We start from the raw sequence: 48,488 nt of genomic DNA on the forward strand, positions 1-48,488 counted from the left end.
TAATCGCCTTCGGGCGATTGAAAATTGTGACATTTGTCAGGTATGCCCCCCCTCGGTAAAATGCGACAGGCATTGACCGCAGTCAGGGAGGGTGACAAATGGTACAGACAACCACGAGTGATCGGCTGGTGGAGAAGACTCCGGAGGCCAGCTTTCTTCATGTGCTCCAAGCAGAGTTCAATTTATCGTTGCGCGAGGCGCGTGAGGTAGTGAGTGCAGCGCAGGAACACCTGGGGCTGGATCGTGCGACAGACCAGGTGCGGCCAGGCCAGGTGCGACTGGTGGTAGCGAGTCTGCGAGCGCCTTTTGGGCCGCCATTGTGCGAAACGGACCGCACGACGGTGACGTTGACGGTGGATGCGGGTGCAGAAGACGCCAAAGTGCTGGCTAAGGAGGGGCGAGTAGGGTTGCGCCAGGGCCGCATCCTGCGCCTGGTGGACGAAGCGCTGGATCAAGGCGGGGTGCTGACCGAAGAAGACCTGGCGCGAGTGTTGCAGGTGACGCTACGGACGATCATTCGTGACATTCAAACGTTGAAAACGGCGGGGCACGTGGTGCAGACACGCGGGCAGGTGAAAGGAACGGGGCGAGGACAGACGCACAAGGTGCGCATCATCGAATTGTGGCTGGATCGGCAGGGTTACGACCGCATTGCGCTGTGGGCGCATCATTCGGTGCAGTCAATCAAGCGTTACATCGCAGCGTTCCAACGGGTGGTGACGTTACACCGAGAAGGTGCGGCAGCGACGCAAATTGCCTTTCTGGTGAGTCTATCGGAGCGGTTGGTGGGGGATTACCTGGCGCTGTACGAGCGGATACAGGGGGAAAAGGAGCGGCTGGCGAAATTAGAAGAGGAGCTGGTGCGGGTCAACGGGCCGGTAGACCTGGCAAAAAGGGGGGCTCTGAGAGCATGAGCCGGGTAAATCCGTATGCGAGTATCGAGAAACGAACCTTCCAAGCAGCGCTGATCCATCTGTTGGAGAGTGAATACCGCATCGTGGGCAGCCATCGCATTCTGAGAGTGCTGGCTGAGGATGTCGAGGCATTGGTGGAGCAGTTCTACCCGAAGGCTGAGCGGTTACACAGCGGGGATTTGATCTGGACATGCACCGGAGACGAGGGACACAAGGCGCAGCCAGGGAAGGCGACCGAGGAGTACAAGACGGTGACAGTGGTGTTACCGCTGCTGGCGCCGGAAGAGTGGCAGGAGCGCGTGGAGCGGTGTGGTCGGGAACAGGCCGGAGCGCGTTTACAGGCACGTCATCGGCGACAGGTTGCGCGACTGGTACGGACGGCGGCCGAGCAGGGAGGGCTATTGACCGTGGCTGAGTTGAGCGTGATTCTGGGGATCGGGATGGATCGGGTGCGCAAGGCAGTAGCAACGGAGCAAGCGGAGACGGGGAAGCCGTTGCCGCTGAAGGGCTACAAGATGGATCAGGGCAGTCGGCCGACGCACAAGGGAGAGATCATTCGGCTGCACGAGCAGGGTTTGGAGGCGCCGGACGTTGCGCGGGAGAGCGGGCACTCACTCAAGAGCGTTGAGCGCTATTTGAAAGACTATGAGCGGGTCTGTTTGCTGCTCAAACAGGGTTTGGCGGTGGCTACGATCAGTGTTATGATTGGTCGTGGGCAGAGTGTGGTGCGAGAGTACGTGGCGCAGGCGCAAACGTATCATCCAGAATTGTTTACTACGACGACCGAGGGTAGTTAGGGTATACTGACATATGTCACAAACGTAACTCTTCATCCTGACTTATCCATGCCTGAGCCATGGTCGCAAGACAACTAATCGCCTTCGGGCGATTGAAACCAGGCACCACCAGCCGTTGTCCCTTTGCCGGCGGGTCGCAAGACCACTAATCGCCTTCGGGCGATTGAAACACCAGCGAGCCTCACCGTGGGCAGTGAAGCCCAGGTCGCAAGACCACTAATCGCCTTCGGGCGATTGAAACCCGGGGCCGGGGACGCAGGCCCCGCGGCACAGCCCGCCGGTCGCAAGACCACTAATCGCCTTCGGGCGATTGAAAAAGACAGGCGGCGCGACTGTCGGCAATTGGCCCGTCGCAAGACCACTAATCGCCTTCGGGCGATTGAAAACTCGTGTCATCAGAGACGACCGCAGGTCAACAAGGTCGCAAGACAACTAATCGCCTTCGGGCGATTGAAACCGTCACTTTCGTCAGCCGCCGGATCGAGGTGTTCGGGTCGCAAGACAACTAATCGCCTTCGGGCGATTGAAACCAAAACCTTGCGTCGGCCTCCGGGAGTCGCCATGGTCGCAAGACCACTAATCGCCTTCGGGCGATTGAAACCAAAGGCCTCCAGCCAAGCCCTTGGGACCAGGTCGCAAGACCACTAATCGCCTTCGGGCGATTGCTTCGTGAAGCGGCTGATTTTGCGTTATGGTAAGTAGTGGCTTGCTGGTTGGGTCGAGAGAGGTGTTTCGGGGTCAATTTAGGCTTCAGAACGGGGCCAATCGCTCAATTTTTCCCGTCATCCGAGCATCTTTCTCGCCTTCGGCCGGTCGAAGGGCGCAGTACGCCCTGGGTCAGGCTGTCGGCACGGCGGGGGGAGCTTGGGCCTGGCGTTGCAAGCGACGAAGCCACTGGCGGAGGTTGAAGGCGGTGGCACACATTTTGGCCTGGAAATCGCACAAGAGACGACCCCGGCGATGGGCACGGCGTGCGCCGTGGTAGCGGACGAGGTTGGCGATGATGCGCTCAACGGTCGAACGGAGCTTGAGGTCCAGACGGAACTGGGGGGTTTGGGCATAGGTGCGGGCTTTGGCAAGGATGGAGCGATGGTCGCTGATGAAAACCTGGCGTATGTGGGATGCGGGGACCTGGTCGCCCCGACATTGAGCGAACAAGGGACAGTCGGCGCATTGAGCGGGCGTGAAGCGAAAGCTGCGTCCGTCGCCACTTTGGGAACGGTAAGCAGTGGTGCTGACCCGACCGCGGGGGCAAGTGAGGGAGTGATCATCGGGCGATAAGGTAAAGTCGTCAGGGGCAAAGCGTTCGCTGCGCTGGTCATAGGGCATGAGAGGCGCAACGAGTTGAGTTTGACCGTCGCTGGCCTTGTCAACGTCAGCGTGGTGTTTGCCGGTGCCGGCCGCTTTGTCATAGATTAACTTGACGGGCATGAAGTCGTGATACTCTTGCTGAGCGGTGAGCAAATCAGGGATGGCCACGGGGTCTGGTTGGCTGCCGGTATCAGCCCTGATCTCACGAATGAAGGTATCGGTGGCGGCGAGGTTGACGTTGTATCCGAAGTCCGTTTTTTCGCCATGCACGCGGAAGGTGGCATCGTAATCGGTGGTGCTGGCGATACGATAGGACCCCTTCTTGTTCTTGGGTAACTCCTGCACGCTGGTAATCTCACCGGCCTCGTTACGGGTAAGGGTGGCATGGTCGGGTCCGCTCTCGAATGCGGCATAACCCACGAACCACTTGACCAGCAGATTCCAGTGTTTTTGTCAAACGAAAAGTAGGCCAAATGATGATCGAAAACAGGGCCAGTGGCGCTGCTTGGGGTGTGGCAGAAGACCAATTCGTGCAAATTAGTGAAATTCGTGGCAGAGAAAGCTGAGCGGATTTTTGCCACGAATTTCACGAATTGACACGAAGGTAGAAACTCGATTCGTGCAAATTAGTGAAATTCGTGGCAGAGAAGGCTGAGCGGATTTTTGCCACGAATTTCACGAATCGAAACGAAAAGATCCTGGAATTCGTGCAGATTAGTGAAATTCGTGGCTACTTGCGTCCTGCAACGGCAACATGACCGGGCGCCGGGGTCAATTCTCGCTCCTGCGACCCGCACACCCCGCTCTCCGGCAAATTGTCATCTCGTCTCACCTGTGTTATACTTGCCCTCACGTCAAACAAGTTGAAATTTCTCGCCCCAGGCCCCGTTGTAACACTCTTGAGACACGCACAAAACCAATCAGTCAATCAGATGCCCAACTCAAGCACGGGCACCACCTCTTTGGTAACGCCATCGAGTCACGCCGCGCCTCATCTGCCCGCGCGCCGCCGCGCCCCACCCAGTATCCTGCTCACCGTCATTCTACTGGCGCTGGCAACCCTGGGCTGCTCCGCGGGCGGCGCCTTGTCACTCCTGCCGCAGCGCGGCCACGGCCACCCCAACCGTCACCGCCTCCGCCGGCCCCACGCGTGTGCTGATTGCCACCTTTACGCCGACGCCCTACGTGCCGCCCACCGTCACCCCAACCCCAACCGTGCCGACGGCGACGGTGACACCCACCGACACCGACACGCCCACCGCGACGCCGGAACCGCCACGCCCACCCCAACCCCGTTGCCCTGGCGCAACCGCTGGCAAAGGACACCAACGCACGCAGCGGCCCCAGCGCCGATTACCCCATTGTAGGCAAGATCCGGCCAGGCGCCACCTATGACATCGTCGGGCGCAATGACGACCCCCGACCCCAACCAACGCTGGTGGTACATCTGCTGCGTCAAGGGACGCCGCGCATGGGTCAAGGCCGATCTCGTGACCATCAACGGCGATGCCGCCGGCGCTCCAGTCAGGCAGGAAGGGCCTGCGCCCACCCCACCTGGACCTGGACGCCCACCTGACCCCAACCGTGACCTCGACACCGGTGCCGCTCTTCTACCGCGCCATCGGGCCGCAGTTTTACCTGACCAACAACACTTTCCTCAAAATCTGGGTCAAAGTCTTCTTCGCCAACGGCGACCCCATGCCCGGCTATCAACTAAAATTGTTCCGCCGCGAGGGCGTAGGTCAACCCATCGGCACGCCCACGCCGGTTTGGACCGCCACCTGGACGCCAACTCCAACCGGCGTCTGGACCCCCGCGCCCACCGCCACGCCCACCGGCACGCCCGATGTGTCCCAATCGCCCTGGACGGACATCAGTTCCGCTGACCTGTCCAAAGACGTCTTCTCCTGGTCGCAACCGCCCGGCTTTGGCGACCGGCAGGCGTTCAATCTCGAATACACCCTGTTTGCGCCCGGCAATGGCACCTACATCGCCTACCTGGCCGACACCGGCGGCCATCCTGTTTCCGAGCAGATTCCGTTCACCACGGACGCGGCCAATCCTTACCGGGAGGTGTACATTGGATTCCGCCACATCCGCTGAACACGGTACGCCGGCGCAGAATCGCCGCACCGCCAGACACCCGGTCGCCTTACCGCCGGACAGCGTCGCCTGGTCGCTGTCCTGACCCTGGCCCTCGTCGCGCTCTTGGGCACCATGGGCTGCTCGCTGACCAGCCTGATCCGGCTCTTTCCGCCGCTGACACCCTCGCCGACACCGATCGCCTTTCTCACCCCCGTCCTGCAGCCGACCTTCACGCCCACGGTCCTGCCGCTTACCGATACGCCGTTTCCGCCCACACCCACCATCACGCCGACGGCGACCGATACCCCCACGCCTGGCCCCACACCCACCGCCACTTCCACCGGTGAGCCAACCGCCACGGCCACGCCCGGCCCGATGATCCTGGTGCCGGTGGCTGAGCTGAACGTACGCACGGGCCTGGCACCGACTACCCCCTGGCCGGAACCATTCGCCAGGGCGAAACTTACGACATCGTCGGTCGTTCGGCTGACTACGCCTGGTGGCGCATCTGCTGCCTGTCCGATGCCAGCCTCGCCTGGGTCACAGCCAGCCTGGTGCAGGTCAGGGGTGATGCCACCGATGTCGAAGTAGTCACAGTGGAACCGCCGCCAGCGCCGACCTTTACGCCGGCGCCGCCAACCCTCACGCCGACCATCACCCCGACGGCCACCGAAGCCGTTGGCTTCGACGTCGAAGGCATCGAGGAATTCCCCAACTGGGGCAACAACTGGCTCAAGGTAGGTGCGCAAATCAAGGCCAACAACGGCGCGCCGCTCTGGGGCTACCGCCTGATGTTCGTCCTCGAGGGTCGAGGTCAATCATGGGTCAGCCCGCAGGTTTCTGACAGCAGTTGGGGCTATTCCGCGCCCAATCGGCTAACCCCCCTGCCCGACGCGCGCCTGGTCAACCTGCAGTTCGACACCAACGGCTTTGCCGAGCTGGGTGATAACGTCTGGCAGGTCTACGTGGTGGACGGCAGCGGCGCCCGTCGTGAGTCCAGCATCGTGCGTCTCTACACCAGCGCCAGTCAACCCAAGTGGTATCACATTCGCTTCAAGCGCCGTTTCTGAAGCGATTTGGCGCCCGTCATGGCCTTGTGCTATACTGCGCGACAATACTCTTCCCCCCTTCTCCTCTCCACACAGTGGAGAGGAGAAGGGGCCGGGGGATGAGGCGAGGCCGCATTTTCATCGTTAACCGACGCGATATCTTGTTTTTCACGAGAGGAGCATACCAGTCATGCCATTACCGCGCTACCGCGTTTCTCATCCCCTGGCCTGTGCGCTGTTCTTGATCGTTGGCTGCACCGCACCCGGCGGCCAGTCGCAGCAAACGGTTTCCCGCAGCGCACGCTGGTGCCGACCTTCACCCCGACTGCGGCCAAGCCCACGGCCACCCCCTGCCCCCGGAACCGACAGCCGTTCCGCGACACCTACACCCGCAGAACCGTCCACCGCCACGCCGCTGCCCGCCACACCAACACCGCTGCCCAAACCGCAGGCGGTCATCACCCTCAACAATCTCAACATTCGCAGCGGGCCGTCAACCAGCTATCCCAGCATCGCGCGCGGCGCCGCGAATCAGCGTCTGGAAATCACCGGGCGCAATGCCGACAGCAGTTGGTGGCAGATTTGCTGCGTCAACAGCAAGAACGGTTGGGTTTCCGCTCAATATGTGCGCGTCGAGGGCAATGCCGGCGCCGTCGAGGTGGTCAAAGACGTCGCGCCGCCCCCCACGTCGGCGCCGCAGCCCACCGCCCGGCCACGGCCAACCGCTCAGCCAACCACCCCACCGGCCGCGGCCACCATCTTCGTCCAGACTGGCCTGGAAATACGCGACGCGGATGACACCAACTTCGGCATCGTCACCTTCTGGGGCCGCCTGGGCAAAACCGGCGAAGCCACGCCCTACAGCGGCGGCTACAAGCTCCGGGTCAGCGCGCCCTCCGGCACCCTGGAAGTCCCGTTCGGCGCCACCTGGCAGAACGCCTACCCCGGTCAGTCCAGCGAATTCAAATACAACGCCAAACTCGAACTCCCGCGCACCGCGGGCGCATTCCGCGCCGTCGTCATAGATGGCAGCGGCAAGGAAGTCTCCGATGTGATCAGCGGCAACCTCAAAGACAGAACGCACGATGTTCTGGTCACATGGTGGAAACGCTGATTCACAGAACGGCATTGCCTACGGACGACGTTCGCCCTGCACCCCCGGGCAAACGTCGTTCGTTTTGGCGCCTGGCGAGCGAACAACTCTCACCGGCCGGTCGTGCTTTCATCCTCAGTGGTTTACTCTTGCTTGGCCTGGCCCTGCGCGTCCAGCGGCTCGATTTTCAGCCACTCTGGTGGGACGAAGGCTACAGCGTCTGGTTTGCCACCCACACGTTGGGCGACATGCTCGCCCTGACCGCACAGGACATCCACCCACCGCTCTATTACGCCCTCCTGCACGCCTGGATCGCCCTGCTCGGCCCGGCGCCGCACACGCTGCGCCTCTTTTCGGTCTACGTCAGTCTGCCGGCCATTGCCCTGATCCCCGTGGCCGCCCGGCGCCTGTTGCCCCGCCCGCGTCCGGCCACCGCGACCCCGGCCCTGGTCGCCGCGGTGCTGGTGGCGCTCAACCCGTTTCATCTCTACTACAGCCAGGAAATCCGCATGTACGGCCTGGTCGGCAGCCTGGCCCTGCTCTACTTGATCCTGGCCGCGCCCTGGCTTGGCCCAACCGCGCCGCGGCCGCGCACCCCCCGCGCATGTGTGGCCCTGACTCTGGCGACGGCCGCGCTGGCCTACACTCAGTATTACGCCATCCTGCTGCCCCTGGGCGCTTTCCTGGTCGTCCTTTTCAACCGGATCAAGCGCCGCGGGCAGAGTAGCGCGACGCCTGACCCCAGCCTCCGCAGCTTCATCGGTGCGCACCTGGCCGCCGCGTTGCTCTATCTCCCCTGGGTAATCTACGCCGCCCCCAAACTCACCACCTACGTCGCCTACAAAGTGACCCAGGACGCCGATACCCCGCTTTCACTGGCCGATTACGTTGCCCGTCACCTGACCGCATTCCTCATCGGCCATGCCGCGCCCGCCGGGCTGGATACACTCGCCCTGCTCGCCCTGCTCATCCTGCTCGCCCTGCTCATCCTGGTCGGGCTGAGCGCGCAACGTTCCCACGGCAGCCCTCCGGGCCTCTCGCTGCTGGCCGTGGCACTGGCTTGCGCATTCCTGCTCAACCTGCGCTTCCCCTTCGCCCCCTTGCGCGGTGAACGTCTGCTCAGCGCGCTTGCGCCCGCCTTCTGGCTGTGGCTGGCTGCGGTCATCGCCCCAACAACCAACCCATCGCCGCCTGGCCGCAGCGCCCGCCTGCTCCGCACCGCGCTCAACCTCAGCCTGGTGTTAGTCACTGTGCTGGCGTTGATTCGCTTCTTCACCATCCCGCTACGCCAACGACGACTATCGCCCCCCTGATCGCGGAAATGGCCGCGCGTGGCAGCGCCGCCGATGTGGCCTTCTGCGTCTATCCCTGGCAAGTTGGCTATCTGCGCGGCTATCTGCCTCACGGGCCGCAAGCGCTTCTCAGCCCTTCCGCAGCCTGGGACGATTCAATCAGCATTTCGCTACACGAGAGGCTCCGGCAGGGGCAACAGGTCTGGTTTCCCGCGCACCTCAGCCTGGGCGGCATCCTGGAAACGCAAATCGAGGCCAGCCTGATGCAGCAGGGTTTCCCGGTGCTGAATCGCTGGATCAGCCCAAGTACGCGCCTCACACTGTTCGTGCCGCCCGCAAGCGCAGGGCAAACCGCGCCCGGCGCACGCTTCGGCGCCTGGCTCACCCTGACCACCGCGCAGGTGAGCAGCCAGCCCGTGGCGGCCGGCGCCGGCGCGCTCCCCATCAGCCTGACTTGGCGCCTGTCCGAACATCCGCCCGCAGGCGGCGCCTGGCAGGTGCGCCTACGTTTGAGCGATCGCCAGGGTGTCACCTGGGCGCAGCGCGACAGCGCGCCGGCCAACGGTCAACGGGCCTTCGACCAATGGGAACTCGACCGACCGGCCGCAGATCGCCACGCGCTGTGGATTCCCGCGGGCACGCCGCCGGGCCGCTATGACCTGCGCGTCCAGGTGTACCAACAGCAAGAGGGTCAGGCCGACCGCCCGCTCGACATCCTGAATGCGCAAGGCCAGGCGCAGGGCGTTGAATGGCTGCTGGCCCAAGTGGAGGTTGCACGGCCACAGCCGCCTCTCGACCCGGCGCGCCTGACGATCGCGCAGCCACGCAACCGGCGATTGGGATCGGCACTGCGCTGGCTGGGCTTCGAGCTGGCGGCCGGCCCCTGGCGACCGGGCGACGATCTGCCGGTCAGCCTGGCCTGGCAGGTGACCCAGGCGCCCGCGTATGACTGGCGGGCTTTTGTGCAAGTGCTGGACGCCCGCGGCGCCGTGACGGCTGCCTGGGAAGGCCCCCCACTGCCTGATCTGCCAAGCCAGCAATGGCAAGCCGGCGACCTGCTGCGCACGCCGCTCATGGTGCGCCTGCCGGTCGCGCTGGCTGACGGTCGCTACCGACTGATCGCCGGCCTGTTCGACCCGGTCAGTGGTCTGCGTCTGCTCCCGACCGGTCAACGTGACGACTACTTGACTGTAGCCACGGTGGAGATCAAGAACCGGCCCCATCAGATGCAGGCGCCGGCGCCGGCGATCGTGCAGGTGGCGCAGTTTGGCAAGCAGGCGCGCCTGCTGGGCTATGACCTGACGCCGACCGCGGCGCGGCGCGGTGATTCCGTCATCCTGACGCTATATTGGCAAGCCGGCGAGCCATGGGCGCGGCGTGCCAGTGTGTTCGTACACCTGTTGGCCGCGGACGGGCAGACGGTCACGCAGGCGGACAGCGAGCCGGGCGCAGGAAGTTTGCCGACGACCGGCTGGCTCAGCGGCGAGTATCTGACCGATCGTCATGTGCTGCGCTTGCCGGACTCGCTGCCGTCAGGCGCCTATGATGTGGAAATTGGCTTTTACTTCGATGACCACACGCGCCTGCCGCTGATGGGGCCTGATGGACTGGCGAGGGCTGAGCGGCTTGTGCTGAACACAACACTCGTGATAAAATGACAGCAAGCGCGTGCAACTTCGTGCGGCGCCGTGCGTAATGGTCATCGCGGCGCACTAGGGTGTATGAAACAAAGGAGTACGAAAATGACAGAGGAAAGCAAGACAACGGACAAGACCACGAGCGGCGGTGTGCCACCCAAGGGTGACCTTTTTGCCGAATTGAATCAGATGGGACAAAAGCTGGGCGCGGCCATGCAGACCGCCTGGGAAAGCCCGAAGCGCAAAGAACTGAGCGACGAAGTCCACGACGGGCTGATCGAGTTCGGTAAGCAGGTTGACGCAGCCGTCAAGACGGCCCGCGACAGCAAGCTGGGTGAAGAAGTACGCGAGACGGCCGAGAAGGTGGTGGATGAAGTCCGCCAGAGCAAGGTGCTCGACGAGATCCGCGACGGGATGCTGGTGGGTCTCAAGCAGATCAACGCACAGTTGGACAGGCTGATGGGGCGCATGACGTCGAAGCCGACCGACGCCCCGGCGGCCCGGGCCACGGAAACCGCAGCGGCTGAGACAGTCGAGGTGGTGGAGGCGCCGGCCACATGGCTGCAAGATGCCCTGGATGCCGAGGCGGCAGCCGGCGGCGCGCCGAAGAGCGATTGACCACCTGAGCAATCACCCATGTACAAGGAAAGCGGAACATCGAAGGATGCTCCGCTTTCGCGTTCAAGTCAATTTGCCAAATCTCCCGCAGTTCCTGTAGGTCCGGTCTCCTGGCCGGACGACGTTGGACGAGGGAAGCAAGCTCTGCCGCGGAGGCCGCTGTCACGCCGGAGACGTGACCTACGGCTTGGGCCTGTCACGCGACAGACGGCGTTGTCACGCCGGAGGGGGGCGTTGTCCGCCGGGAGACGTGACCTACGGCTTGGGCTGCGCCCCAGCGGTCGTTGCGCCCAACCGGCAGTTGAACAAACTGTCATCAGTCTGGCGCTGCGTGTTCCTCGATTTTCATCTTCTTCTCAACCAGACGTGAGATAATTTGCCAAATGGCCCGCAGGTGTTAGACTTGCGAGCATTCGATACCCATTCGTACGTACCGAAAGGATTTCCATGACTCTGCGTTTTCCACGCCTGCTTCTGATCCTCACTATCCTGCTGATCGTTGTGCTGACCGGCGGCGCGTTGGCTCAATCCACATCGCCATCCCTGCGCCCGGCCGCGTTACCCCTGGCGCACACTGAGGCTCCACGAACACTAGACATCCTGGGGCAGATCGGCGGCCCCAGCTATGCGGTGGACGTCGTCGGCGCCTATGCCTATGTCGGCATCGGCCCGCGCCTGGTCATTCTCAACCTCAGCAACCCGGCCAACCCCACGATCGCGGGCCAGAGTGCAGTTCTACCGGACATCGTGCGCGCTGTGCAGGTGGTCAACGGCCTGGCTTATGTGGCGGACGATTACAATGGCGGCCTGCAGATCATCTCCGTCAGCAACCCAACCGCGCCGGTGATTGTCGGCTCTTACAACACGCCAGGCGCGGCCTATGGCGTGGCCGTGGTTGGGACGACGGTCTACGTGGCCGACGGCAGCGTGGCCAAGGCGCTGCGCATCATCGAGGTGAGCAATCCGGCGCAGCCCATCCTGCGCAGCAGTATCAGCCTGATCGGCGATCCACGCCAGGTTGCGGTGGCCGGTGATCTGGCCTATGTCGCGGCCGGTTACAGCGGCGGCCTGCAAATCATTGACGTTGCCAACCCGCTGTCACCGACGCTGCGCAGCGTGCTCGATACGCCTGGCGCCGCGTCCAGGGTGCGCCTGGCCGGCGGCCTGGCCTACGTGGCCGACGGTGAGCGCGGCCTGCAGATCGTCAACGTGGGCAACCCGGCCGCGCCGGTCATCCTCGGCAGTTACGACACCTACGGCGCGGCCACGGCGGTCAGTGTGGTGGGAACGCTGGCCTATATCGCTACCGGCCTGCCCAACGGCGGCGTGGAAATCGCCAATGTGGCGAACCCGGCCGCGGCGACGCGTCTCGGCGTCTATTATGGCAACAGCGCAGCCAATGATATGGCTCTACTTGGCTCGATAGCCTACCTGGCGAACCAGGACGGCGGCCTGACCAGCGTCAACGTGGTCAGCGCCGCCAATCCGACGGCCCTGGGCACGCTGCGTGCGCCCGGCGCGGCGGCGCGTGTGGCGGTATCCGGCAATCGTGCCTACATCGCCGCCAACAACGGCGGGCTGCATATCGTTGACATCAGCAACCCGGCCGCGCCCGCGCGCCTGGGCGGCCTGGACACGGTTGGCACTGCGCTCGGTGTGGCGGTCAGCGGCAGCCTGGTGTACGTGGCCGATGGCTACGCGGGCCTGCAGATCATCAACGCGGGCAATCCGGCCAACCCGCTGCTGCTCGGCACATATGATTCGATCGGTTACGCCAGCAGTGTGCAGGTGGTGGGCAACCTGGCCTATCTTGCTGATGGCTATAACGACGGCTTACTCATCATTGATGTCAGCAACCCGGCCAGCCCCGTGCGCCGTGGCAGCTACAATACCCCGGGCTACGCGGTGGACGTGGCCATCGCCGGCAGTCTGGCCTTCGTGGCTGAGGGCAGCACGGGCGTCTTGCAGATCATTAATGTCAGCAACCCGATCCTGCCCGCGCTGCGCAGTCAACTGGCCGGCTTTTTCAACGCCTACGCGGTGGCCGTGGAGGGCAGCATGGCGTATGTGGCGGAGGGAGGCAACCTGCGCATCGTAGATGTGAGTAACCCGGACAGCCCAGCCTTGCGGGGTTCATACAACACGCCCGGGTGGGCTGTCGGCGTCGCGGTGAGCAACAACCTGGCCTACGTTGCGGACGGCCGCGGGGGCGGCGTCCAGGTCATCAACGTCAGCGCGCCCAGCGCGCCGCAGTTCTACGATGGTCTCGCCATCCAGGCCGGTTATGCCACTGGCGTGGCCGTGGTGGGCGACCTGGTTTACCTGGCGGACCAGGAGGGCGGCCTGTATGTGCTGCGGCGCACGGATCCGCCGACCCCGACGCCGACGAACACGCCGACGATTACGCCGACCGCTACCCGCACGCCCACGCGCACCGTCACACCGACGCGCACGGTCACACCGACGCGGACGGTAACGCCGACTGCCACGGCCACCAGTTCACCCACGCCGAGCGCGACCCCTTCGCCGACCGCAACGGTGACGCCCACCGATTCGCCGACCGCGACGGTGACGCCCACCAGTACGCCATCTGTGCGGCTGCGCTATTTCCCCTATCTACCGTGGCGTGGGCGTTAGTCGCCAGCCTGGCCGGCACGCGCGCAACCGCGTGCGCCGCTGACGTTCAACGCGGTGACCCACATGCCTGAAATGGCGTCAAAAGTAAATGAAACGTCGCACGTTCCCCCGCCAAATTATGTGATGAAGGAGAATCAATCGTATGGCAGTTCGTAGTGCACAAGCAACCTGGAATGGAACATTGAAGGAAGGCAACGGCACGATGAAGGTGGGCAGCGGCTTTTTCGAAGGGCCGTTCACCTTTGCTTCACGCTTCGAGGAAGGTAAGGGCACCAATCCCGAGGAATTGATCGGCGCGGCTCATGCGGGCTGCTATTCGATGTTCCTGTCGGCCCTGCTGACCAACGCGGGCTTCAAGCCGAACCGCATCAACACCACGGCCACAGTGTACCTGGGCGCCGGTCCGACAATCACGAAGATCGAATTGAACACCGAGGCCGATGTCCCCGGCCTGGACGAGGCCACCTTTGCGGAAAAAGCCGCCGCGGCCAAGCAGGGTTGCCCGGTGTCGAAGGCCCTGGCCAGCGTAGAGATCGAACTGACCGCCCGCTTGCTGGCGTAACCCGACCCGTTTGCTGCGGGTCGGACCCCTGACCAGGACGAGCCGGGGCTTACACAGAGACACCACGGCGCCAAGATGCTCACTCAGTCCTTTGTGGCTTTGTGTGAGAATTCATCGAAAGAGCCGGGTCGGCAGGAGTTTTTCCTGCTGGCCCGGCTCATTTTTCAGACAAATTATGACTGCATCCGGCGGCGGCTACGCCTGCTTGACGATCTCAGCTTCGATGTTGATGTTGACGTTGTCGCTGACGAGCCAACCGCCTGTCTCCAGCGCCACGTTCCAGGTCAGGCCCCACTCCTTGCGGCTGATCTTGGTGGTGGCCGTGAAGCCGGCGCTGGTAGCGCCCCAGGGACTTTTGGCGATGCCGTTGAAGTCCACATCCAGGGTGACCGGCCGCGTCAGGTCACGGATAGTCAGGTCGCCGGTGATGCGGCCGCGATCCGCGCTCAGCACTTCCATCTTGGCGCCCTTGAAGGTCAGCTTCGGAAAACCCGCCACATCCAGGAAATCGGGCGACTTGAGGTGACCGTCGCGCTGCGCATCGCGGGTGTTGATGCTGGAAGCATCAATCTGCACGTCCAGGGCGGAATTCATCGGGTTCTTTTCATCGAACTCGACGACGCCGGTCACGTTTTCGAACGAACCATGCACGTTCGAGATCATCATGTGCCGCGCGGAGAAAACGACGCGCGTGTGTGAAGGGTCAATTGTCCAGGCCATAGTTCCAAGCTCCTTGTTGTCAGCTATGTTATTTAACATTGATTTACTCATGATTGAGTAATTTAATGTTAAACGATTTTGGCAACAAAAGGCGTGATTTTGATTACATTATGGGAATAATCTACGACATCGCCCCATCTTCGACGCGGGAGGGCGTCTGCTCACGCGTCGAAGCGGCAGCGGGGCGGCCGAGTTTGCGGCAGAGCGCGCCCAGGGTGCGTTGTTCGTCTGGGGTCAGGCTGCTCATTTCCTCGCAGATGGCCGCGGCGTGGAGTGGGAAAATGCGGCCAATGACTTCTTCGCCGGCCGGAGTGAGCGAAACGATGACCATGCGGCGGTCGTTGGCGTCACGCTCGCGGCGCACCAGGTCATTCTTCTCCAGGTTGTCAATCACCATCGTGATATTGCCGCTGCTCTTCAAGATCTTGCTGCCGATCGTGTTCTGGCACATCGGGCCGAGATGATGCAGCGCTTCCATGACCGCAAACTGGGTCGGCGTCAGCTCCGCGTGCGTGCCACGTGCATGTATCCGCGTCATGAAGGAGTCTGACGCGCGCTGCAGCTTGATGAACGTGTCGAGGGCCAATACCTGTCCCGGATCGCCTTCGAAATGCGTTGGCATACCATTTCACCTCAAATAATTTGATGTTGAAATAGTAGCACAAAAAATTGGCTTGTCAAGTGGCATTCTGGTGGATGAGTTCAAGTTGACGCACTGTCTCCCGAAAAGCATCCAGGATGTATTCCCACTCGAACCACGCATCGCCATCGCCCAGCTCGCCGTTGTTGAAACGGCGGTCCTACTCTATGTTCACCATTCCGATATCTGCGCCAGCAATCGGTATGGTTCCCGGCACATGCATGACTACCCTGTAGACCCCGGCCGGAAGGTCAGCCGGCAGGGTCAGGTCGAGCTGGCCGCGCACGATTTCGCCTGGCTGCCACTGTGATGAGGGATAGCCGGCGCTCGCCAACGGCCCCGCTTCGCTGACCACCTGGCTGCTGGCCGGGCCATCGAGGCTGACGGTCATCTGCTGGCCCTGCATGGGCGTAGCCACAGCTTGCCAGAAAAGATCGAGGTGCAGGATGTCGCCGCGGCGCAGCGGGGTTTCCGGCGCATGGCTGAATCCGCGCGGGTAGTGGTTGTAGCCGAGGAGGATGACATCGCCAAGCTGCCGGTCAACGACGGTTTGCATGGTGAAGGCTGCCCGCGGCCAGGGCGCATCCGGCCGGGTGACCTCGATGAGGCCCAGGTCAACAAAGTCAGCGTCTGAGGTGCGCAGGCGAACGCCGGTTGCGGCGTCGTACAAGCCGGCAATCAGGCGATAGCGGCCGGGCGGCGTGCCAGGCGGAATCAACAGGCCGTGGCGGTCCTCGATCACCTCGCCGGGCTGCCAGGTGGAGGTTGGCCGGCTCTCCCCCGCGGGTTCGGCGTCACGCTGCGCCCACACCTGGTCCGCGCCGTCGAGGAGCTGCAGGAAGACCTTGTAGCGCTGCGCGGTAGCGGCCTTGACTTGCCAGCGCAGGGTGATTTCCAGCACCTCACCGGACGGCAGCGCGGGGACGCTCAGCGCCAGTCCGGCCAGATCGGCCAGGGGGGCAAAGGTCACGGCCAGCGGCTGCATGGGCGCTGTGGCCTGCGGCAGGCTGTAGATGACGAAGCGCACGTTGCCCTGCCAGGCGTCCTGCACCTTGTAGGCATTTTGATCGAGCCAGGTCTCGACGATGCGCTGCGGATCGCTTTCATCGGTGGCCCAAAAGAGCGCGTAGACGCGGCGCTTGCCAGCCAGGTCGCGTGCCAGCGTGGCGGTGGTCTCGGCGGCCAGCGGCGGACGCTGCGCCGGCAATGCCAGGACAGGGAGATTGCCCCGGTAGTAGTAGGAGAAAACGTCACGCTGGCCGGGCGCATCGAGCAGAATGGCGTCCTGGGGTGTCGCCAGCGCGTTGATGGTGCGCACCATGCCGCGATAATCATCACGGGCAAAGGCAGAGTCGGTGTAATAGACGTTAAGCGCCAGGGCCGCGCCCGCGCTGACGCCAATCAGGCCCAGGGTGAGCCAGGCCAGCGCCAGCCAGGCGCTGCGGGTGGGGGCGGCCCCGGTGACGCGGGGGGTGCTGCGCAGAAGAGCCAGCGGTAGGAGCAGGCCGCGGGCCAGCAGCAGGGCCAGGGCGGGGCTGGCGATCAGTAAGAACTTGAGATAGGCCTCTTTGAACAGGCCGAACGCCAACATCAGGCCGAGGGGCGCCAGCAGCCAAAGGGTCGGCACGACCCAGGCTGTCCAGGCGCCGGGGGGCGCGCCAGGGGTGGCGGCCGGCGGGGGCGCTGCTGCTGTGGGCGCGCCGGGCGCCCCGGCCGGCGCCGCGTGGCCGCAGATCCGGCTTTGCGCGCCGGCGCGGCCGCGGGTTGCACAGGCGGTTGCGCGGCGCGGGCGCGGGCATCCAAAACAACCGGCAGCAAGCCAAGCAGTAGGACGGCCAGCACCGGCCACAACCAGAGCGCTGCGATAGCGTCGGCGGTGGGGCCAAAGGCCAGCAGGCGCAGCGCGTTCAGGATCGCGCCGATGCCTTGCTGGCTGACGGCGGACGCGGGCCAGGCGCGCAGTCGTTCGATGGCAATGCCGGCCCAGGCCCAGAAGCCGAAGATGATGACCAGATGCAGGAAGAGCCAGCGCACGATGCGCAGGCGGCGAAACGGCCGCGCCCAGGTGCTGATGAGCCAGGCGCCATAGACCAGGTTGACCACGAGCAGCATGAGCGGAAACAGGTAATGGGTGTAGAGGCCCAGGATGGCCGTGACCGCGAAGATGAAGCCGGGCGTGGTGCCAATCAACGGCAGTTCGCGCCGGCCTGGCGACACTTCGATCATTTCTTGCTGCAAGAAAACGATAAAACTGGACACCAGCAGCGTTGCCCACAGGGTGAGCAGCGCGTACATGCGCGCTTCCTGGGCATAGTAAATATGAAACGGGGCTATCGCCAGCAGGAAGGCGGCCAGCAGACCGGCCACGCGGCCAAACAGGCGCCGGCCCAGGTCGTAGGTCAGACCGACTGTGGCCGCAGAGGCGAACACCGAGAGGCTGCGCAGTCCGTTCTCAGACAGGCCAAACAGCCTGACCCACAGATTGAGCAGCCAGTAGTAGAGCGGCGGGTGAATGTCGGCCGCGGCGGCCAGGCTGATGTCGCTCCAACTGCGCAGGGCCAGGCTGGCGCTGTTGCCCTCATCGGCCCAGAGGCTCTGCGCATCCAGGCGCCAGAAACGCAGACCAACGGCCAGGGCCACGATGAGCCAGGGCATCCAGGGCGCCAGCCAGCGGTCGAGGCGGCGCAGCGAAAAGGGCGAAGATGAAAAAAGCGTCATGACGGTTGCGTCTCCGGCTATTCGATGATGAGGCCATCTATGGCAAAAGCGCCGACCAGCAACACCTGATGGGTTCCTGTCGGCACGCGGAAGGACAGCCGCGCCGGATCGGCTCTATCTGGCTGCAGGGCAATCGGCCGGCCGTCCACGCTGGCCTGCGGGTGGGCGGTCCCCCCAGGCGGCATGACCAGGGTGACGCGGCGGCCATCCACGGTGAAGCGCAGGCTGGCGTCTGCCTCGATGCTGCGGCGGTATTGTCCAAGCACCGCGAGCCTATCGCTGATGGTTTGCCAGTTTCCTTCATACGTCAATGCCCAATGATCTTCCTGATGAAAGCCACGGCCAAGCTGCGGCGGCCGGGCGGTGTAGGTCGCCAACGCGTCATAGGCCGGCAGCGGGCGAAAATCGGGCGTGAGCAGGCGAAAGTAAGCCTCCGGTTTGCGCTCCTGTTCCCATTGGTCAGTGGCTCGCTTGAGGTACCAGACATTGGCGACGCCCAGCCAGGGCCATTCGGCCTGCAGGCGCTGGTAGGCCAGGACGATGTTTTGCGCCTGCTCCCCCTCGCTGACCTGGCCGAAGCGCTTGTCCGGGATGTCGTCGGGCACGGCGTTCCAGTTCATCTCGCTGATCCAGATCGGCTTGGCCGCGTCGCCATTGCGCACCATCAGGTCGCGCACGAAGCGCGGGCGGCTGAAGTTGATGACGCGCGGGTGCATGCGGCGGTCCGTCGGGCCAGACCAGAGGCCGTAGCCCTGCATCGCCAGGATGTCGAAGTAGGGCGCGGCGCCGGCATCATACAGGCGCTGCAGATAGACCAAATCATTGAGGCCATAGGGCGGGGTCGGCGTCAGTTCGATGGTGGAGGCCAGCGCGCCCAAAATGATGACGACGTTGGGGTCGGCGGTACGGGCACGCGTCGCGCCCACTTTGAGCAACTCTGCGTACTCCTCCGGGTTGACCGGCCGCTCGCCCCACTCCGGGTAGATGTTCGGTTCGTTCCAGAGCTGGTAGAAGCGCACCCGGCCCTGGTAACGGCTGACGACGGTCGCTACGAAATCGCCGTAATCGGCGAAGTTGTCGGGGGGCGCGTAGGTGCCGGTCGCGTTGCCGCCGCGCCGCGTCCACGCGGGCGGGTTGCTGAGACGCACGATCAGTTCGAGATGGTATTTTTCGGCCAGGGTCACGATGTGGTCGTACTTGTCCCAGGCCGAATGATCAAATTTGTGGTCCCAGAAATCGCCCTTGCCGCTGATCTCGATATCTTCCCAGGGAAATTCCTGGCGCAGCCAGTGGAAGCCGGCGTCGGCGGCCAGCTTGACGGCCAACTCGCGCTTTTCTGGCTCCACCTCCTGCTCCAGGAAGACGTTGACGCCAAACGGGTTGACGCCGGCAAATTGCACGGGCGTCAGATCGGCCGTCTGCACGGCGGGCCGCAGCAGGCCGGCGCTGACGTCGCCCAGGGCTTTGAGCTGGGGCAGGAGGTCTTTCTCCCCGCTGAGGTTGACGAGCCAGGCGCGTAACGGCTGGCGCCAGACAAAAAGCCCCGCCAGCAGCAGTGCCAGCAGGGCCAGGCCGGCGCAGAGCGCCCGGCGGCCAGTCAGGAAAGACAGGCCCGGCGCTCTGCGTTGGTGCGGTGAGTTGTTCAGTTCTGGACGAAGTCCACGTTCGCCTGCTGGCATTTACCATCCCCGGCGACGCCATCCGTCTTGACGGTGGCAATGACGGACGAGCGCCGGCCACCATCCACGGTCCAAACGGACCAGGTACCCTCGCGCGGTCCATCGAACTGAATGATGTGCGTGTAACCGCCCACCTTGCCGGCATCGGTGCCGGTCAGATATGACGCCACGGGTGGCCCGTCGGGCGCGTAGGAGAAGACCACGGTCACACCGTTCTTGCCCGCACCGCTCCTGTCCAACACTTTGCCTTCGATGTAGGTGATACCGGAGTTGGGGAAGCAGCGTGTGTTGCCAACCCGATAGGCATAGGCCGGTGGGGCGGTTGGCTGCGGCGGCGGTATCGGGGTAGCGGTTGGCGCCGGCGCCCGCGTCGGTGCGGCCGGCGGTGGGGCAATGCCGCTCACAATGGGCACACTGCCCACGTTGCCTTCGACGCGCACCAGGTCGTTGATGATCCAGCCCTGCTTGCCGGAGACACAGCACACCTGCCACCAGGTGACGCCATCGTTCTTGCCGGTGATTTCAAGGCGGTTGCCGCGCAGGACGCGGCCAACCAGCGGGTAGCCGGTGCCGGGACCGGTGCGCACGTTGGCCGATGGCGAGGTGACGACCGCGGCCGGCTTGGCCTCAGGGGTGTTGGTGGGCACGGCCGTGGGCGGTTCAGCAGATGTCGGCGTGGCGGTCGGTTCCGGCGTGGGCGTCTTGGTCGGCGCCAGGGCCGGGGTGGGGGTCCAGTCCGGGGTCGGCGTGAAAGTTGGCTGGGGCGTGCGCGTGGGAATGGGCGCCGGGGTGGGTGCGGCGCCACAGCCGCTGAGCACAAAGAGAGCCAGGAGGGAGAGCCAGGCAATTTTCGACAAACGGTTCATCCAGTTTACCTCATTGATGATTCTCATGTGATTTGCGGGGCGATTCTACCATCAGGCCGGGAAATCCCCAAGATGGCAGGACACGTGCAGATGCCCGATTCTACAGGGCATGAGCGACAACCTGATAGAACGATTGGCTCTGCGTTCCGGTTCCCTGGGCCATGTCTGCGAGCGCGACGCGGTGATCCAGGGCCGGTCTCAGCGCCTGCGGCGCGGGACGCGGGGCGCGGATGTGGCCGACGCCGGGCGCAGCGCCGGGCGCAGCGACGGGCGATAAGCAGGCGCCAGAATTTCGATCTCACGGCTGCGCCCCGGGTCGAAGACGCGGGCGTGAAAGCGCGTTTCCAGGGGCAGGTTGTCAATGGCAATCGTGAAAACGGTGGGATACCGGGTCACGTAGCGATAGTTGATCAGTTGAAAGAGCTTTTCGGTGGCCCAGGGAGTGACGCTGTGTGCGCCCAGGTCATCGAGCACGAGCAGATCGGCCTTCTTGATCTGTTCGAAGCGCTCATCCAGCGACACCGTGCTGGCCGGGTTGAACGCGGCGCGCAGGTAATCCAGTAAGTCGGGCACAAAAACGAACATGGGCGCGGCGCTGTAACGCTTGAGGCGCTCATACGCAATGGCCGCAGCCAGGTGAGTCTTGCCGCAGTGGTAGGTGCCGGTAAAGATCAACCAGCCTTCCTGGTTTTCGGCGAAGCGTTGAGCCACGGCCAGCGCCTCGGCCAGGCTGGCGCGCTGTTCGCCCATCAGTTCATGGTTGCGCAGATCGAAGTTGTCGAAGCGCTGATTTTCATGCAGAGCCAGGCTGTTGAGATCGAGCGAGTCGTAAGTCTTGTTGGTCTGGCGAAAATCGGGCGCCAGGATGTCTATCAACTCGCTGATTTCCGTATCAGCCAGCCGCGAATGCACGCGTTCGTCCAGGTCTTGCAGGCGCATGTTGGTGGTGATGACGGTAGGTAAACGGGCATTGTAGCGATGATTGATGATCTGGTACAGCTTTTCCTGCGCCCAGGGTGTGGTGCTGTGCGCGCCCAGGTCATCCAGGATCAGGAGCGGGGTGCTGCGCACCTCCTCGAAACGCTGATCGAAGGTGACGTCGGACTGCGGAGAGAACGCCGCGCGCAGGTAATCCAACAGGTCTGGGGCGACGACGAAGAGCACCGGTTGACCGCGCGCCAGGCGCACGTTGGCAATGGCCGCGGCCAGGTGGGTCTTACCGGTGCCATAGCTCCCGTGCAGAACCAGCCAGCCGACGGGTTTCTCGGCAAATGCGCGCGCGTGTTCGTAGGCATGGCGCAGGGTAGCCCGTTTTTCTTCGGACAACGACACGCCGTCCGGCAAGAAGCGCTCGAAGGTCAGGCGCTCCAGTTGGCCCAGGTTGCTGACCTGGCGCAGGTGTACGGCCCGTTCCCAGGCGGCGTTTTTCAGGGTGCAGATGCAGGGTTGCGCCTTGCCAAAATCAGGGTCGGAGATGGGCACATCACGCAGAACGAACCCGGTCCCGCGGCAAATTGGGCACACATCAGCGCCCGCGGCGGCGCTTTCGCCAGACTTGGCGGTCGTTGGGTGATCCTGCGCTACACGCGTCAGAATATCAGCCAGGCTTTTCACTCGTCACCTCATCACCTCTTGCGTGGTGCAGAAAGCGCTGCGCATCGGCAGTGTCTCATCCTCAGTAATCGAACGGATCGGACCGTTTACCGAGTTTCTTGGCTTTTTTGGGGGCTTTGGCCGCAGCAGATTTGGGGCTTGGGACCTTGCGCTCCGGCTTACGTTCCGGCATAGGCGCTTCACGGCCCTCGCTGGCCCAACGTTGCAAGATAGCCTGCACATAACGCCAGGTGCGCTTGTTACGCACGACCGCTTCACGAAACGCCGTTTCCAACCAGTCGAACGGATACTCGCGCTCCGCAAGACGCAGTTCATCGGCCAGCAAAGGCTGCAGCAGGCCAATGTTCTGTTCGTAGAGCACGAAGATGTTGGGACGTTCGGCGCGCAGGGCGCGGTCTCCCAGCAGCGGATCGTCGAACTCCGGCATGATGCCGTTGCGCACCTGATGTTGCAGGGTGCGCCCGGCCTCATCATGCACAAAATACCAGTCGGCGCGCTCGCCAGCGTGCTCAACCACCAGGTGCAGGAGGCTGCCGCGGGCCACTGCCCGTTCCAGCCCATCCAGGATAGCGGCGCTGTCGGGCAGGCTGCTGCGCAAGCGTGCGTCGGTCAGCAGATCCTCCTGCGTGATGAAGCGCAGGCTGCTCGGCTTCTCGCTGGCGCGCCAGAGGCAGTGCAGCGTGACTTTGAGTTCAGCCAGGTGATCAATCAGCGGCAGCAGATCGGTGAAGGCGAACTGCGGCAGCGAGACCTGGGGCAAGTCGCCGGCCGGAAAGCCCGGAAAACCCTTCATGGCCGGCGCTCAGGCATGTTCACGGTGTACGCCTCCGGATCCAGCGGTTCGCGCACCATTTCGAGGTCGCGGAACTGCGTCAATTCCTTGTGAAAGTAGAGCGACACCGTGCCCACCGGGCCGTTGCGATGCTTGGCCACCATGATGTCGGCTATGTTCTTGCGCTCGGTGTTCTCGTCGTACATATCCTCACGATGGACAAAGAGCACAATGTCGGCGTCCTGTTCGATGGAACCGCTCTCGCGCAGGTCGCTGAGGATCGGCTTCTTATCGGCGCGCTGCTCCACGGCGCGCGACAGTTGGGACAGGGCCAGCACCGGCACTTTCATCTCACGCGCCAATTCCTTGAGCGAGCGCGTGATGTAGGAGATTTCCTGCACGCGGTTTTCATTGCGCGTGGCCTGGCCGCGCATGAGCTGCAGGTAGTCAACGACGATGACGTCCAGCCCGTGTTCGGCGTGCAGGCGCCGGGCCTTGGTGCGCATTTCCAGCGCACTGACCGCCGGCGAGTCGTCAATGAACAGGTGGGTGTTAGCCAGGACGCCCGCGGCTTCCATCAGGATGGGCCATTCATCGTCGTGGACATCGCCCAGGCGCAGGCGCTGCTGGTCAATGCCGGTCTCTGAGGAGAGCAGACGCTGCACCAACTGTTCGGCCGACATCTCCAGGCTGAAAAAGGCCACGCGCTGGCCGTAGCGCTTGGCCGCGTTGGCCGCCACGTTGAGAGCCAGGCTGGTCTTGCCGGCGCTGGGGCGCGCCGCCAGGATGATGAGATCAGACTTCTGCAGGCCGCCCAGAATTTTGTCCAGCAGCTTGAAGCCGGTCGGTACGCCGAGCACTTCGCCCCGATGGCGGGCCAGGTAGTCAATTCGATCCACCACGTCGCCCATGATCTGCTGCATGGGCACCAGGTCGTGGCGGATGCGGCGTTCAGAGACGTTGAAGACGATCTGCTCGGCCTCGTCCACCACCTCATCCACCTCGCGCGACTCGTCGTAGGCCAACTGGGCAATCTGCCCGGCCGCGGTGATGAGACGGCGCAGGACCGCTTTGCGCTCCACGATGTGCGCGTAGTGCTCGATGTGAATGGCTGTGGGGACGGCGTTGATGAGATCGGTGATGTACGCGTCCCCGCCCACCTCTTGCAGCTGATTGCGGCTGCCCAGTTCCTCGCACACGGTGACGAAGTCGGCTGGCTGGCGGCGTTCGTGCAGGTCCAGAATGGCCTGGTAGACCCAGCCATTCTTTTCGCTGTAGAAATCGTCGGCGCGCAGGAACGACGCCACCTTGATCACAGCGTCGGTGTCAATCAAGAGCGAGCCGAGGACAGCCTCTTCGGCTTCCCGGCTGGAAGGGATCAGTTTGTCCGGTGTGGTCATACCGTGATTGTCGTCCGTTAAAAGCAGACTTATCTGCGTTTTGTCTGAGACAGCAGCGGCGAGGCTATGGCCTCGCCGCGCTCAGTTTCGTTTGATGGGGTTCGTCGTTTGGACAGGCTCTTAATCGCCAAAGCTCTCCATGTCCAGACCTTCCACAAACTCGCGGAAGATGTCCAGGCCCTCTTCGTCTTTTGCGGTCTTGTCCTTCTTGCGTCGCGCCTCATCCGGTTCCGGCAGTTGCGTATCGGTCTCAGGCAAAATGGCCGCATGGTCCATCACCGCCTCGGCGATGAAGATGGGCACACGGGCGCGTACTGCCAGGGCAATCGCGTCGCTGGGGCGGGCATCTATCTCTACGATCTCGCCGGCCGCATCAACGACAATCGTGGCGAAGAAGGTCTCACTGTGCAGCTCATTGATCAGCACACGCAGCACCTGCGCCTCCAGCGTGGTAATGATGCGCATCAGCAGGTCGTGAGTCATCGGTCGGGCCACTTCGATGCCCTGCAGTTGGATCGTGATGGCGTCCGCTTCGAAAGGCCCGATCCAAATGGGCAGGTAGCGCTCGCCGTCAACTTCTTTCAAGACCACCACGCGGTGTTGTGACATCAGGCTGACCCGAACGCTATCAATCGTGACCTCGATCATGCGGTGCCTCCTCACAAGCAGTTGGACATGCAAGCTCTGACAATGCGCTACGGAGCGTGCCGGCGCCTACCACGCCAGAAAGATTATACCACAAGGCACAAGTCGTACCAAAGTGAGCAGTTGGAGATGTGCGGGCGGAATGGTATACTGCAAGCGGGCACGAATTGCGCCTGTTTCCGTAGGCGGAAAAGTGAAGTCTATTCCCGCTTGCAGTATATAATCGCCGCAGCTATTTGGGCAACAAACCGGCGCGGGTGCGACCGGCAAGGACAGGGATGAACCGGCAAAAAACAGACCCATTGCTTCAAGCGCAGATAGAAAAGATCGAAAAGATAGAAAAGATCGAAAAAATCGAAAAGACTGAGAGCGAGCAGGCCATTCCGCTCATCGTGCGGCTGGACGCCAGTCGCGGCCTGCAGCCCTCGTTGAGTCCCGGGCAAACTGTCGTTGCCGTTCGTTACCAGTATCGGCTCCTGCCGATGGTGGCACTGCTGGCCACGCCAGGACAAATCTACGCGCTGCGCGACGATCCGGCCATTGACCGCCTGTGGTACGACCTGCCTGTGCAGGTGTGCCTTGATTTTTCCGTGTCCTTGATCCAGGCGCCGCGCGTGTGGGGCATGGGCGTCACCGGGCGCGGTGTGCGCGTGGCTCTCCTCGATACCGGCATTGATGTCTCGCATCCTGATCTGCGCGGACGCGTGGTCGGCTCGGCCGTCTTTGCCGGCGACAACCTGCTCGACCGTCAGGGACATGGCACCCATGTCGCCGGCATCATTGCTGGCAGCGGCAGCGCCAGCGCCAGGCGCTTTTCCGGTGTGGCGCCGGACGCCGCGCTCCTCGTGGCCCGCGTCCTGGACGATCGGGGCGCCGGCTGGTCGAGTGATGTGATGGCCGGCCTGGACTGGGCCGTGGTACAGGGGGCGCGTGTCGTCAATCTGTCGCTGAGCAGCGAGCACTACGGCGATGGCAGCGACGCGCTGTCGCTCTTCTGCGACGCGGTCGTGCAGCAGGGTGTGGTGGTGTGTGTGGCGGCCGGCAATGACGGCCCGGCTCCACACAGCGTGGGCGCACCGGGCTGTGCGCGCCAGGTGCTCACCGTGGGCGCCAGCACCGATGCCGACGGCATCGCTGAATTCTCGGCGCATGGCCCCACAGCCGATGGGCGCATCAAGCCCGATGTACTCTTTCCCGGCACGCTGATTACCTCAACCCGCGCGCGTGGCACGCACATGGGTGCGAGTCAGGGCGACCTGTACGCCGAAGCATCCGGCACCAGCATGGCCACGGCCCATGCCAGCGGCGTGGCGGCTCTGCTCCTGGAAGCCGATCCCAATGCAACTCCGGCGGAGGTCAAGGCGCATCTGCTGGCCGGCGCCAAAGATTTGGGGCGTCACGCGCAGACGCAGGGCGCGGGTCGCGGCGATGCCTATGCCGCCTACCGGGTCGGGCACACCGCCGGCGACTTCGCAGGCAGCGCCGCAAGCTCTGCACCCCGCTCGCAGACCGCGGCAGACGCGCCATTCCCGCTGACCCCGGCCGCGCCAATGCCACCTGACCCGCGACCGCGGCGCACGTTGTCGAGGGGGCTGTGGTGGGCCGGGCTGGCCCTGGCTGCCCTGACGCTGTGCCTCTGTTCGCTCTTGATCCTTTTGGGCGGGCTGGATAGCGCGCTGCGCGTCCTGGAGGCGCGGGCCGTCACACCGACGCCGGCTTTGAATGTCCTGCTGCGCCAGGATTTCACAAGCCCTGATCCGGCCTGGCCGACCAACGAGAATGAGCAGGAGCAGCGCGGTCTGGCCGAAGGGCGCTATTATCTGATCGCCCGGCAGCCGCAGAGCCTGCTGAGTCAGGCCATTCCGGGGCGTTATGACAATGTGGTGATCGAGGTGGAGGCCGGCCAAACGGATGGGCCAGCCGGAGGCGCCTACGGTTTGATCCTGCGCCAGCGTGACAGCAGCAATTTCTACTACGTGGGGCTGACCTCACAGGGGTCCTACAGTTTTGCCCGCCTGGTGAGTGGGCAGTGGCAGGAGATCATTCCGTGGACACCGGCCGAAGCCATTCTGAAGGTGGGCTATCTGAATCGTCTGCGGGTCGAGGCACGAGGCAAGCAGTTCAAAGTCACGGTCAACGGGCAAGTGCTGGCCACCGTCGAAGATGGCACGTTCGACACGGGGACGGCGGCGCTCTTTGCCGCCAGTTTCGACCAGGGCGACGTGCGGATTGATTTCGACAATCTCAGCGTCTGGGCCGCCGCGCCCAACTAAGGGCAGCCTCTCCTCTCCTCAACCCCCGGCCCCTTCTCCTCTCCGCAGTGCGGAGAGGAGAAGGGGGGGAGAGGGCGGAACGGCGTTGGCGAAGGGGGAAGATGGCGGAACGGCGTTGGAGTTTTCACGTCGAAGCCTGGCGACTTTGCGGGCGAAACGCCCGCGCTCCCAGCCGTAGGTTTTCACGTCAACGTGATTTAGAAGGGTTCTTCGATCGCTGGCTCTTCCAGGGGCGGCGGGGGCGGCTCATCATGTCGGCGGGGTTCCAGTAGCTGCAAGCCGTTCATGTTGATCTTGGTGCGCGAGCGTTTCTCGCCTTTGTCATCAACCCACTGATCGTTACGCAACTCGCCTTCCACGTAGGCCAGGCTGCCCTTCTTCAGATATTGCTGGCAGATTTCGCCCAGGCGACCCCAGGCCTCCAGTTGAAACCACTCCGTGGCCTGTTTGCGCTCACCGTCCTGCCCCTTCCAGACACGGTCAACCGCCATCGAAAACGATACGACCTGCGCCCCGCTGGGGATGTAGCGCACTTCCGGATCACGACCCAGGCGCCCGATTAACTGCACGCGATTCAAGTTTGCCATATGAGTCCTCCCTGTTTTGTTCGACGTGACAGTGGCCAGCAGTGCTGTCAATCGCCAGCAGTGCTGTCAGCGGACAGTCCGCTTCGGAAGGCCTAACGAAAAGAGGAGGGCAAAAATCGCGCTCAGGCGCCGAACAAATCGTCCATATCCTGACTGAAGCTGGGCAGCGGGCTGCGGTCGTCGCCGCGACGCTCATCGCTCGTCACGGCGCGGTAGAAAGCCTCGTCGTAGCGTCGCGTGCGCAGCACGATCGGCATGGGGACGGCGTGACCCACCATCAGAATCTGCTGCCTGGTGTCCAGGCTTTCCATCATGGCGCGCACGGCCGCGCGGTTGGCTACGCCGGTCAGGACCGCTTCGATATCACGTTCTTCGGTCAGTTTGCCGGTGACGCGCGTGCCCAGTTGCGAGAGCACCTCGCTGTCAATCCCGCTGGGGCGCTGATCCACCACCATCAGGGTGACGCGGAACTTGCGCAGTTCGCGCGCGATGGTGCCGAAGATGGTCTGGCGGGCCGCACGCGGGTTGAGGAACTTGTGCGCCTCTTCCAGGGTAATCATCAACGGTTTGGGAGCATCGGCTTCGTTGCGCGATTCGACGAATTTCTCCATTTTCTGCACATACAGCTCGCGCACCCGGCGCGTCACAATGTTGGCGACCAGCATATGGTCGAGCGTGCGCGATTCGCTGCCAAAGTGCAGGATGACATGGATGCCCCGGTCGAGAAGGGCCACAATCTCATCAATGGCCTTGGTGTCGGCCTGCGGCACCACGAACGGACGGCGCTCCACCAGGTAGAGCTTGCGCTGCAGCGCGGCCAGGGCGCTGGAGCTGGCGTTGGCGCCCTTCGCCCAATCTTCCATCTCCGCCGGTGTCATGCCGAGCAGGCGGGCAAGCCATGCGCCGTGAAAATCCCTTTCCAGGAGGGCAATCGTGGTCTCAGCCGTCTCGTTGAGGTCCAACTCCTCGCGCAGCAGAAGGATGTCATCGGCCTCGATCTGGTTGAGACCGATCTTGAAAATGGCATCCACCCGCCGGCCGGCGCGGCGGCCGGCCTGTTCGCTCAACGACCAGACCTGCACACGGGTGCCGAACAGGTCCTTGAGACCCTTGACCATGACCTTGTCTTCGGAGGTGACGCCGAACGCGTACTCATCGTGCATGTCAAAGATGAGGTTGACGCCCACCTTGCGCTGGACGATGCCGCACAGGAGCAGGCGCGCGAGGAACGACTTGCCCGTGCCTGACTGGCCGAAGACGCCGTTGGAGCGTTCCATCAGGCGCTCCAGGTCAAGGCTGATGGGCAAATCGGCGCCGACCAGCGGCGTGCCCATGGCGAAGAACTTGCCGCCCTCGCGGCCAAAGACCAGCTCGAAATCACCCTCGCTGGCGTGGCGCAGGATGGCGAAATGCATGGGGATGGTGCGCACCGGCTCCGGCCGCGCCGTCTGGTCCACAAAGGCCAGGGGATCGGCCGACGGCTTCTTGATCATCAGCATCGGCTTGACCTGCACCACCGCATAGGTGCTGATGCCGGCCAGCGCGGCGCGGACGAAGGTGGACGCGGCGCCGGGCGGCACGCTCAGCAGGCCAGGATCGGTTACGCGCAGCTGCAAGTCGCTGATCGTGCTGAAGTAGAGATGATCCTCGCCCTCCACAATCACGAAGCTGCCAATGCTCAGCCCTTCGGTGGACACCCCGGCCTCCAGCCGCGCGGTCAGCGTCGCATTGAAGGCCCCGTCAGTGATAATCCCCAGTCGTTCGTGTTGAGTCATGGTAACCCCATTCCTCTTTCCTGCAGGAAGGCCAGCAGCCCACGGCAGCCGGCGACCACCAGCTTGTAGGTGTAATCGAAGTTGTTATCGTAATAGGGATCGGGGATATCACGAGGAAAGTTGGCCGGGGCAAACTCCATCAGCCGATGCGTCTTGCCATCCAGATCACCGCGCAGGTCCAGGCGCTGCAGATCATAAATGTTGTCCTGATCCATAGTGACAATGTAATCGGCGGCGCGCAGATCGGCCGGCGTCACCTGGCGAGCGCGGCCCTGGTGAGCAATGTCAGCCTGGCGTAGCACAGCCAGCGTGCCGCGGTGCGCCGGTTCACCCACATGCCATTGACTGGCGCCGGCAGACAGAATCTCGATCCTATCCTGCAGCCCGGCCTGCGTCACCAGGTGACGAAATACCGCTTCGGCCATCGGCGAGCGGCAGATATTACCCAGGCAGATGAAAAGAACTTGAATCATCAGACAATCCACGCGTCCAATCTTGCATTCCTTGATGGCAGAATTCCCAGTCAGCCAGATCAATCTCCCAGGTCTTGGAAATCGTACTCTCGATCATCTTCACAAAGGCTTCATCTTGACCGACATGCTTGACAAAGGCCGGATAACGCATACCGTACTTCTCCTGATACACGGCATCTCTGCGCCTTAGGTCGGCTATTTTGGCTGTGACCTGCTCAATTGCATAACGCTGTAAGGCCAGGTTGACCGCATCTTCCAGGCTGCCAAAAGGCTTCAGGGCCTCGACGTACCTATCTCTAATCGCTACTGTCACCATGCTCGAACCTCGATTTCGGAAACAGCTAACCTTTCGTCTAAGGAATGAGAATTTTTTAACTGTCCAGTTCCGAGCAAATTCTGAGCATACAGACAGCACCAAAGTGACACTTATTTAATTCTCATTCCTAAGTCGAACGAATTGTAGCACAAGCGGCTGGGATGGTCAATGGCTTGATTCATGCGGAAACTGGCGACAAGATCAGTCGCAGTGGTAGGTGCGGGCATAGAGAGGCTTTTCTTATTCAGCATTCCGCCTTCCATTCATCCAGCCATGCCCTGACTGCGGCCGGTGTGCGCAGGTGAATCACGTGCAGATGGCGGTAGGCTGGCTGCAAGAAGAGCTGCGGGTATTCGCGCGCCGGCGTTTGTAGGTGCGCAAGGCCCACAGGATGATCGAATCACGGCTGAGTTGGGCGGCCAATGTTTCGCGGTTGCCACTCCACAGTTTCTCACGGCAGAGGACGCGGCGCAGCGTGCGTCCCAGCAAGCGCCAGAGAATGATGCCGAGCGTGAAGTCCAGCCACACCACCGTGTCGGCGCGCGCCCACACCAGATCGCGCACCGCGCTGTAGTTGCCGTCCGCGGCCCAGGTCTCGGCTGCCACTGCCGCGGCCACCCGCGCCCGGAAGACCTCCGGCGAGGCCTCCTGCCAGTCTGGCTCCCAGTGCAGGGCATCCAGCTCGATGTGCGCCACGCCCATGCGCTGCGCCAGGTCGCGCGCCAGGGTGGTCTTGCCCGAACCGGAAGTGCCTACGACGGAGATGCGCTGCATGGTGGGTGACTCCTGAGATCGGAGATCGGAGGAGATCGGAGACCGGAGATCGGAGATCGGAGATCGGAGACCTGAGATCGGAGATCGGAGATCGGAGACCTGAGATCGGAGATCGGAGATCGGAGATCGGAGATCAGTAGACCTGGTGGGTGAGGACGCCGCCGTCAACGGTGAGGCTGGCGCCGGTGATCCAACGGGCCGCGGGCGAGGCGAGGAAAAGGCAGGCGTCGGCCACGTCCTCCGGCATGCCCAGACGGCCGAGCGGCGCCGCGGCCAGGTAGCGGTTGACGCCGTCCGGCCAGTCGTGCTCCAGGCCCTCGCGCCAGATCAGGCCCGGGGCCACCGCGTTGACGCGAATGCCGTGACGCCCCAGCTCCGCCGCGGCTGAACGGGTGAGCATGAAAACGCCGGCTTTGGCCGCGCTGTAGTGGCTGTGATGGGGCGCCGGGTTCTCCGCCTCGATGGAGGTGATGTTGACGATGGCGCCGCCGCTGCCCTGGGCGATCATCTGGCGGGCGACTGCCTGCGTACACAGGAAGGTGCTGCGCAGGTTGGCGGCGATGACCGCGTCCCATTCCGCGGCCGCCATCGTGAGCAGGCCGGCGAGAGGGTAAAGGCCAGCGTTGTTGATGAGCATATCCACGCGGCCAAAGTGCGCGACGGCCTGCGTCACCAGGCGAGTCACCTCGTCCGGTTGGGTCAGGTCGGCCGCCAGGGCCAGTGCCTCGCCGCCCAGGGCCTCGATGCGTTCGACTACCGCCTGGCTGCCGGCGCGGCTGGCATTGAAATGAACGATGACTTTGGCGCTGGCCTGGGAAAAACGGATCGCCAGGCCCTGTCCCAGGCCGCTGCCGCTGCCGGTGATGAGCGCCACCCGGCCGGTCAGGTCGAACAGTGCGGAAGGATGAGGAATGTCCATGCGATCTCCCTTGACTGGCCTGAAATCAGGCGGCCGTCAGTGCGGCGATGAGCGCGGCCTGCTCAGGATAATCGGCCAACAGCGCGGCGCGTGCGCCCAGTTCGAATTCATCCTGCTCATAGGCCGGGGTCATGGTGGTGCCCAGCAGCGCCAGGCGACCGCCCGGGCGCACCCGTGAACCTTGCCAGGCGCCGGCCGGCGCCACAAACTGCACGTGCTGGCCGGCCTCCAGATCATGCCCCAGGATGACCACCTGGCTGTCGCCGTCGGGATGCAGCAGCAGGAGCTCGACTGGATCGCCCAGGTAGAAATGATAGACCTCATCGGTCAGCAGGCGATGCAGGGCCGAGAAGTGGTCGTCATACAGCAGGAAGTAGATGACGCTTGCCAGCGCACGCGGCCCGCGATCGCGCGCCGGCGCGGCCTTCTGCACAGCAGCGTCTGAGGCGGTGAAGGTCCGTCGAAAAAATCCACCTTCGATGGGCAGAGGCTTCAGGTCGAGCAGTTCGATCAGTTGTTGGGCGGTCAGCATGTGGTGGGCGCTCTCACGGTTCGATGTCGTACAGCACGGTCAGGAGGCGGGCGGACTCGGCCTGCAGCAGTGTGGAGACCTCGCGCGCGGCGCGGGCCAGCCAGGGCAAGTCGTTCCCGCGCAGGGTGTACGTCTGGCGAATGTGCGCGGCCAGGAGCTGTTCGGTTGGCAGCTCGCCCTGCGCGGCCAGCAGCAATCGGAAGTAGGTCATCTGTTCGCTGAACGCGGTGAGCGTCGGCAGGTCGCAGGGCAGCACAGAGTAGTGCAGCGGCGGCGGCTGGCTGGGCAGATGACGGCGCAGCCGGCCCAGGGCGTCCCGATAGCCGACCAGGAGCGCGCTGAACTCGGTGCGCAGCGTCTTGGAGAGCTGCGGGTGCTGCTGGTAAATGGCGCTGTCGAACGTATCTTCAGTGCTGCGGCGCACGACCCGGCGCCCAGGGTCCAACCCGCCGGTGTTGCCAAAGCTGACCACGGCGTAGATGGGCTGGCCGGCTGTGGGCTGCACGTAGACCAGGCTGCCCAAGGGCGGCGGCTGGTGCAAGGTGTAGCTTTCGGCCACGAAGCTGCTGGTATTGGTGGCGATGATCTCGCCGCAACGATCCGTCATGCGCTCTCCATCGTTTTGCTGAACAGTTTCCTTTGTGTTCCTAGATGCTACGCTCGCGCTTGCTGCGGTCCTTCAGCGAGCGGGCAACGTAAATCTGCTGCTGGGCCAGGGCGGCTTCCAGCAGTTGTTCGACCAATTGGCGGTCGCCCATGGCGATGACGGCCTGTTCGTGCGCCTCGACCAGGGCGGGGGGGAAGCCGCGCCCCCGGCGACACTGGTCCACCACCAGCGCATGAACCCGGTCGAGCAGGCCGGCATCGTCTGCCACCCACTGCGGGACTTCGACGCGGCCAATTTCGCCGCCCACGTTGACGTAGAAGAACAGAATCTGCTGGGCCGGGTGGGGATAGAACTTGCGCACGACCGGCTGGCGGCTCAGCCACAGGCCGGTGCGTTGACCGTCCTCCAGCATGGAATCGAGCAAGCGCCGATCTTCAAGCGGCACGATGGGGGCGCAGGCGTTCAGCCCGCTGTCGCGCAGGGTGACGCAGCGCGAGCAGACGACATGCTCGTCCGGGCACAGGCCGACGCGCAGCGCGTTGATCACTTCGTCGCTGCCCGGAAAGCTGATGTAGCTGGCAACCGGCACGCGGCGCTGGCGCAGCGTCTCCAGGGCGTCGAGATAGGGGCCTAAGAAGCGGGTGCGCACCTCCTCGCTCAGGCTGGGGCTGTCCAATCCCCAGACGATCAAGGTGCCATCGCGCAGCGCCAGCGCCTCCGGCTCGGAGATCGCCTCTGTGGCCTGCACCAGGGTTTCCATCTCAGAGACCGCCATCTTCACCGCGACCAGCGCGCCATCAATGGGCAGAGTCTGGTATTTGGGGGAGATGAAGACATCCTCGTCCTCGTAGAACAGCTTGCACTGGCTGCCCAGCTCCGCATCGGGCTGGCTGCCGTAGGTCAGAATGGCATAGCCGGAATTGATGACGTAGTAGCGCACGGGGCTGTGGCGGTCGGGGTAGATGGCCGAGCCGTCGGACGCGACCACGCAGAAGTTATCGCTGTGCGGGGGCAGGGGGTAGCGATTGGTCAGCGGCTCCAGGGGATAGCCTACCAGCCAGGCCGGGTGCGCCTGGGGATCGTCCAGCCGGCCGCGCAGATAGGCCGCGTCCCGGGTCAGGAACTGCTCACGCGCCGCGGCCAGGCGGTCGCTAGAGGCGTCCAGGCTCAGGTTTTGGGTCATCTGCTCTATTTGTGTACTCAGGCTCTCAAGGTCAAGCGGCATCGGTCTCATTCCGTGCAGAGCTGATGGGTGATGGGGAACCGTGGAAATTGTAGCGCATGGCCGCGGCTGGTGTCAAGTTAAACAGGCATGGCTTCGAAGGGATGACTTTGACAAGTTGAAGGGCTGCTGTGCCCCAGGACTGAAATGCTCCCCTGCGGCTTTGCCATCTTGATCGTTCGTTCGTATAATCCAGCAGGCGAATCTGCACAGCGCCTGGATCGAACGGGCTGCGAACGCCACTCAGAAGGAGAGACGAGGAGAGATTATGGAGCCAATTGATGTCATCGTCACAGCGGGATACTCGGAAGGGAAACCGGATTTGCTGGCCGAGTACACCGGCTCGCCGCGCAAGGCGCTGGCGCCGCTGGCGGGCAAGCCGATGGTATGGCACGTCGTACATGCCCTGCGCGCAGCCCCTTCCATTCGCGATATCATCGTCATGGGCATTGCCCCTGAAGAAGGGGTGGACTTGGGCACGCCGGTGACGTTCGTTCGTAATCAACCGGGCTTGCTCGATAACGTCTATGCCGGTCTCGATACGGTGCTGCGTCAGCATCCCGATGCCATTATGACCCTCGTCGCATCGGGCGACATTCCCCTGCTGACGTCGGACATGGTCGAATGGTTTGTGGCGACCTGCCGGCAATCCGAACATGACGTCTATTACTCGGTTGTGCCCAAGGCGGTCATGGAAACCGCTTTTCCAACTTCTAAACGCAGTTACATTCGCTTCCGCGAGGGGCCTCACTGCGGCGGCGATCTGTTCATGGTGCGCTTGGCCGCAGCCCATCGCAGCGAGAGCCTGGTGCGCGCCGCGCTCGATCGGCGCAAGAGCGCCTGGCGGCAGGCGCTCCTGATGGGCGTCGGCACCCTGCTCAAACTGGCGGTGGGTCGCCTGAGCCTGCCCGACGCCGAACGAGTGGCAACCCGTATTTTCCAGGTCCGTGCGCGGTAGTGGCGCCCTACGCGGCCATCGGTATGGACGTGGACAAACCGTTCCAGTACGACATCGTGCGCCAGAGAATGGGCTAGAAAATGGACCGAAGACCAGGGAGACGCACAGCTCCGCCCCAGTCGGCGCCAATAGGGGGTCAGCAAGCAGTATCGTGAGCGAACAGCCGCCGCATCTTCCGCTCCCGTCCCAACAAACGGACCGCCGCACCTGGCGCAGCCGGATCGGAGCCTGGGATCGTGCGCGCAGTGCGCGTCTCGTGGTGACGCGTCACGGGGATGCGCGCTACGGCCTGGCCTGGCTGGGCGCACACCTGGGGGACGGCTACCTTTGGTTCACATTGGCCGCGCTGGGCCTGTGGCTGGGCGATGACCCTCTGCGCCGCGGTGTGCTGCTGTGGATCATCAGCATGGCGGTTGGCGGCAGCCTCACCACCTCCAGCAAGTTCATCCTGCGACGCCAGCGCCCACAGGAACAGCACGGCTTCTATTCGGTCAAATATGACCGTCACAGCTTCCCATCCGGCCACGCCACACGCATGGGCGCCGTCGCGACCTGGGGCGCCATCCTCTTTCCCGGTTACGCCTGGGTGTTCATCGGTGTGTCATTGTGGACCGCCTGGAGCCGCGTGGCCCTGAGTGTTCACTACCTGCTCGATGTCGTCATCGGTCTCACCATTGGCGTCGCGACGTCGCTGCTCATCTTCGCGGTCACCGGTGGTCGCGTCTGATCGGGGTCAGGGCGCGGCCCTCCACCCTGATATGCGCCCCGGCCGCTGCTTGACCCGGATAAACGAGCGGTGGTAGAATGGGGATACACGGTACAGAGAATACGCCTGTTGGCGAAAACGTCACCCGTTTGCGCTACAGCGCAAGGAGACAAGACAATGTTGTTCGAACTCGATGATGAGCACAAAGCTTTACACGCGATGGTGCGCGATTTCGTAGATCGGGAAGTTGCCCCGCGCGCGCGGCATGTGGACGAGACGGGTGAATACCCATGGGACACCCTGAAAAAGATGGCGCCGCTGGGCCTCCTGGGTTTGAACATCCCGGAGGAGTATGGCGGCGCCGGCGCTGATCAAATCAGCGCGGCGATTCTGATCGAAGAATTGGGCCGGGGCTGTGGTTCCACGGCGCTCATTGTGGCCGCGCACCTGGGACTGTGCTGCGGCCCACTCAACCGCTTTGGCACCCACGCCCAAAAGCGGACCTACCTCGTCCCGCTGGCCCGGGGGCAGCACATCGGCTGCCTCGGTTTGACCGAGCCGGGCGCCGGATCGGATTTACAGGGGGGCGTGCGCACCTTTGCCGAGCTTGTGGGCAGCGAATGGGTCATCAACGGCAGCAAGATGTGGCTCACGAACGCCGGCGAGGCCACCACGGCGCTGCTGCTGGTGCGCACCGACAAGCGCGGCGGCAGTCGCAGCCTGAGTCACGTCATCGTGCCGACGAGCACGCCAGGTTTTCAACCGGGCAAACCCGAAGAGAAGATGGGGCTGCACGGCTCTCACACCTACGCGGTGGCGATTGACAACGTGCGCGTGCCGGCAGAAAACCTGCTCGGCGAGGAGGGTCGCGGCCTGCATCAAACGCTGGAGGTGCTCGACGGCGGGCGCATCGGCATCGCCGCGCTGAGCGTGGGCCTGGCGCAGGCCGCACTGGACGCCGCCCTCGCCTACGCCAAGTCGCGCGCCGCGTTCGGCACCGCCATCGCCAATCACCAGGCAGTGCAGTGGATGCTGGCCGACAGCGACACCGACATTCAGGCCGCGCGTCTGCTCGTCTTCAAGGCGGCGTGGCTCAAAGACCTGGGAAGGCCGTATACCAAAGAAGCGGCGCAGGCCAAGCTGTTTGCCACGGAAATGGCCGAGCGTGTCTGCTACCGCGCCATTCAGATTCATGGCGGCTACGGCTATTCACGAGAGTACCCGGTGGAGCGCATCTACCGGGATAACCGCCTCATGGAAATCGGCGAGGGCACCAGTGAGATTCAACGCCTGGTGATCGCGCGCCGCTTGCTGGAAGAATAGGCAGGCCTGAGCCGAAGGGAGGCGTCATGTCTCACCCGCTGGTTGAACTGGCGCGGCAAACGCTGCAGGAAACGATCGTTCATCACCGCCCTTTCAGCGCGCCGGCCGACGTGGTACAGCAGTTCCCCACACCGGCCGCCGTGTTTGTCACCCTGTGGACGGCCGACGGCGCGCTGCGCGGCTGTATTGGATCGGTTGTCCCCGTCACCGCGTCACTGGCGGCAGAAGTGGTGGCCGGCAGTGTGGCGGCGGCCACGCGCGATCCACGCTTTCGGCCGGTGACGCCAGATGAAGTACCCTCTCTGCGCATCGAAGTCTCGGTGCTGGGCGAGCCAGAGCCGGTAGATTCCTTGAGCGACCTGGACCCAGCCCGATTCGGTGTGATTGTGGTACGCCAACGCGACGGTCGCCGCGGCCTGCTGCTGCCAAACATCGAGGGCATCGAGACGCCGGCGTTGCAGGTGGCGCTGGCGCGGCGCAAAGCGACAATCGGTGCAGACGAACCGATACGCCTGTTTCGCTTCAGTACCGAAAAGTACGATTGACGCAGTGTAAGGGGCACGGTCACTATGCCGGAGATCCGTCAGAACATCGCGACGAAAGAATGGGTGATCATTGCCAGCGAGCGCGCCAAGCGCCCGGAGCAGTTCATCACCAATTCGCGCCCTGTGACCGCGCACCAACCGGTCCTCGATGCGCATTGCCCTTTTTGCCCTGGCAATGAAGAAGGGCCTGAATTCGAAGTGCTGCGCGTGCCCACCACCGGCCCGTGGCAACTGCGGGTGCTCAACAACCGTTACCCGGCCGTGGAACGGGAAGGTGACCCGCATCGCCACTCCCAGGGCGTGGAGCGCAGCATCCACGCCGTGGGCTATCACGAGGTGGTGGTCGAATCACGGCTGCACAACACCACGTCCGCGCTGCAAAAGGATGCCGAGGTGGCCTGGACACTGCTCACCCTGCAAAAGCGTGCGCGCGAGATGGCCCACGATAGCCGCATCGAGCATGTCCTGATTTTCAAGAACCACGGGCCTGGCGCCGGCGCCTCGATTGCCCATCCCCATGCCCAGATCATCGGCCTGCCCATCGTGCCGCAAAACACCCGCGCGCGCATGGAAGAGGCGCGGCGATATTTCGATGATACCGGTCACTGCGTTCATTGTTACATTCTGGCCGAGGAGTTGAAAGCGGGCACGCGGATCATTGCCGAAAACGCCCACCATGTCGCCCTGGTACCCTATGCCGCGTCAACCCCCTTTCACGTCTGGCTGCTGCCCAAGCGCCACCGCCATTCGTTCAACAACGTGCCGCCCGAAGAGATCGAGGCGATGGCCGCGCTGCTGCGCCTGATCACCGGCAAATTGTATGTGGGATTGCGCGATCCGGACTATAATTTCATGGTGCGCTCCGCACCGGTGCATGAACCGGGTCGCGACTACACGCACTGGTATCTCACCGTCGTGCCGCGGCTGAACACCACGGCCGGTTTCGAGATCGGCTCTGGCATGCGCATCAACGCGGCCCTGCCAGAAGAATGTGCGGCCTTTTTGCGCAGTACGAACGGCTGACCGAGGGCTTTCCCGGCGCAGGTGAGGGCACAATCCTGCCTGAAAACATCTTTGCGCCCCCGCGTTGTAACTGCTCCTACGCACACCCCAGGTTCCACGCCGCGGCCACGGTCATCACATCCACCACATCAATCACGCCGTCGGGAATCACGTCGTAGCGCGCATCGTACAGCCCCGGGTCGTACCAGCGCTGTGCCACGGCCTGAATGTCGTTGACATCCACCAGGCCACTGCTGTTGAAATCATAGCACAGGGTCACCGCGCCGATGATGCGCACGACGCGGCCGTTATAGGTGTCCGCCACCAGCAGATCGCCGCTGGGCAGGAGGGTCAGTCCCAGCGGGCTCCAGAAGCTGCCGGTATGTCCATCGTTCGGCTCGCTCCAACTGCGCAGCAGCGCGCCGGCCGGCGTGAGCAGCTTGATCTGGCTGTCGCCCACATCGCTGGCCGCGACCGCGTCGCCGGGCAGCCGCGCCAGCCCCTGCGGCCGATTCAGCCCCGTGGCCCAGTGCGCCTGCCAGGTCAGGTTGACGCCGTCAGCGTGCAGCGCCTCGATGCGTCCGTTGCCGCTGTCGGCTACCAGGATCGTTTGCCCAGCCCCGCCGGCCCCGCCGGCCCCGCCGACCCCGCCGATGGAGAGCAGCGCCTGCGGGTTGTTGAACTGCCCTGCGCCGCTGCCCGCGCCGCCGAATTGACTCAGCGTGTTGCCCATCCAATCCAACACATCCACGCGGTGCACGCTGCTTTGACTGACCAGCAGCCGCGTCTGTTGACTGTTGCCCACGCGCGCCACACCGCTGATGAACAGCTCATCCAGGCTGGCGTCGGCCTGATCGCGGCCATCCACGCCCGCGCCCACGCTGAGCCAGGTGGGCATGCCGGCCATGGGGACGCGCTGTACGTGCGAATCCAGCAGGCGGCCATCTACCCAGAAGGTGAAGCGGCGGTAGAGCGGGTCCGGCGGCGCGGGTTGCCAGGCCAGCGCCAGGTGATGCCAGACGCCCGGCTGCCAATCGGACACGTCCGCGTACAGGGCAAAATCGTGCTGCCCCAGGCTGCCGTCCGTAAACCAGGCGTAGAGCCAGTTCCAGTCGGCCTTGGCCAGGCGCAGGCGATAGCCATCGCCGCCGGCCTGCAACGCCTCGAACAGGGCGTGCTCCTGGTTGTCTGCGCCGGGCCAGTCGGGCCTGACCCACAGTTGCACGCTGCCCTGGTTCGGATCGAAATGGCCGGACGCCGCGTAGGCCAGTTGATCGTTGCCGTCCACCAGCACCGCGCCATCGAAACGGCCGGGCGTGAAACTGACGCCGGTGGCGGTCACCGGCAGGCTGCCGCTCAGCTTGAGGCTGTTGTCGAACGGCGCCAGGCCCAGCGTCTGCCCATCGGCCGCCGGTCGCCCGGTGATGGTGAACGGCGCACTCGCCAGCGCCACGCCTGACGGGCCATACAGCGGGCCGCTGACGAAGCCTTCCTGCCCAAACCAGTTGACCAGTTGGCGCTGGCTGTCCAGCACCTTGATGCGGTTTTCGCCGGTCACCGCGGCCAGCAGTTGCCCGTCCGCGCTGCGCACCAGGGCGCGACTGCCGGCCAGGCCCAGATGTACCGTGCCCTGCCTCCCCACCCAGCGGTCATCCGCCCACTGCGTGAGCAAGGCGCCGTCGTGACCATCCAGGATGGCCCGCTCGCCGCTGGTTGGGTTGACCGTGACCGCGGCCGGCAAAATGGTGCGCGGCGCGCGGAAGATGGGGCTGAAGCCGCTCTCGCGGCCCTGGCTGTCCACGGCCGTCACCGCGTAGCGGGCCGTGCGGTGCGAGGTGTCCACCAGGCTGAGGCTGCTGGTGGTGGCGATGACGGTCAGGGGGTAGAAGGTCGGTTCCTGCCCGCGGTAGATGCGATAGGCGCTGATGCCCGCCGACGGGCTGGGCGTCCAATTCAGGCTGACGGTGGCGCCATCCACGCGGCCGTCGAGCGCCGGCGGCGCCGCAGGCGCGCCGGCCGCGGGCAGGTGCGTGTTCAACTCCCGTTCGTACGCGCCGGCGCCGGTTTGCCAGTAGGCCAGGTTGAAATCGGTCAGCGACCACCAGGCGTAGAACGGCGGTTGCCCGGCCTGACTGACCTGCACCAGGAGCTGCGCACCGAAGCCGACGACGTCAATCTGACCGAAGGGATTGGGCGCCAGCGTATGGCCGGTGGCGGTGGTGATGCCGCCGAGCGGCAGGCTGCGGTTGGGCAGGGCCACGCGGCCATCCGCGCCGGTCACGCCGCTGGCGATGGGCACGCTCTGCACGACGCCGCCGGCGGTCTGGAAGATTGCCACGGCCGCGCCGGGCAGCGGCTGACCGCGGTTGTCGAGCACAGCCAGACTGTTGCTGGCCGGCACATCGAACAGATACTCGCCAAAATAACCGCGGCGTTGGCCCTGGTTGCGGTTGAGCGCCAGCGCCGTGTGGTCGCCGTAATCGCGCCAGGGCGTGTGCGAGCCGACATCGCCGCCGCCCATCAGCCCCGGCCGCGGCCAGTCGAAGCCGAGCAGCAGCGGCCGGCCGTCGCTGTCGGTCACCTGGTTCTGGTAACTGCCCGCGACGTTCAGGTTGTACTCGTCAATGATGCCCAGTTGGTGGGTTAGCTCGTGGATCAGGCCCCAGTCAATCGCGCCGGCGAAGGTCTGCGCATAGTTCTCGGCCGAGAGCAGCGACTCATCCTCCGGCGTGTCAGGATCGTTCGGCTCCACGCGGAAGGTCCAGCGGCCGTCGAACCAGACGCTGCCGCTCACCAGGTCGCCGCCCACCTCCTCGGTGGCGGTGATGACATCAATGCGCACGCGGTCGAGGACGCCGCTGGGCGCGGCCGCATAGGTCGCGGCCGCCAGGTTGACGTTCATGCGGTCGAACTGCGCCTGAATCCAGTCGTCGAAGCTCCAGGAGCCGACCAGGTTGGTGCGGGTGGCAAAGGCCTGCACGATCAGCGGATGCACCAGGACATCCATGTAGAGTGCATCGGTGGCGTCGCTGCGTTGGTTGTTGTTGCGCGTGATTTCGCTGAAGGTAATGGCCGGATCGAGCGTCAGGGTGACGGTGAAGCGGTCGGTCTGCCAGGGCCAGGTGAGGGTGAGCGTCGTGGTGACGCCGGGCGCCAGCGGCGGCAGCGTCGCCAGGGTGATGTGCGGCCGGCCAGGCGCGGCCGCGAACGAGTTCGGAACTCCGGGAGCCGCGGCGGCGGGCAGGATGGCCCAAACGGCGCTGGCGGCGGGGCTGGTGAGCGTGCCCTGGTTGGCAATGGCTGCGCTGAAGGTGACGATTTCGCCGGGCAGGGGAAAGCGGCGCAGCCCCTGCGTGCCCGCGCACAGGTCGGGCAGGCCGCTGCTGTAGTCCAGGCAAAAGCGCTGGTAGCGCGGGGTGCGCTCGATCCACTGCACGCTGAGGTCGGGCAGGTTGGGCGGTGGCGGCGGCGGGTGGGTCTTGGGCGCGCCGGGTTCCATCCAGTAGAAGGGCGGCGGTGTTGGCGGCGGAACCGGCCCGGATAGCGGTCGGCCCTGGGGGCAGGACGTCAGCCATGGGGCCGGCGCGTCGGCGCGCGCTCGATTCGGCCAGCGCGGGGTCGGCGTTGCCGCCAAGGCGGCCACGGCCAGCAGGAGCAGCAAAAACAGAAGGGCAAGGCTCAACAACCAACGGCTACGCAGCATGAGATCCTCCTTACTCGGATTCCCGGATCGGCTGGACTCCCGAACTTGTTCGGGATGCTTTACCACGGAATACACGAACTACACGGAAAGCCATACTCCGATTTCCCTTCCGTGTATTCTGTGTGTTCCGTGGTTCATACGGTTACATCGTCTTTCCCCGAACAAGTTCGGGAGTCCGGGGTCAGAGCGATTGTGAGGGCGCCAGGCGTGTGGTGCGGCTGCCTGGGCGCAGGGTAGCGACCGTACTGGTGCATGTAGAGATCGCTGTAGATGATATTGAGCCCGCGCGGGCGCGTCGTCGGCCAGCCCCGCGTCCATCTCGTCGCCGGCGCGTTCAACGTCCTCCATCTCTGTTGGCAAGCGCTGCGCCGGTAGGTTAGGATCAGATGCGCCGGTTTCCATGACAGGTCTTCTTTCGGCTATCGCGAAACTTGAAACAGACCATGATTCTGACGCATGCTCGTGATTGAATCCCTGGCCGTGAGACTGCGCAGCGCTGCTTGAATCTCCTCGGCCTGTTGATGATTACCCAAATGCTGCGCCAGGCCAAGCCCCTCACCGAACATCTGGCTGGCCAGCTCTTTCTGACCAGTGAGTGTCAACGTCCTTCCCAGGTGAAAGAGGGAGAGCGCTTCGTACTCGCCGGCGCCTGCGTTGCGGAAGCCAACTAATGACTGCTCCAGGAAATGACGCGCGGTATCCAGCTCGCCCATCTCCAGATAGGCTTCACCCAGGCGCTCTTCGATAAGAGATTGGGCGAAGCTGTCCCCGATGCGCTGCGTGCAGGCCAGGGCTTGCGTGTAGTAGTCTCGCGCCCGACCGTAATCACGTTTGGCCGAGGCCAGGTAGCCGTACAGGCGCAACATTAACCACTCGTCCCTGGCCTTGACCTGCGCTCGCAGCGCCCATGCCTGATCCAGAAGGCGCCCGGCCTGCTCGTATTCGCCAAGTCCCATCCAAAAGTGAACCAGGCCGCGCAAGGCCTCGACCTGGCCATACACATCGCCGATTTGCTCGCTCAAGGCCAAGGCATACTCCAGCCTGGGGCGCGCCTGCTCTGGGCGGCCCAGGCGGTTGAGCGCGCTTCCCCACCAGCGATTGACCATGGCTACAGCCGCGCGAGGGCATGCTGCGCCCAGATGCTCGATCTGTTGGCCAATCTCCAAAACCTCGGCAAATTGCCCACGGGCGTGCAGGTAATAGATCTTTTTGGCCAGCAAGGTGCATGCGATAGCCTGTATCGCTGGTTCGGGAGTTGCTGGGGCCTGCCTGCTCCTCGAATCGCCTCAGCCGCCTGCCCGAAGAGCTGCTCACCCCGCTGGTGCAAGCCTCTGGTCACGTGATAGTCGTGCAGCGGATCACTGATCAGTGCCAGCAGTTCGAGCTGCTGTTGTTCGACGAGCCAGTGCCAAGCAGCAAGGATGTTTTCCAGGTCGGCCTCGATCTCGCGTAGGGCCGTGGCCTGTTCGAAGCCACGCAGCGCCTGACGCCTTTGGTCCAGGAAGGCAGCAAAAAAGCCGCATGGTGCGCACGTGCAGCGTGTTCCTCCTCTGGAGACTCGCGCAGCTTTTCAAGCGCGTAGGCATAGACCAGTGGATGGCGAAGGAAACGCTGGCTCGCTGGGTCAAAACGCAGCAGTGAACGATCCAGCAGGCGAAAGATGGTCGCTGGCACTGTCCCGGCGATGGCCTGCGCAGCTTCTATGGAGAAGCCGCTATTGAACACGGCCAGCCGGCAAAAGAGCTGCCATTCCTCCGGCGTCAAGAGCGCCAACGAGCTTTCAAAGACGGCCGTCAGGCTGCGGTGCCGGTCGGGCCGGTCCAGTTCGTCGGCTGATAACGCCGAGGCGCTGGCAGTCAGTTGGCCGGCGATCTGGCGGGTGGTGTAGAGACGAACACGGGCCGCCGCCAGCTCCAGCCCCAAGGGGAGACCGTCGAGAAGCTGGCAGATTTGGTTGATCCAGGGCAGGTTGTGCCCGGTGACTTGAAATTGGGGGCGGGCCTGGCGCGCCTTTTGTACGAATAACTGCGCGCCCGGGCTTAAGGGTAGCGCTGCATTGGCTTCTGGGATTAAGGAGAGAGGGTTCAGCGGGATTGCCCATTCGGCTTGCAGATTGAGACGGTGGCGGGAAACGGCCAGGATCTTGAGTCCGGGCGCGGCCATGAGCAGGTTTGCCAACCATTCGGCGCCGGAGACGATCACCTCGCAGTTGTCCAGCACAAGCAGCACCTTGCGGTTGTGCCACAAGTGCGACAGGGTTAAGCTGGCCGTCTCGCCTTGGGGATGCAGGGTAGGCTTGACCTTTGCCAGCGCCTGGATCATGTTGTGCGCCAGCGTTTCAGACGAGGTTATGACCGCCAAGGGCGACAGTGCGATGAAGTGGACTTCGTGCCAGCCGGCGTTGAGCTGTGCATGCGCTGCAGCCAGGGCCAATCGGGTCTTGCCGATTCCACCCAGGCCGGTGATGGTGAGCAGGCGGCAGTCATCGTGAGCCAGCAGCTCCTTAACGTGCCTTAGTTCGGCTTCCCGGCCCACGATCGAGGTCAGCGGCGCCGGGAGATTATGTTGAGAGTCGGCTTTGTTTCCGGGGGGCTGGCAGGGCCGAGGGAGTAGATGCTCTTGGCGGATTTGCTGCGCCAGCCACAGGGTTTCCGCTTGCGGTTCCACCCAAGCTCCGGCGGCGAGGATCTGGCGGCACACCTGGAACTGAGCCAGGGCTGCACTGCGCTCGCCGGCCAGCCATAAGGCCCGCATGAGCTGCCGGTGGGCTGGCTCACTCCAGGGTTCCAGCTCCAGTTGGCGCTGTGCATGGCGCTGCGCCTTGTCGAATAGCTGCTGGTGCAGATAGCGCTCCGCCAGTTGACCCAGGAGGTTCATCGCCTGGCGGTGCAACTGCTCGCGCCGGTAATGCTGCCATTCCTCGAAAGGGGTGCCGTCTACGATCATCCCGGCCAGCAGATCGCCGCGATAGAGCGCGGCCGCCTCTTCCTGGCGATCGCTTTGTAGCATGTCGAGAAAGCGGGCCACATCGAGATCGTAGTCGCTGGCCGGGTTGAACTGGATTGTCTGGCGGGTTACTAACAGATAAGGTTGGCGCCCGCCCTCCCGGGGATCGGTGGAATCGAGAAGGCGACGGAGGTCATAGATCGTCTGGCGCAGGTTGTGCGATGCGGCTGAGTCACCCTCTTCGGGCCAGAACAAGGTCGCCAGCACGGCCCGCGAGTGCGGGTGGTCCACAGCCAGGGCCAGGTAAGCTAACAACCCCTGGGTTTTAGCTGAACCGAACCTGGTTATTGGCCGGCCGTCAAGCGCAGCATGGAAGGCGCCAAGCAAGATCAATCGAAGTCGTGGCATCGGACACCAGCAGTGACTCGCTATCGTCCTACGACATGGATGTTTGGTTGCAACAAGGCAGTCTCGTGCCGGCACAGATTATAAGCGGGAATCAGCCTATCGTCAACAAACCTCAGCCCATGCCCGCGATTTGCTGACGAATCACTGACGTTGCCTGTGCTTTCCACTCTGGTGATTTAGTGGAACCGCTTTCTGCCTGTGTTGGAGGTTAAGACCATGAAACATCCACGGCTCGCCAGAGTCGCGCCGGCAGTCATCGCTCTCGTCATTATCATGTCCCTGATCGGCGGGGAGTTTCTTACCGCCTCGGCGCAAACCGACGGTCTACCCCAAGCTTTGCAACGCGCGCGGGCCGCCGGTTCCTACCAGTTCACGGCCGATATTGAGCAACAGCTTCATCCGCGGCCGGTGACAGCCATGATCGGCCAGAGCAGCCAGCAGTTGACCTGGCACCTGGAAGGGAACGTTCAGGGCCGCGACCATTCACGCTTTGGAGATTAGTTTAGCTTCTGGCATGGACGGACGGCGCGCGGCCACGCTCATCCAGGACGGGGCAAAGACCTTCCTGTTACGCGGCGACAGCCTGGAAGAGGTCAGCAACCCGTTCAGCCTGGGCACGCCCACCACTGACTACCTGGCCTTCGTGGGCGCGGCCGATAACGTGCGCTTGCTCGATGCGGTGCAGGCCAGCGGCGAGACCTTCACCCGCTATCAGTTCGACATCAACGGCCCGCAGATGGCGCTTGACATGCTGAACGAAATGCAGCGCCAAATGCAAGGCCAGTTGCCGGCCGGCGTGCACCTCCAGCCACCGCAGAACCTCCAACGCATGACCGGCAGCGGCGAGATCTGGATCGACAGCCAGGGGCTGCCTCGACGCCAGGTGATGGACCTGCACATGCCTGAGGTTGATGCGCGCTACGACGCCCAAACCCACCTGGTGATAGATTTCTTTCGCTTTGGCGCGACCAGCCTGGTGCCGGACGTTGTGCCTGGCCCAGATGGGGGGTGGCAGTTGCAGCCGCTGGCGCCTGCTGCGCCAAGAGATGCAGCGATTACCGCGCCAGGTCTGCACCTGGCCGCAGTGTGGGCGGGCGTGCGGCCGGTTGTTCTCTCCCCAACCTGGCTCCTGCTTTTCTTCGCCCTGCTGCTAGTCGTTGGCTTCGTACGTTTCTATCAGCGCAGTCCGCACCGGGCCTACGGGTTCTTGGCGGCGACCATGATTGCAGCGATGGTCAGTGGGCCGCTGCTGCAGGTCTTAGAGATCGTGCGCTTCCAGGAGCATATGGCCCACGCCGCTTCAGCCGAGCCGGTGGTCAACGCGCTGGGCCTGACCCTGGACCCAGCCAGCGCTAAAAGCGAGAAGCCAGCGATCAGCGTCGAAGCCGAGCAGGCCATGGCCCGGCTGTTGCACGGCCAGGCCGCGCCCGTGGATGAGCAAGACACCGATCCCCTGTTCGTGGCGTGCGGCGTCGGATCGAATACGGCTGACAGCGACGATGACGGCCTCTCCGATTTCGTGGAGAACTGTTACGGCACCAACTACCTGCTGGCAGACACCGATTTCGACGGCGTCCCCGATGGGGTGGAGACGACCGGCTTCGAGCACAATGGCCGCCACTGGTACGGCAATGCGCTCAACGGCGATACCAATGGCGATGGCTTGTCCGACGCCGCCGCGTGGTCCCAGCCGACAGGCACCGCACCCGCGGTGGACGTAGACGGCGACGGTATCCCCAATCTTTGGGACGGCGATAGCGACGGCGATGGCGTGCCGAATGGTCAGGACCTGGCGCCTTTCGCCGTGACGCCCTCTAAGCCAGCCATGACGCTGAACATCGCCGACGACGGTTTCGACGGCTACCGCACGATCGAGCTGCAGATTCAGCCGCAGAACCCAGCGCACCTGCGCTATACCCTGACCACGCTCGATTGGCCCTACGACGAGCAAGGCCAGATGCGCGACCTGGACGGATCGAGCCAGGACGTCCGCCTGGCCCTACCTGACGATCGAGCCGAACGTTGCGCCCAGTCCAGACCTGCGCGAGCATTACGGGGTCATCTATTTCGAGAAGACGATTGACGTCAACAATTCCTTCTTTCTGGGGGTGTCGGGTAACACGTACACCCAACGGACCATGATGGTGCCGCTCGTCCCGCAAGGAACCTCGGCGATCACCAACTTCTACGGCAAGATCCCCTATCAGCCCGGCAGTGGCAGCATTGACTGGACTAACGCGCGCCTGGTATGGCTCGTGGCTGGCGAGGTTGATACTGCCTTCGACTGCGGCCGGGCCGAGCCGTGCATCCGGACGGAGTCCAAAGTACTCCACGAATATTACGAGCCTTTCCGTCTTTCGGGCCTGCGCA

General features: G+C 63.7%; 44 protein-coding genes. 21 read left to right on the forward strand and 23 right to left on the reverse strand.

All coding sequences use genetic code 11. The features are described 5' to 3' along the window. Positions 1–98 precede the first annotated feature (98 nt). Together IPF85_RS19650 and IPF85_RS19655 are read left to right on the forward strand one after the other, a co-directional pair. On the forward strand, positions 99–914 hold the full coding sequence (locus IPF85_RS19650) for a DUF1670 domain-containing protein (protein WP_343409760.1): 816 nt from the start codon (positions 99–101) through the stop codon (positions 912–914). Next, positions 911–1,711 carry a DUF1670 domain-containing protein gene (locus tag IPF85_RS19655; RefSeq protein ID WP_343409761.1) on the forward strand — a complete coding sequence of 267 codons (801 nt, stop codon included), beginning with the start codon at positions 911–913 and terminating at the stop codon, positions 1,709–1,711. The genes IPF85_RS19650 and IPF85_RS19655 overlap by 4 nt, the downstream gene beginning before the upstream one ends. A gap of 837 nt (positions 1,712–2,548) precedes the next feature. On the opposite strand, the gene IPF85_RS19660 is transcribed toward IPF85_RS19655, so the two are convergent. Further along, the gene (locus tag IPF85_RS19660) at positions 2,549–3,442 is read right to left on the reverse strand and encodes a transposase (protein WP_343409762.1); all 894 of its coding nucleotides are present in this window, start codon (positions 3,440–3,442) and stop codon (positions 2,549–2,551) included. A 512-nt stretch (positions 3,443–3,954) separates the two neighbouring features. On the opposite strand from IPF85_RS19660, the gene IPF85_RS19665 reads away from it, so the two are divergent. The 10 genes from IPF85_RS19665 (at position 3,955) to IPF85_RS19710 (ending at position 13,995) form a co-directional block, all read left to right on the forward strand. Further along, on the forward strand, positions 3,955–4,389 hold the full coding sequence (locus IPF85_RS19665) for a hypothetical protein (protein WP_343409763.1): 435 nt from the start codon (positions 3,955–3,957) through the stop codon (positions 4,387–4,389). A 139-nt stretch (positions 4,390–4,528) separates the two neighbouring features. After that, a complete protein-coding gene (locus tag IPF85_RS19670) occupies positions 4,529–5,125 on the forward strand; it encodes a hypothetical protein (RefSeq protein ID WP_343409764.1) in 597 nt (198 codons plus the stop codon). Positions 5,126–5,239: 114 nt separating this feature from the next. After that, the gene (locus IPF85_RS19675) at positions 5,240–5,698 is read left to right on the forward strand and encodes a hypothetical protein (RefSeq protein ID WP_343409765.1); all 459 of its coding nucleotides are present in this window, start codon (positions 5,240–5,242) and stop codon (positions 5,696–5,698) included. Then, positions 5,662–6,177 (forward strand): hypothetical protein, encoded by a 516-nt coding sequence (locus IPF85_RS19680; RefSeq protein ID WP_343409766.1) that lies wholly within the window; start codon positions 5,662–5,664, stop codon positions 6,175–6,177. Before IPF85_RS19675 ends, IPF85_RS19680 begins: the two co-directional genes overlap by 37 nt. Before the next feature lie 169 nt (positions 6,178–6,346). Continuing rightward, entirely contained in the window at positions 6,347–7,270 is a 924-nt protein-coding gene (locus IPF85_RS19685) for an SH3 domain-containing protein (protein ID WP_343409767.1), read from the forward strand. Further along, complete coding sequence (locus IPF85_RS19690; RefSeq protein WP_343409768.1) at positions 7,255–8,562, forward strand: glycosyltransferase family 39 protein; 1,308 nt, start codon at positions 7,255–7,257, stop codon at positions 8,560–8,562. The genes IPF85_RS19685 and IPF85_RS19690 overlap by 16 nt, the downstream gene beginning before the upstream one ends. 8 nt (positions 8,563–8,570) lie before the next feature. Beyond that, positions 8,571–10,199: a hypothetical protein gene (locus IPF85_RS19695; protein ID WP_343409769.1), complete on the forward strand. Its 1,629-nt coding sequence runs from the start codon at positions 8,571–8,573 to the stop codon at positions 10,197–10,199. An 84-nt stretch (positions 10,200–10,283) separates the two neighbouring features. After that, the gene (locus IPF85_RS19700; protein WP_343409770.1) at positions 10,284–10,796 is read left to right on the forward strand and encodes a hypothetical protein; all 513 of its coding nucleotides are present in this window, start codon (positions 10,284–10,286) and stop codon (positions 10,794–10,796) included. 447 nt (positions 10,797–11,243) lie between these two features. Further along, positions 11,244–13,433: a hypothetical protein gene (locus tag IPF85_RS19705; protein ID WP_343409771.1), complete on the forward strand. Its 2,190-nt coding sequence runs from the start codon at positions 11,244–11,246 to the stop codon at positions 13,431–13,433. 142 nt (positions 13,434–13,575) lie between these two features. After that, complete coding sequence (locus tag IPF85_RS19710; protein WP_343409772.1) at positions 13,576–13,995, forward strand: OsmC family peroxiredoxin; 420 nt, start codon at positions 13,576–13,578, stop codon at positions 13,993–13,995. A 195-nt stretch (positions 13,996–14,190) separates the two neighbouring features. Here the strand turns inward: IPF85_RS19710 and IPF85_RS19715 are convergent, their stop codons facing one another. The 10 genes from IPF85_RS19715 to IPF85_RS19760 form a co-directional block, all read right to left on the reverse strand. Beyond that, positions 14,191–14,715, reverse strand: a complete 525-nt coding sequence (locus IPF85_RS19715) for a YceI family protein (protein ID WP_343409799.1) — start codon at positions 14,713–14,715, stop codon at positions 14,191–14,193. A gap of 121 nt (positions 14,716–14,836) precedes the next feature. Continuing rightward, positions 14,837–15,337 carry a MarR family transcriptional regulator gene (locus IPF85_RS19720; protein ID WP_343409773.1) on the reverse strand — a complete coding sequence of 167 codons (501 nt, stop codon included), beginning with the start codon at positions 15,335–15,337 and terminating at the stop codon, positions 14,837–14,839. Between the two features lie 178 nt (positions 15,338–15,515). After that, entirely contained in the window at positions 15,516–16,982 is a 1,467-nt protein-coding gene (locus tag IPF85_RS19725; RefSeq protein ID WP_343409774.1) for a hypothetical protein, read from the reverse strand. Continuing rightward, a complete protein-coding gene (locus IPF85_RS19730; RefSeq protein ID WP_343409775.1) occupies positions 16,946–18,073 on the reverse strand; it encodes a glycosyltransferase family 39 protein in 1,128 nt (375 codons plus the stop codon). Before IPF85_RS19730 ends, IPF85_RS19725 begins: the two co-directional genes overlap by 37 nt. A 17-nt stretch (positions 18,074–18,090) precedes the next feature. After that, positions 18,091–19,752: a cellulase family glycosylhydrolase gene (locus IPF85_RS19735; RefSeq protein WP_343409776.1), complete on the reverse strand. Its 1,662-nt coding sequence runs from the start codon at positions 19,750–19,752 to the stop codon at positions 18,091–18,093. After that, entirely contained in the window at positions 19,716–20,618 is a 903-nt protein-coding gene (locus tag IPF85_RS19740) for an SH3 domain-containing protein (RefSeq protein WP_343409777.1), read from the reverse strand. The genes IPF85_RS19735 and IPF85_RS19740 overlap by 37 nt, the downstream gene beginning before the upstream one ends. Positions 20,619–20,816: 198 nt before the next feature. Next, positions 20,817–22,232 carry an ATP-binding protein gene (locus tag IPF85_RS19745; RefSeq protein ID WP_343409778.1) on the reverse strand — a complete coding sequence of 472 codons (1,416 nt, stop codon included), beginning with the start codon at positions 22,230–22,232 and terminating at the stop codon, positions 20,817–20,819. 61 nt (positions 22,233–22,293) lie between these two features. After that, complete coding sequence (locus IPF85_RS19750) at positions 22,294–23,025, reverse strand: DnaD domain protein (RefSeq protein WP_343409779.1); 732 nt, start codon at positions 23,023–23,025, stop codon at positions 22,294–22,296. Further along, a complete protein-coding gene (dnaB, locus tag IPF85_RS19755; RefSeq protein WP_343409780.1) occupies positions 23,022–24,404 on the reverse strand; it encodes a replicative DNA helicase in 1,383 nt (460 codons plus the stop codon). Before dnaB ends, IPF85_RS19750 begins: the two co-directional genes overlap by 4 nt. A gap of 120 nt (positions 24,405–24,524) precedes the next feature. Further along, positions 24,525–25,052: a bifunctional nuclease family protein gene (locus IPF85_RS19760; protein ID WP_343409781.1), complete on the reverse strand. Its 528-nt coding sequence runs from the start codon at positions 25,050–25,052 to the stop codon at positions 24,525–24,527. Positions 25,053–25,327: 275 nt separating this feature from the next. On the opposite strand from IPF85_RS19760, the gene IPF85_RS19765 reads away from it, so the two are divergent. Next, complete coding sequence (locus IPF85_RS19765) at positions 25,328–27,322, forward strand: S8 family peptidase (RefSeq protein WP_343409782.1); 1,995 nt, start codon at positions 25,328–25,330, stop codon at positions 27,320–27,322. A 197-nt stretch (positions 27,323–27,519) separates the two neighbouring features. On the opposite strand, the gene ssb is transcribed toward IPF85_RS19765, so the two are convergent. The 9 genes from ssb to IPF85_RS19810 all read right to left on the reverse strand — a co-directional run bounded on the left by ssb (position 27,520) and on the right by IPF85_RS19810 (position 34,530). After that, complete coding sequence (gene ssb, locus IPF85_RS19770; RefSeq protein ID WP_343409783.1) at positions 27,520–27,909, reverse strand: single-stranded DNA-binding protein; 390 nt, start codon at positions 27,907–27,909, stop codon at positions 27,520–27,522. 122 nt (positions 27,910–28,031) lie between these two features. Continuing rightward, entirely contained in the window at positions 28,032–29,684 is a 1,653-nt protein-coding gene (locus IPF85_RS19775; RefSeq protein WP_343409784.1) for an ATP-binding protein, read from the reverse strand. After that, the gene (locus IPF85_RS19780) at positions 29,681–30,157 is read right to left on the reverse strand and encodes a low molecular weight protein-tyrosine-phosphatase (RefSeq protein WP_343389856.1); all 477 of its coding nucleotides are present in this window, start codon (positions 30,155–30,157) and stop codon (positions 29,681–29,683) included. Before IPF85_RS19780 ends, IPF85_RS19775 begins: the two co-directional genes overlap by 4 nt. Further along, positions 30,126–30,473 carry a hypothetical protein gene (locus IPF85_RS19785; RefSeq protein ID WP_343409785.1) on the reverse strand — a complete coding sequence of 116 codons (348 nt, stop codon included), beginning with the start codon at positions 30,471–30,473 and terminating at the stop codon, positions 30,126–30,128. The genes IPF85_RS19780 and IPF85_RS19785 overlap by 32 nt, the downstream gene beginning before the upstream one ends. Before the next feature lie 306 nt (positions 30,474–30,779). Further along, positions 30,780–31,247, reverse strand: coding sequence for an AAA family ATPase (locus IPF85_RS19790; protein ID WP_343409786.1), 468 nt, complete (start codon positions 31,245–31,247; stop codon positions 30,780–30,782). A 133-nt stretch (positions 31,248–31,380) separates the two neighbouring features. After that, positions 31,381–32,166, reverse strand: coding sequence for a glucose 1-dehydrogenase (locus IPF85_RS19795; RefSeq protein ID WP_343409787.1), 786 nt, complete (start codon positions 32,164–32,166; stop codon positions 31,381–31,383). A gap of 25 nt (positions 32,167–32,191) precedes the next feature. Further along, complete coding sequence (locus tag IPF85_RS19800; RefSeq protein WP_343389860.1) at positions 32,192–32,698, reverse strand: cupin domain-containing protein; 507 nt, start codon at positions 32,696–32,698, stop codon at positions 32,192–32,194. 13 nt (positions 32,699–32,711) lie between these two features. Further along, positions 32,712–33,305: a hypothetical protein gene (locus tag IPF85_RS19805; RefSeq protein WP_343389861.1), complete on the reverse strand. Its 594-nt coding sequence runs from the start codon at positions 33,303–33,305 to the stop codon at positions 32,712–32,714. Positions 33,306–33,345: 40 nt separating this feature from the next. Beyond that, positions 33,346–34,530, reverse strand: a complete 1,185-nt coding sequence (locus tag IPF85_RS19810) for a DNA double-strand break repair nuclease NurA (protein WP_343409788.1) — start codon at positions 34,528–34,530, stop codon at positions 33,346–33,348. A 265-nt stretch (positions 34,531–34,795) separates the two neighbouring features. On the opposite strand from IPF85_RS19810, the gene IPF85_RS19815 reads away from it, so the two are divergent. The 5 genes from IPF85_RS19815 (at position 34,796) to galT (ending at position 39,082) form a co-directional block, all read left to right on the forward strand. Continuing rightward, complete coding sequence (locus tag IPF85_RS19815; RefSeq protein ID WP_343409789.1) at positions 34,796–35,485, forward strand: nucleotidyltransferase family protein; 690 nt, start codon at positions 34,796–34,798, stop codon at positions 35,483–35,485. 151 nt (positions 35,486–35,636) lie between these two features. Further along, on the forward strand, positions 35,637–36,212 hold the full coding sequence (locus tag IPF85_RS19820; protein WP_343409790.1) for a phosphatase PAP2 family protein: 576 nt from the start codon (positions 35,637–35,639) through the stop codon (positions 36,210–36,212). A 156-nt stretch (positions 36,213–36,368) separates the two neighbouring features. Then, positions 36,369–37,514 (forward strand): acyl-CoA dehydrogenase family protein, encoded by a 1,146-nt coding sequence (locus tag IPF85_RS19825; protein ID WP_343409791.1) that lies wholly within the window; start codon positions 36,369–36,371, stop codon positions 37,512–37,514. 26 nt (positions 37,515–37,540) lie between these two features. Continuing rightward, a complete protein-coding gene (gene amrA, locus IPF85_RS19830) occupies positions 37,541–38,059 on the forward strand; it encodes an AmmeMemoRadiSam system protein A (RefSeq protein ID WP_343389866.1) in 519 nt (172 codons plus the stop codon). 24 nt (positions 38,060–38,083) lie between these two features. After that, positions 38,084–39,082 carry a galactose-1-phosphate uridylyltransferase gene (gene galT, locus IPF85_RS19835; protein WP_343409792.1) on the forward strand — a complete coding sequence of 333 codons (999 nt, stop codon included), beginning with the start codon at positions 38,084–38,086 and terminating at the stop codon, positions 39,080–39,082. 76 nt (positions 39,083–39,158) lie between these two features. On the opposite strand, the gene IPF85_RS19840 is transcribed toward galT, so the two are convergent. The 3 genes from IPF85_RS19840 to IPF85_RS19850 form a co-directional block, all read right to left on the reverse strand. After that, positions 39,159–42,764 (reverse strand): LamG-like jellyroll fold domain-containing protein, encoded by a 3,606-nt coding sequence (locus tag IPF85_RS19840; RefSeq protein ID WP_343409793.1) that lies wholly within the window; start codon positions 42,762–42,764, stop codon positions 39,159–39,161. Positions 42,765–43,183: 419 nt separating this feature from the next. Next, the gene (locus IPF85_RS19845; protein ID WP_343409794.1) at positions 43,184–43,984 is read right to left on the reverse strand and encodes a tetratricopeptide repeat protein; all 801 of its coding nucleotides are present in this window, start codon (positions 43,982–43,984) and stop codon (positions 43,184–43,186) included. Positions 43,985–44,129: 145 nt separating this feature from the next. Beyond that, the gene (locus tag IPF85_RS19850; RefSeq protein WP_343409795.1) at positions 44,130–46,025 is read right to left on the reverse strand and encodes a BTAD domain-containing putative transcriptional regulator; all 1,896 of its coding nucleotides are present in this window, start codon (positions 46,023–46,025) and stop codon (positions 44,130–44,132) included. A 309-nt stretch (positions 46,026–46,334) separates the two neighbouring features. Here IPF85_RS19850 and IPF85_RS19855 point away from each other — a divergent pair, with 309 nt between their 5' ends. The 3 genes from IPF85_RS19855 to IPF85_RS19865 all read left to right on the forward strand — a co-directional run. Then, complete coding sequence (locus IPF85_RS19855; protein WP_343409796.1) at positions 46,335–46,619, forward strand: hypothetical protein; 285 nt, start codon at positions 46,335–46,337, stop codon at positions 46,617–46,619. A gap of 13 nt (positions 46,620–46,632) precedes the next feature. Beyond that, on the forward strand, positions 46,633–48,201 hold the full coding sequence (locus tag IPF85_RS19860; protein ID WP_343409797.1) for a hypothetical protein: 1,569 nt from the start codon (positions 46,633–46,635) through the stop codon (positions 48,199–48,201). A gap of 55 nt (positions 48,202–48,256) precedes the next feature. Further along, positions 48,257–48,488, forward strand: a 232-nt coding sequence (locus IPF85_RS19865; protein ID WP_343409798.1) for a hypothetical protein, incomplete at its 3' end; no start/stop codon positions are given.

This window comes from Candidatus Amarolinea dominans, assembly GCF_016704685.1.
In the GTDB taxonomy this organism is placed as follows: Bacteria; Chloroflexota; Anaerolineae; order SSC4; family Amarolineaceae; genus Amarolinea; species Amarolinea dominans.

Bases quoted from the DNA above. Each gene is read 5' to 3' on its own strand.
- IPF85_RS19650 (WP_343409760.1), top strand. From the start codon at position 99: ATGGTACAGACAACCACGAGTGATCGGCTGGTGGAGAAGACTCCGGAG.
- IPF85_RS19655 (WP_343409761.1), top strand. From the start codon at position 911: ATGAGCCGGGTAAATCCGTATGCGAGTATCGAGAAACGAACCTTCCAA.
- IPF85_RS19665 (WP_343409763.1), top strand. From the start codon at position 3,955: ATGCCCAACTCAAGCACGGGCACCACCTCTTTGGTAACGCCATCGAGT.
- IPF85_RS19670 (WP_343409764.1), top strand. From the start codon at position 4,529: ATGCCGCCGGCGCTCCAGTCAGGCAGGAAGGGCCTGCGCCCACCCCAC.
- IPF85_RS19675 (WP_343409765.1), top strand. From the start codon at position 5,240: ATGGGCTGCTCGCTGACCAGCCTGATCCGGCTCTTTCCGCCGCTGACA.
- IPF85_RS19685 (WP_343409767.1), top strand. From the start codon at position 6,347: ATGCCATTACCGCGCTACCGCGTTTCTCATCCCCTGGCCTGTGCGCTG.
- IPF85_RS19690 (WP_343409768.1), top strand. From the start codon at position 7,255: ATGGTGGAAACGCTGATTCACAGAACGGCATTGCCTACGGACGACGTT.
- IPF85_RS19695 (WP_343409769.1), top strand. From the start codon at position 8,571: ATGGCCGCGCGTGGCAGCGCCGCCGATGTGGCCTTCTGCGTCTATCCC.
- IPF85_RS19700 (WP_343409770.1), top strand. From the start codon at position 10,284: ATGACAGAGGAAAGCAAGACAACGGACAAGACCACGAGCGGCGGTGTG.
- IPF85_RS19705 (WP_343409771.1), top strand. From the start codon at position 11,244: ATGACTCTGCGTTTTCCACGCCTGCTTCTGATCCTCACTATCCTGCTG.
- IPF85_RS19710 (WP_343409772.1), top strand. From the start codon at position 13,576: ATGGCAGTTCGTAGTGCACAAGCAACCTGGAATGGAACATTGAAGGAA.
- IPF85_RS19715 (WP_343409799.1), bottom strand. From the start codon at position 14,715: ATGGCCTGGACAATTGACCCTTCACACACGCGCGTCGTTTTCTCCGCG.
- IPF85_RS19720 (WP_343409773.1), bottom strand. From the start codon at position 15,337: ATGCCAACGCATTTCGAAGGCGATCCGGGACAGGTATTGGCCCTCGAC.
- IPF85_RS19730 (WP_343409775.1), bottom strand. From the start codon at position 18,073: ATGACGCTTTTTTCATCTTCGCCCTTTTCGCTGCGCCGCCTCGACCGC.
- IPF85_RS19735 (WP_343409776.1), bottom strand. From the start codon at position 19,752: ATGCCAGCAGGCGAACGTGGACTTCGTCCAGAACTGAACAACTCACCG.
- IPF85_RS19740 (WP_343409777.1), bottom strand. From the start codon at position 20,618: ATGAACCGTTTGTCGAAAATTGCCTGGCTCTCCCTCCTGGCTCTCTTT.
- IPF85_RS19750 (WP_343409779.1), bottom strand. From the start codon at position 23,025: ATGAAGGGTTTTCCGGGCTTTCCGGCCGGCGACTTGCCCCAGGTCTCG.
- dnaB (WP_343409780.1), bottom strand. From the start codon at position 24,404: ATGACCACACCGGACAAACTGATCCCTTCCAGCCGGGAAGCCGAAGAG.
- IPF85_RS19760 (WP_343409781.1), bottom strand. From the start codon at position 25,052: ATGATCGAGGTCACGATTGATAGCGTTCGGGTCAGCCTGATGTCACAA.
- IPF85_RS19765 (WP_343409782.1), top strand. From the start codon at position 25,328: ATGAACCGGCAAAAAACAGACCCATTGCTTCAAGCGCAGATAGAAAAG.
- ssb (WP_343409783.1), bottom strand. From the start codon at position 27,909: ATGGCAAACTTGAATCGCGTGCAGTTAATCGGGCGCCTGGGTCGTGAT.
- IPF85_RS19775 (WP_343409784.1), bottom strand. From the start codon at position 29,684: ATGACTCAACACGAACGACTGGGGATTATCACTGACGGGGCCTTCAAT.
- IPF85_RS19780 (WP_343389856.1), bottom strand. From the start codon at position 30,157: ATGATTCAAGTTCTTTTCATCTGCCTGGGTAATATCTGCCGCTCGCCG.
- IPF85_RS19785 (WP_343409785.1), bottom strand. From the start codon at position 30,473: ATGGTGACAGTAGCGATTAGAGATAGGTACGTCGAGGCCCTGAAGCCT.
- IPF85_RS19790 (WP_343409786.1), bottom strand. From the start codon at position 31,247: ATGCAGCGCATCTCCGTCGTAGGCACTTCCGGTTCGGGCAAGACCACC.
- IPF85_RS19795 (WP_343409787.1), bottom strand. From the start codon at position 32,166: ATGGACATTCCTCATCCTTCCGCACTGTTCGACCTGACCGGCCGGGTG.
- IPF85_RS19800 (WP_343389860.1), bottom strand. From the start codon at position 32,698: ATGCTGACCGCCCAACAACTGATCGAACTGCTCGACCTGAAGCCTCTG.
- IPF85_RS19805 (WP_343389861.1), bottom strand. From the start codon at position 33,305: ATGACGGATCGTTGCGGCGAGATCATCGCCACCAATACCAGCAGCTTC.
- IPF85_RS19810 (WP_343409788.1), bottom strand. From the start codon at position 34,530: ATGCCGCTTGACCTTGAGAGCCTGAGTACACAAATAGAGCAGATGACC.
- IPF85_RS19815 (WP_343409789.1), top strand. From the start codon at position 34,796: ATGGAGCCAATTGATGTCATCGTCACAGCGGGATACTCGGAAGGGAAA.
- IPF85_RS19825 (WP_343409791.1), top strand. From the start codon at position 36,369: ATGTTGTTCGAACTCGATGATGAGCACAAAGCTTTACACGCGATGGTG.
- amrA (WP_343389866.1), top strand. From the start codon at position 37,541: ATGTCTCACCCGCTGGTTGAACTGGCGCGGCAAACGCTGCAGGAAACG.
- galT (WP_343409792.1), top strand. From the start codon at position 38,084: ATGCCGGAGATCCGTCAGAACATCGCGACGAAAGAATGGGTGATCATT.
- IPF85_RS19840 (WP_343409793.1), bottom strand. From the start codon at position 42,764: ATGCTGCGTAGCCGTTGGTTGTTGAGCCTTGCCCTTCTGTTTTTGCTG.
- IPF85_RS19855 (WP_343409796.1), top strand. From the start codon at position 46,335: ATGAAACATCCACGGCTCGCCAGAGTCGCGCCGGCAGTCATCGCTCTC.
- IPF85_RS19860 (WP_343409797.1), top strand. From the start codon at position 46,633: ATGGACGGACGGCGCGCGGCCACGCTCATCCAGGACGGGGCAAAGACC.